We start from the raw sequence: 55,704 nt of genomic DNA, 5'->3' as shown, positions 1-55,704 counted from the left end.
CTTCGGCAATGGCTTCGGCAAAGTTGGCAAACAGGACGGTGAACCACAGCCACAGGGTAATCTGGCTCATCACGCCCTGATGACTGGTGGCGGTCAGGCTGAGAACCGTCGCCACCACCGCCACCACGGCAGTCGCAAACATCACCGGATTGCGGACCATCTGGCGCGGGTCGAGCTTGCACACCGCCGCCCGTCCCGCCTGGGCAAGGATCGCCCGGTCCCACAGCCGCACCGGCGCAGGATGATGGATGGACATCGTAAAGTCCTTTCAGTCCGCGGGCCGCCGCATCACAGGGCGCGGCCCGCCGTCAAAAGAGATCAGAACAGGGTTCCGGCGGCCAGTGTCAGATGTTCGGCCAACGGACCCAGCGCCAGCAGCGGGAAGAAGGTCAGGCCGCCAATCACCAGCACCACCATGATCAGCAGGACCACGAACAGGCCGCCATCGGTGGGAAACGTGCCCGCCGACGGCGGAATGGTCTTGCGGGCGGCCATTGCCCCGGCAATCGCCAGCAAGGGAATGATCACCATGAACCGCCCGGCCAGCATCGCCAGCCCCAGCAAGATGTTGTGCAACAGGGTGTTGGCACTGAACCCGGCAAAGGCCGAGCCGTTGTTCGCGGTTGCCGAGACATAGGCATAGACCAGCTCGCTCAGGCCATGCGGCCCGGCATCCTGAATTGCCCCCTGCCCCCAGACCATGGCGATACTGCCCAGCCCGAAGATGCACAGCGGAAAGGCGAGGATCGCCAGCAGGGCCAGCGTCATGTCGCGGCCTTCGATCTTTTTGCCCAGATATTCCGGCGTCCGCCCGACCATCAGACCGGCAATGAACACCGCCAGCAGGACAAACAGCATCATCCCGTACAGACCGGCCCCGACGCCGCCAATGATCACTTCGCCCAGCATCATGTTCAGCAGCGGCATCATGCCAGCCAGCGGCAACAGGCTGTCATGCATGGCAATCACCGCCCCGCACGATGCTGCGGTGGTCACGATGCTGAACAGCACCGAGGTCACCACCCCAAAGCGGACTTCTTTGCCTTCCAGAAAGCCGCCGCTTTGCCACGGTGAAGCCAGTTGATCAATGCCATGGGCCGCCAACAGCGGATGGCCCTGGACTTCAGCGCCCAGCGCCACCGCCAGACTGAGGCCAAACAGAATGGTCATCGCCGTCAGGATCATCCAGCCCTGACGCTGGCTGCCGACCATCCGGCCAAAGGTGTTGGTCAGCCCGGCTCCGATGGCAAAAATCGCCACCATGTGGATCAGGTTGGTCAGCGCCGACGGGTTCTCAAACGGATGAGCGGCATTGACGTTAAAGAAGCCGCCGCCGTTGGTCCCCAGATGCTTGATCATCATCTGGCTGGCCACCGGGCCTTGCGCGATAAGCTGCTGTGCGCCTTCCAGCGTGGTGACACTGGTATAGGCCGACAGGTTTTGCGGCACGCCCAGCGCCACCAGCGCCAGCGCCCCGACCACACACAGTGGCAGCAGCAGATAGAGGACCGCCCGGGTGACATCGACGGTGAAGTTGCCCACCGTGCGGGCGCTGTGGCGGGCAAAGCCACGGATCAGGGCAATCGCCACCGCAATGCCGGTCGCCGCCGAGACAAAATTCTGCACCGTCATCCCGGCCATCTGGGTCAGATAGCTGAGAGTGGTTTCGCCACCATAGGATTGCCAGTTGGTGTTGGTCACAAAGCTGGCAGCGGTGTTGAACGCCAGATCGGGGGCGACGGCCGCCAGTCCAGCCGGGTTCCACGGCAAGCCGCCCTGCAGCCGCTGAAGCGCATACAGCAGCAGCATCCCCACCGCGCTGAAGGCCAGCAGACTGAGCGCATAACGGCTCCAGTGCTGTTCCTCGTCGGCTGACGTACCGCACAGGCGATAGATGGGCCGCTCCAGCCAGCCCAGCCCCTTCACCTGGCCGTCGAAAACGGCGGTCATGTAGCGCCCCAGCAGCGGGGTTAGCGCCAGCACCAGCGCACAAAACACCACGATCGTCAGAAGGCCATTGGCATCCATTGCCACCTCCTAAAAGCGTTCGGGGTGAAACAGGGCGTAGGTCAGATAGACCAGAAGACCGACGGCGGCACTGCCTGCCACCACCAGATCAAGCAAGGGAAGTCCCGCCATGGCCTCCCCCTAGACGCGGGCGCAAACCCGCACCAGTCCACCCAACAGGGCAAAGCTGGCAACGGTCAGCGCAATGAACAGCAAATCAGACATCATGCGTTCCTCAGGGTGTTCTTGATACCACCCCAAGGGTCAGGCCAACGGCCATCAAGGTTCCATACGGTTTTCGCCAGCGGTCTTTATGGAATCCTTATCCTGCGCCAGATCGGCCGCCACCGCCGCCATGCCCGCCGCGATGAAGGTCTGGAAATGACGGGCAACCGCCGCCGGATCATCAAAACCTGCCGGTGGAACCAGTTGCGCCCGCACGTTCGGCCCGGCCAGCACCAGCAGGGCAATCGGCGCCATGATCGCCAGCGCACAGCGCGGGACCGCCGGATGGTCGGCAGGCACTCCCAGAATGGCCGCGACCAGCCCGATCATCAGCTGCTTTTTCGGCAGGATTTCCCGTTCCAGCAAGGTCGGAAAGGCGGTCGAGGGCGTGACCATTTCCCGCCCCAGTACCCGCAGCGGCCATGGCGACGCCGCCGGAGTCAGCACCGCCGGAAATACTCCGGCCAGCAGTTGCGCCAGCTTTTGCCGGGGGTCGCCCGGTGCGTCGGCCATCGCCTTCAGCAGGTCATAATCCAGCAGACGATGATGAGCCTCGATCAGCACCTCGGCATACAGGCCGTCGATGCCGCCAAAGTAATAGTTCACCGCCGCCGAGTTGGTCCCCGCCCGCTCGGCGATTTCCTTGCCGGTGGCCTGCCCAAAGCCCTTGGCGGCGAACACCTCGCCTGCGGCGTCCAGAATGGTCTGGCGGGTGGCGGCGCCATCTTCCCGTCGTCCGGGCCGTGCCATGCGGTTCTCCTGTGGTGCGACACCGTATCCAGTATATCCGCAGGCCACGGTCCGCAAACAAATTTTAATTTCAAATTTGAATTTGACACATCAGAAAAGCCGCATCATGCTGACCGTCTCCACAGAGGACACAGGCTGATGCGCACACTGCTTCCCAGAATTGCCGCCCTCCTCGTGCTGGCCGCCGTATCCGCTGGCGCTTTCTGGTGGTACAGCCACCGCCCGACCGTCGAAGGCCCGCTGACCCTGTATGGCACCGTCGATTTGCGGCAGGCGTCGTTGTCGTTCAATGGCAGCGAGCGCATCGCCGAAGTGCTGGCCGAAGAAGGTCAGACCGTCCTGCAGGGGCAGGTTCTGGCCCGCCTGAGCCAAAGCCGCCTGTTGCCGCAACTGGCGCAGAGCAAAGCCACCGTCACCGCCCAGCAAGCCGCCCTCGACCGGCTGAAGAACGGCAGCCGCCCGGAAGAAATCGCTCAGGCGCAGGCCAATCTGGAAGCGGCCAAGGCCGACGCCGCCAACGCCAGCGCCCACTATCAGCGGTTCAAATCGCTGCTGCCGATTGCGGCGGTCAGCAAGCAGGATGTCGATGAAGCCCGCGCGCAAGCCGATGTTGCCGTTGCCAAGGTGGCCGTTCAGCAGAACGCCCTGTCGCTGGCGCAGATTGGCCCGCGCGCCGAAGACATCGCACAGGCCGAAGCCCAGCTTCAGGCCAGCGAAGCGGCGATGGCCCTGCTGCAACAGCAGGTGGACGACACCGAGCTGAAGGCCCCGTTCGAGGCGGTGATCCGCTCGCGACTGATGGAACCGGGCGAGATGGCGACCCCCAGTTCACCGGTGTTTTCGGTCGCCCGGCTGGGGACCAAATGGGTGCGGGCCTATGTCCCCGAACCGCGCCTGAGCGAGGTGCGCGAAGGACTGCCCGCCCGCATCACCATCGACAGCGACCCGGCGCGCCCGCTGGACGGCTGGATCGGCTTCATCTCGCCGCTGGCCGAGTTCACCCCCAAAACGGTGCAAACCGAAGACCTGCGCACCAGTCTGGTCTACGAAGTGCGGGTGTTTGTCACCGACCCCGACAACCGCCTGCGTCTGGGGATGCCGGCCACCGTCCGCCTGCTGCCCGCTGCGTCACGGCCATGAGCCCGCCCCCGCTGCCTGTTGTCCTGCGCGGTCTGGCCAAACGCTTTGTGCGCGACACGAGCGAAACGGTGGTGGCGCTCGATCAGGTGTCGTTCCGTGCCGAGCAAAACACCCTGACCGCACTGGTCGGCCCGGATGGAGCGGGCAAAAGTACCCTGCTGCGCATTCTGGCCGGGCTGGTACCGCCCGACGCCGGACAGGCCGAGGTGCTGGGGCTGGATGTGGCCGCCGCGCCGCAGGCGGTACAGAACCGGATCGGCTACATGCCGCAGAAATTCGGCCTGTACGAAGACCTGAGCGTCCAGCAGAACCTCGACCTGTACGCCGACCTGCACGGCGTGCCGCCGGACCAGCGGCGCGAGATTTACCACAGCCTGCTGACCATGACCGCGCTGGCCCCGTTCACCTCCCGACTGGCCGGAGCCTTGTCCGGCGGCATGAAGCAGAAACTGGGGCTGGCCTGTACGCTGGTGCGCTCGCCCGACCTGTTGCTGCTGGACGAGCCGACGGTCGGGGTGGACCCGCTGTCCCGCCGCGAGCTGTGGGACATTTTGCGCCATCTGGTCCACCAGCAGGGGCTGACGGTGGTGGTCAGCACTTCGTACCTCGACGAAGCCGAGTTTTGTGGTCACACGGTGGTGATGCATCAGGGGCGGGTGCTGGCCGAAGGCACCCCCGCCGAGATCACCGCCCGCGCTGCCGGACGGGTGTTTCTGGCCTCCGCGGCCAACGGCATGGCGGCGCGCTCGTTACAGGCACATCTTTTCCGCCATCCAGAAGTGGTCGATGCCGTCCCCGAAGCGGGCAGCGTGCGGGTGGTCAGCACCTCCCCGGCTCCGCCACAGGAAGGACTGGCGGAGTTGGCGTTGCAGTTTTCCCCCACTGAACCGCGCTTTGAAGACGGCTTCATGGTGCTGTTCCGCGCCGTCGCCCGCGAGCAGCATTCCAGCGCGATTGTCCTCAGCCGCCCGCCTGCGGCTCCGGCAGGCAGCATCTCGGTCGAAGTGCGCGATCTGGTGCGTACCTTTGGCAGCTTTACCGCCGTCAATCATGTGTCGTTTCAGGTGAAGCGCGGCGAGATTTACGGCCTGCTCGGGCCGAACGGAGCTGGGAAAAGCACCACCTTTCGCATGCTGTGCGGCCTGATCCCGGCCACCAGCGGCACCTTGCGGGTGGCGAACGCCGACCTGCGCACCGCCCGTGCCGCCGCCCGTGCCCGGCTGGGCTATGTGGCACAAAAGTTCTCGCTGTACGGTGATCTGTCGGTTGACGAGAACCTCGATTTCTTTGCCACCGCCTATGGCCTGCGCGGCCATCGCAAGCGCGAGCGCATCGACTGGGCGAAAGAGCAATTTGACCTCGGTGCGCTGTCGTCGCTGGCCAGTGGCAGCCTGCCCGGCGGCTATAAACAACGGCTGGCAATGGCCGCCGCCCTGCTGCACGAGCCGGATATCCTGTTCCTTGACGAAGCCACCAGTGGCGCCGATCCATTGGCGCGGCGGGAGTTCTGGGGCCGGATCACCGCCCTGTCCGAGCAGGGCGTCACGGTGATCGTCACCACTCATTTCATGGAAGAAGCCGAATACTGTGACCGGCTGGTGATCCTCGACAGTGGCCGCGCCCTCGCCGAAGGCTCGCCCGCCGACATCCGCCGCCACGGCCAGCGCAGCGATGGCCGCCCCGTCACCATGGAAGACGCCTTTATCGCCATCGTCGAAAACTGGCGACAACGGCAGGAGGCATCATGAGCCTTTCCCCTCCCTCCCCGCACAGCGGGCGGGCGTCCCTGCGGCGCACCCTCGCCCTGATCCGCAAGGAAAGCTGGCAAATCCTGCGTGATCCCAGCGCCATCACCATCGGAGTGATCATGCCGATCATTCTGCTGGTGCTGTTCGGCTATGGCCTGTCCTTTGACCTGAAAGACCTGCCGGTGGCGATCGTCGCCGATGCGCCGTCCGCCGATACCGCCGATGCCAGCGCCGCCTTTCGCCTGTCGCCGTGGTTCAAGGTTCACCCGGTCGCCACCATGCCCGAGGCCGAACAGTTGATGGCCAGTGGCGCGGTTTCAGCCATCGTGCGCTTCCCGGCCTCGTTCAGCCGCGATCTCGCCCGCCAGCAGGGCACGGTGCAGGTGGTGGTCAATGCCACCGATTCCAACACCGCCCGCATCGCCCAAAGCTATGCCACCAGCGCCATCGCCCTGTGGCAGGCCCGCGCACGGGCCGAGGCCGGAACCAGCATCACCATTCCGTCGATCACCCTGGAAAACCGTCTGTGGTTCAACGATGCCAACACCAGTTCGTGGTTTCTGGTCCCCGGCCTGCTGGTGCTGGTGATGACCCTGATCGGAGCCTTGCTGACCTCGTCGGTGATCGCCCGTGAATGGGAGCGCGGCACCTTTGAAGCCCTGTTCGCCACCCCGGTGCGTCCACACGAAATCCTGATCAGCAAGACCGTTCCCTATTTCGTGATGGGGATGCTGGGGCTGGCGCTGTCGGTGATCGGCAGCAAGCTGCTGTTCGGTGTGCCCCTGCGCGGCTCGCTGTGGCTGTTGGTGCTGATTTCGGCGCTGTATCTGGTGGTGTCGCTGGGGATGGGGCTGGTGATTTCCGCCGCCACCCGCAGCCAGTTTCTCGCCAACCAGATCACCATCCTGATCACCTTCCTGCCCGCCACCATGCTGTCAGGGTTCATTTTCGACATCCGCAGCATGCCGTGGCCGGTGCAGGCGATCACCACCCTGTTGCCCGCCCGCTATTTCGTCAGTTCCTTGCAGACGCTGTTCCTTGCCGGGGATGTCTGGCCGGTAATCCTGCCCGATGCCGCCATTCTGACGGTGATGGCGGTGGTGTTCATGGCGCTGGCCACCCGTTCGACCCGCAAACGGCTGGTGTGAGAGGATCACCAATGATCGACGCCCTGTTCCGCATCCTCGCCCTGATCCGCAAGGAACTGCTGGCCATCCTCAAGGACCCGCGCAGCCGGGTTTCCGTGCTGATCCCGCCGATCATGCAATGCCTGCTGTTCGGCTATGCCGCCAGCTATGACCTGACCAACGTCCCCTATGCCCTGCTGGACCATGACCGCAGCGCCAGTTCCCGCGCCTATGTCGCCGCCCTCGACGGATCGGGGGCTTTTCAGCGGGTGGCAACCCTCGACAGCGCCAGCGCCATCAGCGGGCAGATCACCGAGCGCCACGCCGTGCTGGCAGTGGTCATCCCGCCCGACTTCGAGCGCCTGTTGATGGCCGGAACCGCCGCCCCGGTGCAGGTGATAGCCGATGGCCGCAACACCAACACCGCCGGAACCGCCCAAGGCTATGTCAGCAGCATCACCGAGGCCTTCATCAGCCACTGGCGCAGCGAGCACGGCCAGCAGGCCAGCGCCGGGGTCACCGTCAACACCCGCGCCTGGTACAATCCCAACTTCGAGACCCGCTGGAACATGATCCCGTCGCTGATCGGGACCATCACCATGATGATGACCATGATCCTGACCGCCATGTCGGTTGCCCGCGAACGCGAGGCCGGAACCTTTGAGCAGTTGCTGGTGACGCCGTTCCGGCCATCGGAAATCATGATCGGCAAGGCCATTCCGTCGATGATCATCGGCACCATTCAAGCCACATCGATCCTGCTGGTGGCGCAGTTGTGGTTCCGCATCCCCTTTGCCGGGTCCTATGCGGTGCTGTACCTCAGCCTGTTTGAATTCCTCGCCGCCTCGGTCGGGATCGGCCTGTTCCTGTCCTCGATCGCCCGCACCATGCAACAGGCGATCATCGGAACGGTGGTGATCATGATGCCGTTCATGCTGCTGTCCGGCCTGACCACCCCGATTTCCAACATGCCGGTGGCGTTGCAGTATTTGACCTGCCTCAACCCGCTGCGCTATGCGATCAGCATGACCCGGCAAATTTATCTGGAAAACGCCGGGATCAGCCAACTGTTACCGGAAATGCTCGCCCTGCTGGCGATTGCCGCCGTGACCCTGCCGGTGGCCGCCTGGATGTTCCGCAACCGGTTGGGATGAGCGGCAGACATACGTTCCTTTATGGATCATTATTTTCCACAATAGTCACAAAGCGTTTGACGCGGCATTCGCGCCCTGTTACAAAAAACCATGTTTGGGGATTTCCGCCAACGGCCCGCTTCTTGATCAGGAAGCGGGCCGTTGGCGTTTCCCGATCCTTTTTTCTGCCGTCCGGAGTTTTCTCCGGGCGGCATTTTTTTTGATCCTGCACGGAGCATCAATCATGGCCCCCAATACCCCCTACCTCCCGCCACTGTCCGAGGAAGAACGTCGCCGCTGAGGACGAACAGGTACAACGTGCGGCAGACTATCAGGACTACATGGATAATCGCTGGCTGCTGAAGCACTATTCGACCATGCCGGTTCCTGAAGCGTGGAAACCGTTTATCGACGCCGACACCTCGCCTGAAGAACAGGAGCCGACACGGAGACGGGTCGCTGAAGCAGGTCAGGGAAGTACCCTGCTGACGGGTGGCAGCCTGCCTGAGCGGAACGGTCCCATGGCAGTTAAACCGTTTGCCGATGGCAAAAATGACGCAGGCTGGAACAAGAATAAAAGCCGCTCGCCGTCAGCAACGGCTGATGCTGTCAGCTCAGCGGAACCTCATCCGGCAGTTCAGGGTAAGGCAAAGCCATTTGATCAGCCTGCAACACCGTCCTCCTCACAGGAAAACCCGGATGGCTCTGCAGCCTCACCCAAGGATCAAGCCTCGGAGCAGCACTTTTCGCAATACGTCGACAAAACGGCGGGGTTGCTGAATATCCTGTTCCCCGAGGGGGGTGCTCAAAAAATGCGCAGTCTGGCCCGGGATATGGTCAAGGTTCGCGACGAATACCAGCTACAGGCTGAACGGATTGCCGAGGGCGTCGAATTGCGGAAACGGCAAGGCATGAGCGCCGAAGAGATTGCCCGTTGGGCCTTTGCCGAACGTAACGGCATCAAGTACGCCGCCCGGGCGCACATGGATCTACCCGATCGGCTCCCATTGTATGCTCGGGATATGAAAGAGCAAAACCGGAATTTTGAAGAGTTATTCAACAAAAAAGTAGATAAAAACCCGAACCTGAGCAACCAAGAACACCATGAGTCCATTCAGAAAAGCGCTTCCAGGCCAAATACAGAAGTCACGAAGGCAGTTCAGGACTCTGAGATCATCTTGGACAAGGCCGGAAAAATCCTCATGCCTCTCGCTCTCTCGGCGACGGCCTTCAATCTTATGACAGCTTCAGAGGAAGACCTACCCAAAGTGATTGCCAGTGAATCTGGCTCATGGATTGGGGGAATGGTGGGGGCCGGGGTGGCCGTATCAGCGAGCATTCTCTTTTGGCCAGTCACGGCAGGCACTGCGGCCACTGCAGCCCTTCTCGGGGGAGGTAGCCTTGCAGCAACAGCTCTGGGGAGCTTTGCCGGAAGCACCCTCGCAGAAAAGGGATATGATTTCCTGTTTTCCCTGGAGGGCGGCGGTCACAGCACCCTATCGCTGAAAGAACGAGAGAAGGTCTTTGCCGAGCATGAATACCAAGGCCCCTAAACCGTAAAGACAAGCCACCCCAGGCAGCCCTCATGATGCGTCATGAGGGCTGCCCTCTCTGTCCCGAAAGCATCCATTACCCCCACCGGTCTTCAGGGAGAATGAAGGGGAGTGTCTTTATAATGGATCTTTCAATATCCCCCCTCAAGTATGTTGACATTAATACTAAGTCAAAACATAGAAACGGAAAACAAAAATGTAATTTTCTGAAAAAAATAATCCTCAAAATCCATGAAAATCTATAAAATGGCATCTCAACTCCTATTGATTTCAAATCATCATCATTAATACATGATGAGTAATATTTATTATATGAATCACAATACCCAGTTATTATTGTTGATTTATCCCCATGCATGAATATTGTAATGAGATTGTAAAAATAAGTAACCATCATATCCTCTTCCAGAGAAAAATGATAAATCGCATCAATCGGCTCCGGGCCAAACTGTTTGATGTAGGTCTTCTGGAATTCCTCGGGGGAGGGAACATCCTGCTGCCGATAAATCGTTTTCAGTGCAACGACCATCATTCACCTCTTTTCACAGGCTGCCGTGTATCGTGGTGAAGACCACACCTACAGCCCTCATTGTTTCGCCTGTCGCATGTTTTTGCAGAAGCCGGTCCCTGCGTCCCGTACAATGAGATGACAGGCCAAATCCGTCAAACACGGCACAAGGGCGACTCCCATCATGCACCAGAAACCAGACCATTTTGAGATCGCCCTGACGCTGACATCTAAATCTCACGGGAAGCGGAGAAACATTGCAGATTCCCGTGATGACTTTATGGCCTCGTGCGATGCGTTGTATCCGATCTCAAATGGATGCCAACCTTTTCCCCTGCCTGCACATTTTACCCTTCCGGTTGGGGCAGTCCATGCGAGGCTTACGCTGGACGCAGTCCTCCTTGACGGCAGGATCATCCCGTTCATCTTGTACAAAAAGACCCTGGACAGCACCGATATCAGGAACAAGATCAAATGGCCCGGGGAGCGTTACAAACGGATTCCGAAACGGATCATATTCTGTGCAGACTTCGGCGGAGTTTGCGTGAGAAACCAGGAAGGCAGAGTCATTGGAGCCAGTGGCGTCTTCACGGATTATGTTCCGTGGGATAAAAAACTCTGTGATCTAAGTGATGAAATCCATGCGTGGCAGGGTTTGTACGAACGCGGCGTCAGCCTTGATCGGGAAAAAAATCTGGCTTTCGACTGGGAAGACTTTCATGCCAAGGGCATCGCGGTCTGTGACAAAGCGCAGCAACTGCTCGGTCGCCGCAGTCAGGTTTTTTATCGCAGACTAACTGAGCTCCCCTCTCCGAATGATGAAAACAGTCTGGTGGTGTTTCTGCCTGACTGACTGACGGAGCGCGGCAACCAAAACAGGAGAGGGGCCCCCCATCATGCACCAGAAACCAGATCATTTTGAGATCGCCCTGATCGTGGCGTCAAAACTCCATGGATCGCGGAGGATTGTCTGTGCTTCCCATGGCGATTTCATGACCAGCTGCCGTGCGTTTTATCCAATCGCCAATGGAAAGAATCCATTCCCCCTGCCTCCTGATGTTGTTCTTCCAATCGAAACCGTTGATGCGACACTCACCCTGGACGCAGTCCTCCCCGGTGGCGGGATTGTCCCTTGCATCCTGTTCGAGCAGACATTGCACACTGCCAAGATCAGAACCAAAATCAAATGGCCCGAGCCTTCTTCCGACGATCTTCCAGAGCGCATCATGTTTTGTCCTGATTTCTCCGGGGTTTGCGTGCAAGATCAGGACAGTGCCGTTATTGGGGCATATGATTTTTTCTTGGACTACCTCCCCAACGATCAACAATTGCGCACTCTTTCCGATGAAATTCGTGAATGGCAAGACCTTTATGAAGATGGTGTACACATTGATCCAAAGAACAATACGTCTTTCGACTGGGAGGATTTTCATGCCAAAGGCATCGCGGTCTGCGACAAAGTGCAGCAACTGCTTGGTCGCCGCAGTCAGGTCTTTTATCGCAAAATAACTGAACTCCCTCCTCCGAATGATGAAAACAGTCTGGTGGTGTTTCTGCCTGATTGACGAGCGGGCGTTCCCCCTGTCACCACAGCAGCAAGAACGGGGTCCGGGGCCCAACGGCCCCGGCGAGGTGTGGAGCAGCGCTCCACAGCCCCTTCTTCCCCCCCGTCAGCTACAGCCGGACGTTGACCCGCAGGTGTCGCACTTCAGGCAGGTGCCGTTGCGGACCAGCGTGAAGTTGCCACATTCGCTGCACGAATCCCCGACATAGCCCTTCAGGCGGGCTTCGCGGATGCGGCTGCTGCGGTCGGCGGTGCCGCTGGTGGTGGTGACGGTATCGACCGACACCGCCGTCACATGGGTGTGGGTGGTGGTTGCCACCGCCCCGCCCGCCAACTCGCCCACCGCAGGCGGCAGCTTGGCCTTGTGGAGTTCATCGGCGCGCAGGACGTACAGGTTCGACAGGTCGGACGAGCGCACATAACCCTTGGATACCGTGCGCGACACCAGCGTGCCGTCCCAGTGCTCCAGATCGCCCTCTTCGTGGCCGTCGCCCATGGCGTCGGGGTGGATGTCTTCCGGCTGGACGTGGGCCAGATCGTTGCGCCCGAGGTAGGACACCGCCACTTCGCGGAACAGGTAGTCAAGGATCGAGGTTGCCATCTTGATGGCATCGTTGCCCTCGACCATCCCCGACGGCTCGAAGCGGACAAAGGTAAAGGCTTCGACGAATTCCTCCAGCGGCACGCCATATTGCAGGCCGATCGACACCGCGATGGCAAAGTTGTTCATCAGCGAGCGGAACGCCGCGCCTTCCTTGTGCATGTCGACAAAGATTTCGCCCAGTGTGCCGTCTTCGTATTCGCCGGTGCGCAGGTACACCTTGTGGCCACCGACCACCGCCTTTTGCGTATAGCCCTTGCGGCGGTCGGGCATCCGGCGGCGGACGGCGCGATGGATCACCTTTTCGCTGGCCTTGTGCGCCACCAGCGCCGCCCGCTGCGGAGCCGGAGCGGCCACCACCTTTTGCACCGCGTCTGCGGCTTCGTCTTCGTCGTCGTCATTGCTGGCCAACAGGCTGGCCTGCAACGGCTGGCTGAGCTTCGAGCCGTCGCGGTACAAGGCATTGGCCTTCAGGCCGAGGCTCCACGACAGTTCATAGGCGTGCAGGCAGTCGGCAACGGTGGCGCTGTTGGCCATGTTGATGGTTTTGGAAATCGCCCCGGAAATGAACGGCTGGGCGGCGGCCATCATGCGGATGTGGCTTTCCACCGACAGCAGACGGCGACCGGTGCGGCCACAGGTGTTGGCGCAATCGAATACAGCCTGATGCTCGGGCTTGAGCAGCGGAGCACCTTCGAGGGTCATCGCCCCGCAGACATGGGTATTCGCCGCTTCGATCTGGGCGGCGGAAAAGCCCAGCGCCGCCAGCATGTCAAAGGCCGGGTCTTCAAGCTGACCAGCGGTGAAGCCCAACGGGCCGGTACACAGCGCCTCGCCCAGCGTCCACTTGTTGAAGGCAAACTTGATGTCAAAGGCGGTCGCCAGCGCCGCTTCCAGCCGGTCGAGGGCGGCATCGTCAAAGCCCTTGGCCCGCAGGCTGTCGTGGGTGATGCCCGACGCCCCGCGCAACGAGCCATAACCAGTGGCATAGCGGATCATCGCTTCGACCTCGGCAGGCTGATAGCCCAGCGTCTGCAGGGCCAGCGGCACCATGCGGTTGATGATCTTGAAATAGCCGCCGCCAGCCAGCTTCTTGAACTTCACCAGCGCAAAGTCCGGCTCGATGCCGGTGGTGTCGCAATCCATCACCAGACCGATGGTGCCGGTGGGAGCCACCACCGACACCTGCGCATTGCGATAGCCGTGCTGCTCGCCCAGTTCCAGCGCCCGGTCCCAGGCGGCTTGCGCCTGCTGCACCAGCGACGGGGCGGGGCACGAGGCGGCATCCAGCGGCACCGGCGGGACGCTCAGGCCCTCATAGCCATCGGCCACCCCGTGCGCCGCCCGCCGATGGTTGCGGATCACCCGCAGCATCGAGGTACGGTTTTCGGCAAAGCGCGGGAAGGCCCCCAGCGTCTGCGCCATCTCGGCCGAGGTGGCATAGCTGACGCCGGTCATCAGGGCGGAGATGGTGCCGCACAGGGCGCGGCCTTCGTCGCTGTCATAGGACAGGCCGTTGGCCATCAGCAGGCCGCCGATGTTGGCAAAGCCCAGCCCCAGCGTGCGGAACTCATAGGACCGCCGGGCAATCTGCGGCGAAGGGAATTGCGCCATCAGCACCGAGATTTCCAGCACCACCGTCCACAGGCGGCAGGCGTGGGCGAACAGGGCGCCATCGAACTGACCGTCGGGGCGGCGGAACTGCACCAGATTGAGCGAGGCCAGATTACAGGCGGTATCATCAAGGAACATGTATTCCGAGCAGGGATTCGAGGCATTGATCCGCCCCGAGGCCGCGCAGGTGTGCCAGTCGTTGATGGTGGTATCGAATTGCAGTCCGGGATCGGCACAGGCCCAGGCGGCTTCGCCGATCTTGTCCCACAGGGCACGCGCCCGCACCGTGCGCGCCACTGCACCATCAGTGCGGCGGATCAGCGACCAGTCGGCATCGTCGCGCACCGCCTGCAAAAAGGCATTGGTCACCCGCACCGAGTTGTTGGAGTTCTGCCCCGACACCGTCATGTAGGCTTCGGAATCCCAGTCAGCATTCAGCAACGGGAATTCGATCTCCACCACCCCTTGACGGGCGAACTGGATGGTCCGTTGCAGATAATTTTCCGGCACAAACGCCTTGCGACCGGCACGGATGGCCTTGCGCAGGGCCGGATTGCGCGCCGGGTCAAAACGCGCCTCGCCATCCCCCTCCCGGCAGGCGGCGAGAATGGCGGTCATTGCCTGCCTGCAGGCCTGCGAGCCCGCCACCAGCGCCGCCACCTTTTGCTCTTCGCGCATTTTCCAGTCGATGAAGGTTTCAATGTCCGGGTGATCGACATCGACAATCACCATCTTGGCAGCACGGCGGGTGGTGCCCCCGGACTTGATCGCCCCGGCAGCGCGGTCGCCGATCTTCAGGAAGCTCATCAGCCCCGACGAGCGTCCGCCGCCGGACAGCAGTTCACCTTCCGAACGCAGGGCAGAGAAATTGCTGCCGGTCCCCGAGCCGTACTTGAACAGGCGGGCTTCGCGCACCCACAGGTCCATGATGCCGCCGTCGTTGACCAGATCATCGGCAACCGACTGGATAAAGCAGGCATGCGGCTGCGGATGCTCATAGGCCGAGGCCGACCGCACCAGCTCTCCGCTGGCCGGATCGACATAGAAATGCCCCTGCCCGCCGCCATCAATGCCATAGGCCCAGTGCAGGCCGGTGTTGAACCATTGCGGGCTGTTCGGTGCCGCCATCTGACGGGCCAGCATCGCCCGCAGTTCATCGTAAAAGGTGCGGGCATCGTCTTCGCTGGCGAAATAGCCGCCTTTCCAGCCCCAGTAAGTCCAGGTACCGACCAGCCGGTCGAACACCTGCCGCGCCGAGGTCTCGCCGGTGCTGCGCTCGGCCTCGGGCAGGGCTTTCAGGGCCTTTTTGTCCGGCACCTTGCGCCACAGCCACGCCGGAACACCCTTTTCCTTCACCGCCTTCAGGCAGGTCGGCACACCCCGGCGGCGGAAATACTTCTGCGCCAGCACGTCGGCGGCCACCTGCGACCATTGCGCCGGAACGTCAATGTCAGTCTGGCGAAAGACGACGCTGCCATCGGGATTGCGGATCTCACTGACCGTCTGGTGAAACCCGATTCCCTGATAGGCATCCTGCCCGGCGCGGGTGAGGAGTCGCTCAAACTTCATGACTGTCGTTCCTTGGCTTTGACGCTGGCACTGATGAGACGCCATACCCCGCTGTCACAGCCCATCAGACTGGCCGGGCAGCAGGCAACACGATTTTGCGCCGCAGCATCCGGGGTTCCGGGGTCTGCGGAGAAAAATTGCAACATTCACAACGAGTCGCAGCCACCTAGATATAGTATGAAGATCACCGCAACGACACTACCCTATGATAAAAAAGCCCCCTGCGGCAAACCCTTTATTTTTCCACAGCTTCGAGTCCCGGGCTGTTGAAAACCCCGTCTGCGCCGCACTGCCAAAGGGTTTCAGCGGCTTGGCCACCGGCAAAAAGCTGCCCATATTTAGGTATTTATCACTATCCCGACTTGCCTGTTGCACCGCAGTGACGGTGATCATTGTTCACCTTTTACCCCCACATTTACAGCAAAAAAATTCTGTTCCCCGCTTGCCGCTGTCCGAGGGAGTTGGTGTTCCCGTCGCCTTGTGCTAATACCCTGCAACGACGTTGCTGACGGCATGGCGCGCCCCCGCTCTGGTCAGGGAGAGGACGGGCCTGCCCGCTCGGGCGAGCATTGGGAGCTAAAACAAAGATGATCACCGGAACCCTGTTCAATACCTGGCGCAATGGCCGTCAGGTCGGGACTGACGAATACGGCAACCGCTATTTCGAAGAAAAGGCGCCGAAGGCTGGTGCCCGGGCCCGCCGCTGGGTGCTGTACAAGGGCTCGCTCGAAGCCTCGAAGGTACCGCCCGCCTGGCACGCCTGGATGCACTACACCACCGACGCCCCGGTGCAGGCCGAAAGCCGCACCTGGCAGAAGTCGCACCTGCCGAACGTCACCGGCACCGAACATTCCTATCTGCCGCCGGGCCATGACCTGCGTGGCGGGGAACGCTCCAAGGCCACCGGCGACTACGAACCCTGGCAGCCGGTCTGATTCCGCAGACCCTTCCGTGCGCGGGTTTTTCCAGCCCTGACCGGCGGCTTTGCACAAAGGCTGCCGGAATGGGCTATTCGTTGTTATGGGCTGGAAACAGCTCTCCTCGAACGGTGCGGAGGGCAACGCCGCGCAACCGACCCCACCACCAGGCGGAGACCAACGCGGGATGATGCGTAGACTGAACCAGGACAGTCGCGAGACCCTGATCGGCGCTGCTGTAATCACGGTGCTGGCCCTGGCCCTGCTGGCCAATGCGGCCGACCGGAAAGTACGCGACAAGAACAGTGACGGCTATCCGCTCGAGGCTGTCTTTGACCGTTCCGACGGACTGGCTCCGGGGGCCGAAGTCCGCGTTGCCGGCGTGCCGGTCGGCTCGGTGACCCACCAGAAACTCGACGACAATTACCGGATTCATCTGACCCTGCAGATCGCCCGCGATACGCTGGTGCCGGTCGACAGCGCCGCCATCATCGAAACCGACGGCCTGCTGGGATCAAAGTACATCGAATTACAGCCCGGCGGCGAAGAAGACTTTCTGCCCAGCGGCGGACGCCTGCGCTATACGCAGGGATCGTTGGTGATCGAAGATCTGCTGGCGAAAATTGTCGGCATGGCCCACGCCCGCCGCGCCAAGGCCGCCGCCGATCAGGCACAGCCCGGGGCTTCCCCCCAGGCCCCAAAGGAACAATAGGAGCACGAACATGGGTCGCAATCCGATTGAAACCATCATGGGGGCCGTGGTCCTGCTGGTTGCCGGTGTCTTTCTGGCCTTTGCCTATTCCACCGCTGACCTGAGGCAGGTCGAAGGCTATCAGTTGACCGCCGCGTTCGCCAAGGCCGGTGGCCTGAAAGCCGGGTCCGATGTGCGCATTTCCGGCATCAAGATCGGCACGGTCAGCTCCCAGCGTCTTGACGGGACCACCTATCAGGCGGTCGTCCTCCTGACGATTTCTCCCGAAGTCCGCCTGCCGGTCGATACCGTTGCCAGCATTGCCTCTGACGGCCTGTTGGGGGGCAGCTACCTCAAGCTGGAACCGGGCACCGCCCGCGACATGCTGCAGGATGGCGCCAAGCTGACCAAGGTGCGCAATTACCAGTCGCTGGAAGATCTGGTTGGCCAGATCATCTTCCTGGCCACGCAGGATGGCCCGCCGCCACCGCCCCCCGGTGCCAACACCGGCACCCCGCCCAACGGCCCGGCCGGATCACCCCAATAGAGTGTTTTCACACTGGGCGAAAACCGGTTCCCACTTTTCGCACAATGCTCGTTTGTTCTGTCGCATTGTTTTCGCGAAAACCGGTTCCCACTTTTCGCACAATGCTCTAACCGCTGCGGAGCAGTTCCCGATGGACAGGCCCATTTCCCGCCGTTTCCCGGCCTTCCGCCGCTCCGTCTCCGCCCTGTGGCGTGGCGGGGTGCTGGCCGCCGCCGCCGTGGCGGTGATCACCGGCTTCAGCACCCCGGCGCAGGCCGTTGAAGGGCTGGAGCGCGAGGTTGCCCTGTTGCGCTGGCTGGACAAGTCCACTGCCCGCGTTGACACCATCGAAGTGCCGGTCAACGAAACGGTGCACATCGAAAACCTCGAACTGATCGTGCGTGCCTGTGTCGAGCGTCCGCCGGAAGAACCGCCGGAAAGTGCCGCTTTCCTTGATGTATGGGAACGGCGCAGCGGCGAACCGGCTGCCGAGGTTTTCCGCGGCTGGATGTTTGCCTCCAGCCCGGCGCTGTCGGCGATGGAACACCCGATCTATGACCTGTGGGTGATCGACTGTCTGTCCACCGGCGAAAAGTCGCCGGTGCCGTCGCACCCGGCCGATGATTTGCCCCCGGCCCTGCCGCCTGCGGCCAAGGTTCCGGCGCTGAAGAACGCTCCGGGCACGACGCGCTGACCCACCCTTGACATGATGCCGTGTGCGAAACCACACCGCTTTGAACACGCGAGGCTCTCCATGAGCGACCATTACCAAAGCTGGCAGCCCGAGCTGCGCATGACCACCCTGTCCGACGAACAGATCAGCCTGCTGGTCCACACCTTTTATGGCAAAATCCGCCAGCACGAAGAACTGGGACCGGTGTTTGAGGAAAAGCTGGCAGGCAAATGGGGGCCGCACCTCGACAAGATGGTCGATTTCTGGGCCACCATGATGACCGGCAGCAAGCGCTATGACGGTCGCCCCCTGCCGGTTCATGTGGGCCTGCCCGGCCTGCACGATCACCACTTTGGTCAATGGCTGGTGCTGTTCCGTGAAACGGCCCGCGAGCTGTTTTCCGAACAGATCGCCGAGCAGTTCATTGAACGGGCCGAACGGATGGCGCAATCGTTCCGCTATGCGATTGCCCTGCACGAAGGCCGCCCGTTGCCGCCGGTCGGTGACAAACCCTGACACGACCCCCGCACGGGATTACTCCTGCCGATACGGTCCCAGCGTTGCCAAAGCCGCCATGTCTTCGGACAGGGCGGCTTTTTCGTCCTCGACAAAACGTTCCACCGCCGTTCGGAACGACGGATGGGCGATATAATGGGCGGAACAGGTGGTCTGCGGCAGATAGCCCCGCTGGATCTTATGTTCGCCCTGCACCCCGGCCTCGACCCAGCGCAGGCCGTGGGCAATGGCATAGTCGATGGCCTGATAATAGCAGGTCTCGAAGTGAAGGAATTTCCACTCACCATCGGCCCCCCAGTTGCGGCCATAAAGGGTGTCATGGCTGCGCAGGTTCAGGGCGCCGCACACCAGCTCGCCATCGCTCTCCCGCTCGCCCATCACCAGCACCACCCGATCTCCCAGGCGCTCGCCCAACAGGTCAAAGAACCGCCGTCGCAGGTAGGCACTGCCCCATTTGCGGTCGATGGTCGATTGATAAAAGCGGTAAAAGGCATCCCAGTGGCGCGCCGTCAGATCGGCTCCGCTGAGGGTCAGAAAACGTACTCCCTGACTTTGGGCGCGCTGGCGTTCCTTGCGGATGTCCTTGCGCTTGCGCGATGACAGGGCGGCGAGGAAATCATCAAAGCTGTGATAGCCACGGTTTTCCCAGTGGTACTGCACGCCATGGCGGATCAACAGCCCTTCGCGGGCCAGACACGCGCTGTCTTCTGCGGTCGGAAAGGTGACGTGGGCGGAACTGACCTCCAACTGGCGGCACAGGGCGACCAGCCCGCGCACCAGCGCCCCGCGGATCGCCTCGGGGTCCGGGGCAACGGCGGCCACCAGCAGGCGCGGCCCGGTGGCGGGGGTAAAGGGGATGCTGGCCTGCAGCTTGGGATAATAGGCCCCTCCGGCGCGCTCATAGGCCTGTGCCCAACTCCAGTCGAACACATATTCGCCATAGGAATGGCTTTTCAGGTACAGTGGTACACAGCCCCACAGCACCCCATCCTCCCGCCCGCGCAGCAGCAGATACGACGGTTGCCAGCCGGTGCCCTTGCCAACCGAACCGCTGTCTTCCAGCGCTGACAGAAAGGCATAACAGGTAAAGGGGTTATCCACGCCGGCGCAGGCATCCCATTCGGCGGCAGACACATCGGCCAGACGGTGGGCAACCTGTATCAGATACGGTGACGAGGCTGTAGACACGGCGATCCCCTGATCCTTTTCCCTGTCAGCCCACATGGGGCGGAGTCTGCCCACCGGCAAGAGGCCCCCCGTTTCAAAGCCGATTCGAGCCGATGGTTTTTCCGCGCTGCCGCAGGAGTGCCATCAAAGACAGCAGACCTGTCGTTTTTTTAATCATCCCCAACCATCCGGTGGACGGGCTTTTACTGTTACTGCATTGCAAAACGCTGATAAAGGGCAGGCATCTGGTGATCACAAAAAGAAATCGCTATGCCAAAGGCTTAAGCAGGCTGATGGACGGCGGACAGGAGATGTGCGACCGATAGCGATCCGGTATGAAAATGCATATACGCTTTTGATCACATCACGAAATTTTATTTCTCCCAAGATTTGTCATTTGACTATTTATTGCGCCTCTGCGAAATATCTTCGTAACAAAGCGACCCGCCCCGCCACCCTTGGCGTAATGGAGCGGGGGAGGAAAACGCACCGACCTTTGAACAGGAGTTTCGCCATGCTGGGACCAGCCGATCTGGAAGAGTTCTTCCGTCTGCGCGACCAACAGCGTCAGCGGATTTCTTAATCCACAAAAGTACCGTACAGCAAAACGACAGCCCGGCCCCAACAGGTCGGCTGTCGTTTTGCCATTTGCCCTTCCACTTTCCCCCGCATACCAAAAGGGGATGCCCCCCTTGACGATAAAAGGCTGTCTGTCAGCCGCGTGGTATGCTAACGAAAGACCCCTGATGGCGCGATGGCCTTTCCGCTTTCCCTTAGGTAAGCCAGAGCGCCCCGTTTTCTCTGTCTTGATCAAAGAGGCGCCCCGTGAGCAAGCTTTCCATGCCCAAGGACAAGATTAAGGTCCTTCTGCTCGAAAACATCCATGACAACGCTGTTGGATACTTCGAAGCCCAGGGCTATCGCTCGGTCGAGCGCTTGAAGGGCGCTCTGGATGCAGACGAACTGAAGGCCAAGATTGCCGACGTGCACATGGTCGGTATCCGCTCGCGGACCAAGCTGACCGCCGACGTCCTGCAGGCAGCCAACAAGCTGATGTGTATCGGCGCGTTCTGCATCGGCACCAACCAGATCGACCTGACGGCGGCCAAAAAGCTGGGTATCCCGGTGTTCAACGCCCCCTATTCCAACACCCGTTCGGTGGCGGAACTGGTGCTGGGCGAAGTGATCATGCTGGCCCGCCGCATCCCGGAAAAGAACTGGTCGACCCATAACGGTGGCTGGCTGAAAACCGCTGACGGTGCGGTCGAAGTGCGCGGCAAGACGCTGGGCATCATCGGCTATGGCCACATCGGCACCCAGTTGTCGATTCTGGCCGAAGCCATCGGCATGAAGGTCCGCTATTACGACATCGTTGAAAAGCTGGCGCTGGGCAATGCCCGCTCCTGCCCGACGATGGAAGAACTGCTGGCCGACAGCGATTTCGTCAGCCTGCATGTGCCGTCTACCCCCAAGACAAAGAACATGTTCACAGCCACCGAAATGGCGCAGATGAAGCCGGGCGCGATGCTGCTGAACGCCTCACGCGGGAACGTGGTGGTGATCGAGGATCTGGTGAAGGCCCTCGAGTCCGGCCACATCGCCGGGGCGGCCATCGACGTGTTCCCCAGCGAACCGGCCAGCACCAGGGACATGTTCGAAAGCCCGCTGCGCAATATGCCCAACGTGATCCTGACCCCGCACATCGGCGGCTCGACGCTGGAGGCTCAGGCCAACATCGGGACCGAAGTGGCCGAAAAGCTGGTCAAGTATTCGGACAACGGCTCGACGCTGGGCGCGGTGAACTTCCCCGAAGTGCAGCTGCCGCTGCAGGAAACCGGCTCGCGCTTCATGCACATCCACAACAATGTGCCGGGCGTGCTGAGCAGCATCAACGAAGTGCTGTCCAGGCGCAGCATGAACATCACCGGCCAGTATCTGCGCACCGATGGCGATGTTGGCTATGTGGTGGTCGACGTGCAGGAACAGGTCGAAGCCGGTCTTGGCATCCGCCACGAACTGGAACAGATTCCGGGCACCATCCGTACCCGTTTCCTGCTGTAATTCCCCAGGTATTTTCTGTCACCCCGCATGGCATCCTGTCATGCGGGGTGTTTTCTGGAATGATAGTTGACTTTATCAACAAAATACCATATCTCTCTGGTCAGACAATAACCGAACCGAGAGTCTCCCATGCCCCACTCCTACCGTATCACCGTCGAACCACAGTCCTCCCGTCAGGACGAAGCCTTCACCTTCGAGGCCGACAGCCATGATGACCTGCTGGAGATCATCGAGCGCATCCGGGCCAAAAACCTGCTGCCCCCCGATCAAATCGAATCCTTTTGCGTCGGCCTGAAGCTGTTCGGCGGCGTCATGCTGAAGAACCGCAAAGACCCGCTGTTTGCCGATTTTGGGGCCGCTTTTGGCGATTTCATGAAAAAGTTGAAATCGTCCTGATCTCTTATCACGATAATCGTGTCTGGACTGACATGCGCGCCAAAGCCGCATTTTTTCTGCGTGATTACGAGAGTATAATAGCCATCGTCTGCCACCCGTAAGAGGCCCGCGCCTCAAGCAAAGGAGGTACCGGCGATGCCCCCCTATCCGTCGCATCCTCGCGCCATCTGGTCCACGCTGCTCCGCACCCATGCCCGCCGCTCGACCGAGCACTTGCTCCACGAGTTGATGGCGCCATGTTATGCGCCGGTCAGCCGCGACCGGGTTCGGGCGGCGGGGGCGGCGATTGATCAGATCATCGCCCAGACCAATTGTCACGAATGGCGAGACTTCTGCATGGCCGTCAGGCAACGCATTGACCGGCTGCATGCGGAATACAGTTGTAACCGTCACAGCGATCCCGATGGCTTTGCTGCCCTGGCCCTTGCACGGGCCAGCCGCCTGATCACCGAGCTTTCCCGTCAACCGGTCGAAGCCCTGATCGCCACCTTACCCACCCCGGTCGCACCGCCGGTGTCGCTGTGGGGACGCCTGCGGGACTGGTTCGAGGCAGAACGGGCCTCATGACACAGGTTTACCCCTTCTTCGGCAGAGCCCGCCCCAGCCAGTCCACCAGCGCATTCGGCAAGGTCGCCAGCAGCCAGCAGGCGAACACCGTCGGCCACGGGAAGGCAATCCGCCCCTGATTGCGCGCCAAGCCACGGGCGATAATCCGTGCCGCTCGCGGGGCGGGCATCAGCAGCGGCATGCGGAAACGATTGGCGTCGGTGATGCGGCTTTCCACAAAGCCCGGCAAAATCACCGACAGGTCGATACCGTCGCGGGCCAAAGCCCCGCGCAGGCCCTCGCCCCATACCTTGACCGCCGCCTTGCTGGCACAATAGGCCGGGGCACTGGGCAGACCGCGAAAGCCCGCCACCGAAGCCACCAGCGCAATCTGCCCCCGCCGCCGAGGGCCCATCGCCTCCAGCGCCGGATAAACGGTGTTGATCACTCCGGCCAGATTGGTGGCAAAGATCGCCCGCGCCTGTTCGGCACTTTCACCGCCAACGCTGGCCTTGGCCGTAACGCCACCGGTTCCCCCGGAAATTCCGGCATTGGCCACCACCAGATCCAGCGGTGCCAGCCGGTCTGCTTCGGCAATCCACGCCGCCATGGCGCTGGCATCACAGACATCCAGCACCGCCTGCGACACCTCGGCCCCACGGGCACGGCAGCGCTCAGCCACCTGCGCCAGTCGCCCGGCGTTGCGGCCGCTCAGGCTCAGGTGACAGCCGGGGCGGGCGTAGTGCTCGGCCAGCGCCTGCCCGATTCCTGACGAGGCCCCGGTGATCAGCACATGGCGGGGATGGGGGCGCGGTGTGCTCACCGGTGCCGCCGCCGATAATGATGGACAACCGGCATCTGACCATCCGGTCCCTCGGCACTGTCCAGCGCCGCCTGCACCAGCGTTACCAGTGGCGGCAGGTCGTTCTGCACCGTGCGCAGCAAAATCTCAGGGTCCACCGAGTGGTATTCATGGATCAGGATGTGGCGCATCTCGGCCATCTGCTGCCACGGCACCAGCGGGAATTCATCCCGGACCGGCTCGGGCGTCTTGCTGGCCGCTTCGCCGATGATCTCCAGATTGCGCGCCACCGCATCCTGCGTGCGGGTGTCGGCGGCAAAGGCCGCCACGTCCATGCCGTCGGTATAGCTTTGGCAGCGTCCGATGGCTTCGAGGATGTCATCCAGGCGCACACGCCAGTCTTTATAGGACACGAACCGCCTCCTTCATGATCCGGGGACGGATGCGGGGCTTGATGTTGGCCGGGGTCACCAGATCGACCGGACGCGACAACAGCCCCTCCAGCCATTGCTTCAGACTGACAAACTCGAACATGCCTTCGGGGCGACCGGGGACGAACTCAACCAGCAGGTCAACGTCACTCTCCCGCCGTCCTTCGTCACGCACCACCGAGCCAAACAGCGACAGGCTGAGAACGCCAAAACGCTCGCGGATCTGGTCGGCATGAGTGCGCAGGGTGTACAGCACCTCGTCCCGTCGGGCGGGCTGGCTGCGGGACAGTCGTTTGGCGTAATGCTTCAACGCACCGGCCCGGTCGCGGGGAACCGCAACCGTCACCTCGATCATGTCGCCACTCCGTCCGGTCGGGGTGTGCGATGGCCGCTGTTTCATCCGGTGCGGCGCGTGGGATGTGTTGCTCATGGGATTGAGACTACAGCATATCTTGCGCAAAGGGAATTCCCGCAGCATTCAGCGTCTTCCTGCGCTACACTCCCCCTGTCCTGTTTCCTGACTGTCGCAAGGGTGGTTCCTGATGTCCCTGTCCGTCTGGTTGATGTTCATTCCCGCCGTGTTCCTGCTGAACATGGCCCCCGGCCCGAACAACCTGCTGGCGGTCAGCAATGCCGCCCGCTTTGGCTGGCAACGGGCGGTGATTGGCGGGCTGGGGCGGGTTCCGGCCTTTACCCTGCTGGTCGGCCTGACGGTGGTCGGGCTGGGGGCGGTGCTGGCCGCCTCTGAACATGCGTTCGTGGTGCTGAAGGTGGCCGGTGCGGCCTATCTGATCTTTCTGGGCATCAAAATCTGGCGTGCCCCGGTCGCGGTCCTTCAGCCCGACAGCCTTGCCGGGTCACAGGCGACAGGCACACAGGGTGCCTTGTGGCCGATGGCACGGCGGGAATTCGTGATTGCGATCAGCAACCCGAAGGCCATCCTGATCTTCACCGCCTTTTTCCCGCAGTTTCTGGATCGCACGCAGGACAGCAGCCCGCAACTGCTGCTGATGGGGGCGACCTTTCTGGTGCTGGAAGTCGCTGCGCTGATGATCTATGCCGCAGGCGGGGCCGGAGCCGGAAAGTTCCTGTCCAGCCCGCGCGGGCAGCGCCTGTTCAACCGGGGCACCGGTGGGGCGCTGGTGGCAGCGGGAACCGCGCTGGCCTTCAGTCGGCAGGGGTAAGGGCCTCCTCCCCTCTGACACCAACCTGTCCTCCACGCTTTCGCAAGGCCGCTGTGCATGACTGCACAGCGGCCTTGTCATGTGCAGGGGTGTTTAGAGCGTTTTCAGTGCCGCATTTTCCGGGCCGTTGACCGGAGACGGTCAACTTGAAAATGCTCCCCCTTTTAGTGCCGCATTTTCCGAGCCGTTGACCGGAGACAGTCAACTTGAAAATGCTCTATTGCCGATAAAAAATTTCTGCCCGGACGATCGGAAGGCCCTTGCGGAGTTTCGATATATCGACTATGTTTCGTTATATCGAAAGAACATCGAAAACAGTCGATAGACCGTACCGATCTGCTTTCCCTGCTCCGCTGCCCTCCCTTGAGGACACGGGCTTTTCCGACCTTACCCCCGCTTGAAATCACACAAGGACACATCCCATGTTCAGGAAACATGATTTTTTCAACCGCTCTCCGCGCGACCATGCCACTTGCGACCCCACCGAGGGGCATCGCCGTCACGCCCGCAAGCCGTCGTGGCTGGATGGGGACGACATGCCCCGGGGACGCGGGCACGGCGGCCCCCATGGTGGCCCCGGCAGTCGTCTGGGGCGGCTGTTTGCCCACGGCGACCTGAGTCTGGTCGTTTTGTACCTGCTGACCGAAAAGCCGCGTCATGGCTATGAAATCATCAAGGCGATCGAAGAAATGACCAATGGCGCCTACACCCCCAGCCCCGGCACGGTTTACCCGGCGCTGACCATGCTGGAAGAACAGGGCTTCGTCGAAGTCACCCCCTCGGATGGCAACAAGAAACTGCACACCCTGACCGATGCGGGCCGCAGCCACCTGCACGACAACGACAGCACCCTGAAAGCCCTGCTGGCCCGCCTGTCGATGGCTGGCAAGGACCACGGTCACGGCCCGTCGCCGCGCCTGATGCGGGCGATGGAAAACCTGAAAATGGCCCTGCGCCTGCGCTTGGGGGCCGGACACCCCGATGAAGCACAGCTTCAGTCAATCGTTGATATTCTGGATCAGGCCGCACGCGACATCGAACGGGTCTGATATCCCCCCCCTGCCCCGACGTCTGGAGGACGCAATGGACAACTGGATCCGCTCCCGCTTGAAGCTGCTGGCCCGCTCGGGTAGTCTCGGACAGTCAGATACACCAGCCCCGCCGGTGCCGAACTGGGTTCCGTCAGCCGATGCGGTGCCCCCGCCGCAGCGCAGCAAAGAGCCCCGGCCGGAGCGCCCTCAGGACAACGGATAATGCCTCACTGGCCCCGCCTCCTCCCCCTGCTGCTCCCGGCCCTGATCGGCATCAGTGCCTGTGGTACCGATCACCCCGCCGAACCGCCCCTGCCGACCATTCAGGCGCTGGATGTCCCGCGCTATATGGGGACCTGGTACGAGGTGGCAAAATACCCCAACCGGTTCCAGAAGGACTGCGTTGGCGGCAGCCGGGCCGACTACACCGCGCAGGATGATGGCAGCGTGCGGGTGATCAACCGCTGCCGTCTGGCCTCCGGGGCCGACACCGAAGCCATCGGCGAAGCCCGCCAGATCGGCGATGCCCACTCGCCAAAGCTCGAGGTCCGCTTTGCCCCTGCGTGGCTGGGCTGGCTGCCTGCGGTGTGGGGCAAATACTGGGTGATCGACCTTGATCCGGCCTATCAGGTGGCGGTGATCAGCGAGCCGAGCCGGGAATACCTGTGGGTGCTGTCGCGCACCCCCACCCTGGACCCTGATACCCTGAACGCCACGCTGGCACGGGTGAAAGCCAAAGGCTTTGATCTGTCAAAGGTAACGCTGTCGGCGCCGTGATGCGCCCCGCCCTGAGGCACGGCTCCCCTTGACTTGTTTTATGAACGCGTTTACTAAACATGTTCATCGAATAAAAGTGAGGGATCATGCCGCGTGTCCGCATGAGCGACGCCGATATCGCCGCCGCCAGAAAAAACATCCTGCAACAGGCCGCCGAAATCGTCCGCAAGGTCGGTTTCGACGGCCTGTCCATGCGCGTTCTGGCCGATCATCTGGGGGTCAGCCCCGGCGCGCTGTACCGCTATTTCCCCAGCAAGACCGAGCTGCTGTGGGCCTTCTGGGCCGAAGGCATCGACCAGTTGCGCACCGTGTTTGCCACCCTGGACGCCACCATCGCCGATCCCGTTGGGGCCATCCGGGCGATGATGCACGCCTACGCCGATTTTTGTCTGGCCGATGCCCACCGGTTCCAGTTGCTGTTCCTCAACCCGGCCCTTGAATGCGCCGATGCCCTGCAACGGGACGCCAGCAGCTTTCTGCCCTTTGAACTGCTGGTCAAACGGGTGGCACAGGCGGCGGACAGCGGCATTCTTCCCCCCGGCGATCCCCAGCAACAGGCCGCCATCCTGTGGGCCAGCGCCCATGGAGCCATCACGCTGGTGATGACCATGACCGAGCTGGATTTTGGCGACCCCCACGCCTTCATTGCACACACCGCCGAAGCAACCTTGCGCGGCCTGTCGACTGCGGGAGCAACCCCATGAACATCCTGATCACCGGTGCGGCCCTGGTCGCCCTGACCCTGCTGGCTGGCTGCTCGGAAGAAAAGACTGCCGCCCCCAAACCGGTGCGCCCGGTCAAAACCGTCAGCGCACACTTTCAGGATCTGGGGCAAACCATCGAACAGACCGGCGAAATCCGCCCGCGTCTGGATGTGCCGATGAGCTTTCGCCTGAACGGGCAAGTGCTGTGGCGGATTGATACCGGCAGCCGGATCAAGGCAGGCGATATCGTCGCCCGGCTGGACAAGACGCCGACCCGCAACGCCCTGCTGTCGGCGCGTGCCGATCTTGCCAGCGCCAAGGCCGCCCTTGAGCTGGCCCAGACCTCGGCGGAACGGCAGCGCAAGCTGTTTGCCAGCAACTTTGCCGCACAGGCCCAGGTGCAACAGGCCGACGCCAACCTGAACTCGGCGCGCGCCCGTCTGGATGCGGCGCAGGCCGGGCTGGCAACAGCGGAAGAAAACCTGTCCTACACCGAACTGCGCGCCGCCAATGACGGCATCGTCTCGGCGGTGGGAGTGAATGCCGGGCAGGTGGTCAGCGCCGGACAGACGGTGGTCACCGTCATTGCCGGAGAACAACGCGATGCGGTGTTTGATTTGCCGGAAAGTATGATCAGCCACGCCCGCGAAGGCATTCCGGTCACCGTCCGGCTGGTTTCCGACCCGACCGTTCGCACCGCCGGGGTGGTGCGCGAGATCACGCCGTCGGCGGACCCAACCACCCGCACCTATCGCGTCAAGGTCACGCTGGGAGACGAAGCCGCCGCCATGCCGTTTGGCGCGGCGGTGATCGGAACCGCCTCGCTGCGGGAAAAGACGCTGGCGGTTTTACCGGCCTCGGCCCTGACCCGCCACGGCGAACGCCCGGCGGTGCTGGTGGTCGATCCGGCCACCCACACCCTGCGCTATCACGACATCCAGCTTGAACGCTTTGACGAAGACAGCCTGTTCATCAGCGGCGGCCTGACCCCCGGCGATCTGGTGGTCACCGCTGGGGTCAGCAAACTGCGCGATGGCGAACTGGTGGCGCTGGAAGCACAGAACGGCAGCACGGGAGGCCCGCAATGAGCCGCCGGGGCACGGGGTTCAACCTGTCGGCCTGGACCCTGAAACACCAGTCGCTGGTCATTTTCCTGATGCTGGCAGTGATGCTGGGCGGGGTGATGAGCTATCAGCGCCTGTCGCGCAACGAAGACCCGCCGTTCACCATCAAGGTGATGGTGGTCAGCGCCCAGTGGCCGGGGGCATCGACCACCGACATGACCAATCTGGTGACCGACAAGCTGGAAAAACGGCTATCGGAAACGCCACACCTTGATTTCACCCAAAGCTACACCCGCCCCGGCCAGACGGTGATTTTCGTCAACCTGCGCGACACCACCCCGCCGGGACAGGTGCCCGACATCTGGTATCAGGTGCGCAAAAAGGTCGGCGATCTGGCCCCGGACTTGCCTGCCGGGGTGCTGGGGCCATTCTACAACGACGAGTTCGGCGATACCTTTGGCAGCCTGTTCGCCTTTACCGGCGACGGTTTTTCCCTGCGCGAGCTGCGCGACCGGGTGGAACGCATCCGCTCGGAACTGCTCAGCCTGCCCGATATCGGCAAGGTCAACGTGCTGGGGGTGCAGGAAGAAGAAGTGGTGATCACCTTCTCGACCAGCAAGCTCGCCAGTCTGGGGCTGAATCCCTCGACCGCCATTGATGCCCTGCGGGCACAGAACGCCGTTACTCCGGCGGGAGTGGTGCGCAGTGGCAGCGAGAACATCAGCCTGCGGGTCAGCGGCGCCTTTGCCTCGGAACACAGCCTGAGCGACCTGACCCTGTCAATCGGGGGCCGCTTTGTCCGCCTGAACGATATTGCCTCGATCGAACGCCGCCTCGAAGACCCCGCCGCCCCGTCGGTGCGGGTCAATGGCGTGCCGGTGATCGCGCTGGCCATTTCGATGGCCGATGGCGGCAACCTGCTGTCCTTTGGAGCGGCCCTGCACGCGCGCATGGAGGCCATCGCCGCCGGTCTGCCGCATGGCATCGAGATGAGCCAGATTGCCGACCAGACGACGGTGGTGAAAGAGGCCGTTGGCGGCTTTGTGAAGGTCCTGCTCGAAGCGATTGCCATCGTGCTGGCGGTGTCATTCGTCTCGCTCGGCACCCGCGCCGGGCTGGTGATCAGTGCCGCCATTCCGCTGGTGCTGGCGATGACCTTTGTCGGCATGGAACTGACCGGCATCGGCCTGCAACGCGTCTCGCTGGGGGCGCTGATCATCGCCCTCGGGCTGCTGGTCGATGATGCGATGATCACCGTGGAATCAATGGTCTCCGGGCTGGAACAGGGGCAGGACAAGGCCACCGCCTCGTGCCGGGCCTATGACACCACTGCCTTTCCGATGCTGACCGGTACGCTGGTGATGATCGCAGGCTTCATCCCGGTCGGCTTTGCCGCCTCCAGCGCCGGGGAATACACCTTCTCGCTGTTCATGGTGGTGCTGATTTCGCTCGTCTGTTCGTGGGTGGTGGCGGTCCTGTTTGCCCCGCTGCTGGGAACGTGGATTCTGCCGCGCACCCTGCGCCATCACGGCCATCAGGAAGGCCGCTTGTTGCGCGGCTACCGGCAGATTCTGGACTGGGCACTCAGCCACCGCTGGCTGACCCTGACCGCCGCCCTGCTGGCCTTCGCGATTGCGCTGGTCGGGATGACCAAAGTCGAACAGCAGTTCTTCCCGGCGTCCGACCGCCCCGAGTTGCTGGTCAATCTGGCCCTACCGCAAAATGCCTCGCGCGAGGCCACCGACAGCCGCGCGCAGGCGCTGGAAGCGGTGCTGGCCCAGGACCCCGACGTGGTGCGCTTTACCACCTATGTCGGGTCGGGGTCGGTACGCTTCTATCTGCCGATGGACCTGCAACTGGAAAACGACAACGTCAGTGAAACCGTCGTCGTCACCAAGGGCATCGCCGAGCGGGATCAGGTGCGCAAGCGGCTGGCAGCGGTGATGGAGCGGGATTTCAGCGACATCATCACCCGCGTCTCACCGCTGGAGCTGGGGCCGCCGGTGGGCTGGCCGCTGAAATACCGCGTCGCCGGTCCCGACTTTGCCACCGTGCGCGGGCTGGCGGCACAGGTGGCAGCGCTGGTGGCCGATGATCCGCACACCCGTGACATCAACCTCAACTCCGGCGAGCCGCAACGCCGTCTGACGGTGGCGGTCAACCAGATCGAAGCCCGCGCCCTCGGCCTCAGTTCGGAAAGCATCGCCAGTGCGCTGGCCTCGGTGTTTGCCGGTCAGACGGTGACCGCCGTCCGCGATGGCGACCGCCTGCTGAACGTGGTGGTGAAAGGCAACGACGACGAACGCACCTCGCTCGCCACGCTGGGGAACCTGATGTTGCACACCGGCGATGGCCGCTCGGTGCCGCTGCGGCAGGTGGCCACCCTGTCCTATGGCTTTGAAGAGCCGATTGTCTGGCGGCGCAACGGCAAGCCGGTGATCACCGTGCAGGCCGATGTTGCCAAGGGCATTCAACCGGCGACGGTGGCGATGGCCCTGAACGAGCGGATCGCCGACCTGCGGAGCACGCTGCCGTTCGGCTATACCATCGAAGCCGGTGGCATCACCGAAGAAGCCGCCAAGGGCAGCGATTCCGTCTTTGCGGTGGTGCCGGTGATGCTGCTGGTGATCGTCGCCCTGCTGATGGTGCAACTCCAAAGCTTCAGCCGCATGGGGCTGGCGGTGGCAATGGCTCCGTTCGGCCTGATCGGGGTGGTGGCGGCGATGCTGCCCAGCGGTGCCCCGATGGGTTTCGTCGCCCAGCTTGGCGTCATCGCCCTGTCGGGGATGATCATCCGCAACGCGGTGATCCTGATTCAGGAAGTCGATCACAACATCAGCATCGGCCTCGAACCACCGGTCGCCGTCACCACCGCCAGCCTGCACCGCTCGCGCCCGATCGTGCTGACCGCCTGCGCCGCCATTCTGGGGATGATCCCGATTTCCGGGCAAATCTTCTGGGGACCGATGGCCTATGCGATGATCGGCGGTCTGGCAGCCGCCACCGTGCTGACGCTGGTGCTGCTGCCCTGCTTCCTGCTGTGGCTGCTGGAATCCGAAGCCCGGCGGCGGGCGAAGGCCGAGGCGGCTGTAGTGGTGAGCTGAGGGGAGAGGGGCGCGGCAATGAAGCGGGGTCGTGGAGCGCTGCTCCACACCTCGCCGGGGCCTTGAGGCCCCGGACCCCATTCCTTTGATCATAAAAGAAAAAATGAGGGTTCGGGGGCATCCCCCGAACGGGTGCGGGCGGTAGCCTGCCCTTCCCCCCCTAAAACAAACTCTCCTGCCGCCCGTCCCCGGCCTTGCCCTTGCGGGCCGCCGGACGGCGGGCGGGGGGCTCTGCCGGGCCGGGGGCCGAGCCATCATCGAGCGGGCCATGCACCTGCGCCGATACGTCGCCATCGTGGAACTGCACCCGTACCGCCCCGGCGGCCACAGCGGCGGCTTGCCCGGACAGAACCGCGCCCTGCTCATCGCGCACCAGCGCATAGCCCCGGCGCAAGACGGCCTCGTGCGAGCTGGCCTGAAGCCGCTCGCTGGCGGCGGTCAGGCGTTGCGACAGGTCGGCCAGACGCCGTTCAAAGGCCTGGTGCTGGCGCTGCCCCAGCCCCTCAAGGTCACGCTCGGCCCGTGCCATGCCGTTCAGCACCCCGTCAGGGCGCAGGCGGGTGGTCAGATGGCCCAGCCGGGTTGCCTGATCGCGCATCAAATAGTCGCTGGCCGAGCGCAAGGCAGCGGCGGTTTGCCCCAACTGCGCCTGCTTGGCGGCGATCTGCTCGCGCGGGCTGCGCAGGGCCGCGCCCAAATGGCGGACCTCGGCCAGACGGCGATCGAGATAGCCGCGCCCGGCGCGGGTCAGGCGTTCGCTGCGCTCATCCAGCCGCTGGACCTGCTCTTCCAGCAGGCGTTCAATCGGCGGCAAGCCGCGCGCCAGCCCTTCGAGGCGCATTGCCCGTTCTGCGATCAGCCGTCGCAGGCTGCCGGTCAGCCGCTGGCCGCCCTCGTGCACCTGAGCCAGCAGGTCCAGCCGCACCGGCACCACCATTTCGGCGGCTCCGGTGGGAGTCGGGGCGCGCAGGTCGGCGGCAAAGTCGCACAGGGTGGTATCGGTTTCATGGCCGACCGCCGAAATCACCGGGATGTCCGAGGCCGCCACCGCCCGCACCACCAGTTCTTCGTTAAAGGCCATCAGGTCTTCCAGCGAGCCACCGCCACGCGCCACGATCAGCACATCCGGGCGCGGCACCGCCCCCCGGCCATCGGCAGGCAGGGCATTAAAGCCCGCCACCGCCCGCGCCACCTGCTGGGCGGCACCCTCGCCCTGCACCAGCACCGGCCAGACCAGCACATGCACCGGAAAGCGGTCGTTCAGGCGATGGAGAATGTCACGGATCACCGCCCCGGTCGGGCTGGTGATCACCCCGATGGTGCGCGGCAGGAACGGCAGAGGCCGCTTGCGTTCAGGAGCAAACAGCCCTTCGGCGGCCAGACGGCGGCGGCGCTCTTCCAGCATCTTCAGCAGGGCACCCTGCCCGGCCAGTTCCATGCTTTCGATGACGATCTGATAGGATGACCGCCCCGGATAGGTGGTCAGGCGACCGACGGCGATCACCTCCAACCCTTCCTCCGGGCGGACCGACAGCCTGCTGTAACTGCCGCGCCAGATGATGGCGTCAATCACCGCAGAGTCGTCTTTCAGGCGCAGATAGCAATGCCCCGACCCGGCCAGCTTGGGCTGGCTGATTTCGCCGCGCACCCGCACATGGGAATAGGTCTCCTCGACCGTCCGCTTCAGCGCGGCGGACAATTCCGAGACAGAACGCGCCGGAGCATTATGAGAATGCTCGGCGTTGGCGGAGGGGGCAGCGGCCTCAAAAAGGCCGCGATCATCGGCAGGACTGGTCATGGCTGACAGTTATGCTACAAACAGGCGGCGGCGTGAATGCCTTAAGATGATACAAGATGCGAAAGGGTTTCCGATGAAAGTCCTCGTGGTTGGCTCCGGTGGTCGTGAGCATGCCCTGTGCTGGGCGATTTCCCGCTCGGCGCTGTGCGACAGCCTGTTCTGTGCGCCGGGGAACGCCGGAATTGCCCAGGTTGCCACCTGCGTTCCGCTGAATGTCGAAGACGTTCCGGCGGTGGTGCAGTGGGTGAAGGACAACGCCATCGACTTCGTGGTGGTCGGCCCGGAAGCCCCGCTGGTGCTGGGGCTGGTCGATGCGCTGGCCGACGAAGGCATCAAGGCGTTCGGCCCCAAGGCCGGAGCGGCGGCGCTGGAAGGCTCCAAGGGCTTCATGAAGGACGTGCTGCGCGATGCCGGTGTGCCGACCGCGTGGTATGGCCGCTTTACCGACATCGACAGCGCCAAGGCGTTCGTGCGGGAAAAGGGCGCGCCGATCGTGGTCAAGACCGATGGTCTGGCCGCCGGTAAGGGCGTGATCCTGTGCCAGAGCGTTGCCGAAGCCGAACAGGCCATCGACGAAATGATGGGCGACAAGGTGTTTGGCGATGCTGGCAACGAACTGGTGATCGAAGAATTCCTCGTCGGCGAAGAAGCCAGCTTCTTTGCCATTGCCGACGGTGAAACCGCCATTGCGCTGGTCGCGGCGCAGGATCACAAGGCGGTTGGCGACGGCGATACCGGACCCAACACCGGTGGCATGGGGGCTTACTCCCCGGCTCCGGTGTTCACCGATGCCATCCGCGATCAGGTGATGGAAACCTGCATCCTGCCGACCGTCCGCCACATGAAGGCCATCGGCCATCCCTATACCGGTGTGCTGTTCTGCGGCCTGATGATCACCGCCAACGGCCCGAAAGTGCTGGAATACAACGTCCGCTTTGGCGACCCGGAATGTCAGGTGCTGATGATGCGCCTGCAAAGCGATGTGCTGGCCACCCTGCTGGCCGCCGCCGAGGGCCGTCTGGGCGATATCGTGCTCGACTGGTCCGACGACACCGCGATGGTGGTGGTGATGGCCGCCGAAGGCTATCCGGGTACCTACGTCAAGGGCAGCGAGATCAAGGGGCTGGACGCCGCCAACGCGGTGGACAATGCCATCGTGTTCCATGCCGGGACCAAAACCGGACCCAACGGTGAAATCCTCGCCAACGGTGGGCGGGTGCTGGGCGTGGCGGCTCGTGGGGCCACCGTGCGCGCCGCACAGGCCAGCGCCTATCAGGCGGTCGATGCCCTCGACTGGCCCAAGGGCTTCTGTCGGCGGGATATCGGCTGGCGCGCCGTCGCCCGCGAACAGCACGGCGAATAGAGCAACAGGAGAGGCGGCGGTGTGGACATCAACTGATCCCGATGTGGTGGTCTGCACCGCTGCCGACAGCGGCTATTTTGACCTGCTGCGCGATCTGGTGCGCTCGTTGCGCCAGCGGGCACAGGCCCAGCCGCATGTGCTGGCAGTGCTCGATCTCGGCCTGACCCCGGACCAGCAGGACTGGGTGCGCCAGCAGGGTGCCCGGCTGGTGGAACCGGGCTGGGACGTGGAGTTTCCCTCGCGTTCTGAACAACCGGGGCATTTCCGCTCGCAGATCGTCCGCGCCTTCCTGCCCCGCCACTGCCCCGGCTTCCAGACCTATATCTGGCTGGATGCCGATACCTGGGTACAGGATGGCGCGGTGCTGCACTGGCTGGTGCAGGGGGCTGCCGATGGCCGGATGGCGCTGGTCGAGGAAATGCACTCGGCCTACAAGAAAATCCATGACCAGCGCGAGATGTCGCAAAAGGCCCTGTTGATCCAGCGCTACTATGGTGCGGCGGATGCCGAACGCTATGGGCTGACGCCGTCGCTGAACTCGGGGGTATTCGCCCTGCGCGCCGATGCACCGCACTGGGCCGTCTGGGGGCAGGAAATCAGCGCCCTGTTGCAGCAAGCGCCCACCCGCTTTGTCGATCAGATGGCGCTGGAACGCACCATCCATGCCCACCGCCTGCCCGCCTGCTATCTGCCCGCCCGTGCCAACTGGCTGGTCAGTCAGGCCATCCCGGCCTTTTGCCCGCAGCGGGGGATGCTGGTCGATCCGCTGCCGCCGCACGACCCGCTGTGGGTTCTGCATCTGGCGCTGGGAGCAAAAGACCTGACCCTGATCATCCCGATGCTGGGTGAACCGGACCGCGAGCTGATTCTCAGCGCCCGCCTGTCAGAGATTGGCCCGCTGGTCGGACTGGGCTAAATGGCCCGCGCCCCCCGCCTGCTGCGCTTGCTGGCCCTGTTGCGCCAGTACCGCCACCCGGTCAGCGGGCAGGCTCTGGCCGAACAGCTTGATGTCAGCCTGCGCACCGTGTACCGCGACATTGCCACCCTGCAAGAGCAAGGGGCCGACATCACTGGCGAGGCCGGTGTTGGCTACCTGCTGCGGCCCGGCTTTCTGCTGCCGCCGCTGATGTTCTCACCGGAAGAGCTGGAGGCGCTGGCGCTGGGCTGTCGCTGGGTGATGCAGCAAACCGACGAGCCGCTGGCCGATGCCGCCCACAGCGTGCTGAGCAAAGTCGCCACCGTCCTGCCGCCCGACCTGCGCGAGACCCTCGAAAGTGCCAGCCTGCTGATCGGCCCGTCGCCCGCCCCCGAACCAGAGCGGATCGACCTTGCCCTTTTGCGCGATGCCATCCGCCGCGAACGCAAGCTGAACCTGTCCTATCAGGATGCCAACGGCAGCCACAGCCAGCGGATTGTCTGGCCGGTCGGCTATGGCCTGTTCGCCCGCGTGCGGGTGCTGATCGCCTGGTGCGAGGCCCGGCAGGGCTTCCGCCATTTCCGCACTGACCGCATTCAGGCAATGACCGTACTCGACGCCCGCATGCCCCAGCGGCGGCGGGCGTTGCTGACGGCCTGGCGCAAGGCCGAAGGCATCAGGGCCGGGCGGTTTTTTAGCTAAAGCATTGTGCGAAAAGTGGGAACCGGTTTTCGCACAATGCGACAGAACAAAAAATTAGACCCGCGCACTGCTGACAAAAACTGTCAGCAGTGCGCGGTAGTCTCCCTCCTGTCGCCACTTCCAACAGGAGCCACCACAATGACCGCCCTGCCCTATATCCTGCTGTACGTCGAAGACCCGCGCCAGAGCGCCACCTTTTACAGCGCCCTGCTCGCCAGCCAGCCGGTTGAGGCCAGCGACACCTTTGCCCTGTTCGTGCTGGACAACGGCGTCAAGCTCGGCCTGTGGGCCCGGGCCAAGGTGCAGCCCGCCGCCACGATGACCGGCGGCGGTTCGGAATATGCCATCAGCGTTGCCGACGAAACCACCCTGCTCCAGACCCTCGCCGACTGGCAGGCCGCTGGCGCCACGCTGGAGCAGCCGGTAACGGCGATGGACTTCGGCCTGACCTTTACCGTCAGCGACCCCGACGGCCACCGCCTGCGGGCGTTTGTTCCGGCCACCATGCCGCAGGCATAACGCCAGCAGAACAAAACCGGAGAGCCATTTTCAGGCTCTCCGGTTTTGTCATTCATTCATTCATTCACACAACAGGCCGATCAGACAGGCTCTTTGGTGCTTTCCGCCACTGCCTGCTTTTCCAGCGTGCGATAAGCCTGTTCGATCAGGTCCACCACCGGCTCGGCATCGGCGAAGCGGTCGGTATTGATCACCAGATCAAAGCTGGTGGCATCGCTGTTGCGGCGATGGAACAGTTCCCACACGAAACGGCCACGGTTGGCATTGATCTCTTCGATCTGTGCCCGCGCTTCGGCTTCGCCCAGATGATGGCGGGCCATCACACGTTGCAAACAAACCTCGGGCGAGGCGGTAATGCGCACCCGCAAAGCGCACGAGGTCGACAGGATCACGTTCGCGCCACGACCGAGAATGATGCCGCCAACACGCCCCAGACTCAGGATCACATTGACCAGTTGGGTGCGATAGGCGTCTTCGGTCAGTTCCTTGCCGGTGAACAGACGCACCAGCCACATGTCGCGGGCCCGCGCCACACATTCATCCAGCATCTTCAAGGTCTGCGGGTCGGTATCCAGCCGCTCGGCCACCTTGTCGAGGATTTCCCGGTCATAAACCGGCACACCCAGCCGCTGCGACAGGCCGAGAGCGACCTGACGCCCCAAGGCCCCATGATCGCGCGACAGGGTGATCACCGGCTTGGCCGGTTTGTGCATTTCATGATGCGGGTCCAGCACGGTGCTGGACAGCAGGGCCTGAATGGCAGAGTGCAAAGTGGTGGTCATGACACCCCTCCCTGACGGGGTTGCAACGTCCCGCTGCGCGGGTTTGTGACGCAGCCTCTGAACGTCCTTTTATGGGCTGATTATACCACCGATACCCACCTTATCCAAATGGTGAATAAGATGTGCCCAAAAGTGGCCACTCTCGGTGTATCGACATTATACAAGCGAGCCCCCCACTATAGAATATATATGTATTATTGTGGGGTTTGCGACAAAAGGCCTATAAGGCGTTGCTCTGGCTGGACTTGCGCCAGACCTATATCGACCTGCATAATAATCGCTTCACAAGCCCAAGAGGACCATCCAAAAGTCCCGTCAAAAAAGGCAAACAGGCCCGCTCGCCTGCCCGCAGCGAGGCCACTTCCGGAGGAAAACCCATGCGTATGGCCCCCATCCTTGCCGCCCCCGACGGGGTGATGCGGTCTGCCCTCGAGGTCGGTTCACCGACTCCGTCCGGAGAGCGGAATGCACAGCAGATGGCCGAGACCATCGGTGGCCTGTGGGATAATCTGGCAAACGTCAGTTCAGAGCTGGATCACGTCTCGTCGCGGATCAGTTCGCACGTCGAACAATTCGCCGACCTGCGCTCTGCCGCCGAACACATGGCGTCGACCAATGCCGACATTGGCCATGCCGCCCGTGATGCCGAAGAGGTCAGCCGTCAGGTTCTGGACCGGGCCAATGCCTCCAGCAGCACCATGCAGCAGGCCACTCGTGAAATCCAGACGCTGGTCGGATCGGTCAACCAGATTGAAACCTTCCTTGGCGGCCTGTCCACCGCCCTGCAACGGGTTTCCGATGTGTCGCAGGAAATCGAGGCCATTGCCCGCCAGACCCGCCTGCTGGCCCTGAACGCCACCATCGAAGCCGCCCGCGCCGGAGAAGCCGGCAAGGGCTTTGGCGTGGTGGCGGGTGAGGTCAAGGCGCTGGCGCAACAGACCAGCAATGCCACCTCGCACATTGTCGAAACCGTCGGTCAGCTGTCGACCATCATCAGCGAACTGAACGACGAAAGCGCCTCGTCGATCACCCGGGCGGGGACCGTCGAACAGGCCACCGGCACACTGGCCGAGACCATCGCCACCCTCAGCAGCGAAATTTCCCAGATGGCGCACCGCATCAGCACCATCACCAGCGAGGCCGAGGAAAACGAGGAAAGCTGTCGCGGCGTGGTGCAGGCCCTGGGCACCCTGACCACCGAGGTCGAACACGAAAATACCGCCCTGCGCGGGGCGGCCCAGCAGGTCACCAGCGTGATGTGGGAAACCCAGAAGGTGGTCGAAACCGCCTTGCTGGCGGGCTATCGCACCGCAGACTCGCTGTTCCTTGATGTGGTCAGTGAAGGCGCGCGCCGGATCACCCAGGCCTTTGAACAGGCGATCGAGGCCCGCCAGATCAGCCTCACCGACCTGTTCGACGAACGCTATACCCCGATTCCCGGCACCGATCCCCAGCAGGTGACCACCCGCTTTACCGAGCTGACCGATCGCCTGCTGCCCACCATTCAGGAAGAGCTGCTGACCCGCAACAGCAAGATCCTGTTCTGCGTTGCCGTTGACCGCAACGGCTATCTGCCGACCCACAATCGCAAATACTCGCAGCCGCAAGGCAAAGACCCGGTGTGGAACGCCGCCAATTGCCGCAACCGCCGCATCTTTAATGACCCCACCGGTCTGGCGGCCGGGCAGAACACCAAACCGTTCCGCCTGACCAGCTATCGCCGTGACATGGGCGGCGGGCAATTCGTGATGTGCAAGGACCTGTCCGCCCCGATCACCATTCAGGGCCGCCACTGGGGCGGCTTCCGCATGGGCTATCTGCTGTAATACAGTCCCGGCCAGTAATCATCCCCCTGTCTCGGCTGTCAGCGCCGAATGTGCCCTCCTCCCTTGCAGGGGAGGAGGCGCTGCGCTATATGACCCCGCCGTGACAGGAGATACCCTAATGCCCATCCGCACAGCGCGGTTCCATATCGGTCAGATTGTCCGCCACCGGGTCTATGAATTCCGGGGCGTGGTCTATGATGTTGACCCGACCTTTTCCAACAGCGAGGAATGGTGGCAGTCCATCCCCGAGGACATGCGGCCATCCAAAGACCAGCCGTTTTACCACCTGCTGGCCGAGAACGAGAACGGCCCCTACATGGCCTATGTGTCGGAACAGAACCTGCAGGAAGACGAAAGCGGCGACCCGGTCGATCACCCCGACGTCGAGGTCTATTTCGCCACGCTGGAAGACGATTATTACGTCCCCCTGCCGCACGTCCTGAACTGATGCCTGCCCGGTAAGACTTCCTCACCGGACAGGCTGCCCCTGATCAGGGAGTCTCCGCCGTCACGGCATCCCCGGCAGGACGTTTGCGCCAGCGGTCGAGACTGGCCAGCAAGGCTCCACCGACGATCAACAGGCACGACAGGGCGACGCCCCAGTTCAGGGCCCCCGGCCCGAACACAATCAGCAACAGCGTCGACATCAGCGGCACCGCATACGACAGGGTGCCCAGCAACTGGATGTCCCCGTGCTTCATGCCGATATCCCACACAAAGAACGCCCCACCCGCAGGCCCCAGCCCCAACAGCAGCACCAGCCCCCACTGGGTGAGCGATTGCGGTAACCCGGCCGGTTCAAACAGGGCATGGCAGACAAAGGCCAACACCGCGCCAACGGCACAGAACCCACCGACAGCGTCGGTCGGCACGGTGGCAAACAGGCGGGACAGCACCGAATAGGCCGCCCACACCACCGCTGCGGCCAGCGCCGCGCCATAACCAACGGCATATTGCGGGTCAAAGCTCAGCCCCTGGCCGCTTTTACCCAGCACCAGCACCACCACCCCGATCAGCCCCATCAGGGTGCCCCCGATCTGGAACCAGTGCAGACGGTGGCCGGGCAAAAAGCCGGAAAAGAACACGATCAGCAACGGCCACAGATAATTGATCAGGTTGGCTTCGACCGGCGGTGCGCTTTGCAGGGCAAGGAAGATCAGGACGTGATAGCCAAACAGCCCGAAAATCCCCAGCGCCCACGCCCGTAACGGCTGACGCAGGTGCACCAGCGGCGATTCCCCTTTGATCAGCCACTTGATCACCGCCAGCGAAGCGGCAATGGTAAAGGCCAGACCGACCATCAGGAACGGCGGTACAGTCCCTGCCCCCACGGTCAGAATGGCCAGCGTTGCCCACGACACCAGGGCCAGCACACCGGTTGCCGTTGCCTTGCCGCTGGACGGATGCACAGTGTCAGTCACAGTTCGGGTTCCATATCAGAGGGATACGCGACAGCCCCTGCTGTCAGGCCGGGCCACCGACATGGATAGCGGTTTTTCTGCTTTCTGTCCTATTGGAATCCACCCTGCCGTGTTCCCATGTTACTTGGCGGAAGCAATATACCATTTCATTCCATTCCCGGTTAGAATGCCTTGTTCCCCCCCACTTCGACAGGAAGGGGGCACTGTCGACCGGTCGCCCGTCCAAGGAAGATATCATGGCCCTTTTCCAGAACTTGCGCATCTTTCCGAAAATCCTGCTCAGCATGGCTCTGCTGCTGGTGATCAACACCGCCGTCATGTTGTTCATGCTCGGCAAGATGGGGGACATGGCCCACCGGTCCTCGGAAATGAGTGGAGGCGACCAGCGCGTGCAGGTCGTTCTCGAAGCCAAAAGCAACATCATTGATGCCAGCCGTCTGGCCCGCACCTTCTTTCAATCGCTGTCTGACAGCGACCTGAATGCCGCCAACAGCCTGTTTGCCACCGTGCTGAAACAGGCCGGCTCATTGCCTGACAGCACCGCCACCCTTGCCGCCGTCAAGGCGTTTCAGGACGGTTTTACGCCGATGGCCCAAAACGCCCGCAGCCTGTACAGCCTGAAGGTCGACAAGGTCACCCCGCTGGGGATCGAGGTCCGCAAAGGTTTGTCCGAAGCTGCCAAGCTGGCAAAAGACAGTGGCGATTATCGCCTGGCGGCACAGATCGGCACCATGCAGGAAAAACTGTTGCTGGCCCGCCTGCGCATCCAGCGCTACTTCGACGTCTCGAACGAAAAGGACCTCGACGCCACCCGCAAGGCCCTGCAGGAACTGAACGAGCTGATCGCCAGCGAGCAGAAAAAGGGCATCACCGCCCCCGGCGTCAATGAACAGTTGAACCTGTCGCTGTCGATCATGCCGGGCTGGATTGACTCGTTCAACAAGGCCGTCGAGGACTCCCGCGCCGTTTCGACCTATCTGAACGAGACCTTGCCCAAAAACGAACAGCAGGTGGTTGCTGCCATCCGCTTGATCGCCGACAAGGCCAGTTCTGACATTCAGGCTCTGGAGCAGCAGGTGGCCAGCGAAAGCGGACAGGCGCGCCAAACCGCGATCATGGTGATGGGACTGGTGCTGCTGGTCACCGTCGGGGTGGCCCTGATCCTTGCCCGCCATATCGGTGGGGCCATGCAGGACATGACCCGCGTCGCCTCGGCCCTGTCCGAGGGGCACAGCGCCATCGACATTCCGCGCACCGGCCAGAAAGAGGAAATCGGGGCGATGGCGCGCGCAATGGCCGTCCTGCGCACCGAGGTCGCCGAAGCCTTTCGCCTGCGCCAGATGGTCGAGGTTCAGCCTGCCCGCGTCATGCTGTGCGACCCGTCAACACTGGTGATCACCTATGCCAACAAAGCCGCCCGCGACCTGCTGGACCACATGCTGGCCCCGCTGGGCAAAAGCTCGCGCGATGCCGTCGGCGCCAGCGTGATGTCGTTCCACAAACGGCCAGAGATGATCGAAAACCTGCTGCGCGACCCGAAAAACCTGCCCTATCGCGGCAAGTTCACCATGGCCGGTCTGGTGATCGAAAACTACGTCACCCCCACCTATGACCGCGACGGCAGCTATATGGGCCCGATGCTGAACTGGGATGACGTGACCAAATACGTCAAGCTGGCCGACGACTTCGAAAGCAAGGTGCGAGCCGTTTCCTCGTCGGTCGCCAATGCCGCCCAGGGATTGACCAGCGCCGCCGGGCAGATGGGGACCATCTCGACCGACGTCAGCGAGCGGGCCGCCGGAGTGGCATCTGCCGCCGAAGAGATGGGGGTCAACGTGCAGACCGTCGCCTCGGCCACCGAGCAACTGTCCGCCGCCGAAGCCGAAATCGTGCGCAGCGTCGGGGAATCGGCCAACGGAGCCAAGCAGGCATCACAGGCTGTTGACGATGCGGTTATCACCGTCGAAGGGCTGGCCAAGGCCGCTGCCGAGATTGGCGAAGTGGTCCAGTTGATCACCGACATCGCTGAACAGACCAACCTGCTGGCGCTGAACGCCACCATCGAAGCGGCCCGCGCGGGCGATGCCGGCAAGGGCTTTGCGGTGGTCGCCAACGAGGTCAAACAACTGGCCGCGCAAACCGCCCATGCCACGGAAAACATCCGCGTGAAGGTCGACGACATCCAGATGGCCACCCGTGGCGCGGTCAGCTCGATCAATGGTGTGCAGTCAACCATTACCCGCCTGCGCGAACTGGCTGCCCAGGTGGCCCATGCCGTCGAAGAACAAGGCGCTGCCACGCGGGAAATCGCCCACAACATCCATCAGGCATCGCAGGCAGCCCACGACGTGACGGTCAACATTTCGCAGGTGGCAACACAGGCCAGTTCTGCCACCGAACAGACCAGTTCCATCCGTCGCGCCGCCGAAGAGCTGGCCGTTGATGCGGGCAGTCTGGATCAGGAAGTGGAAAAATTCCTGCATGGCATGCGCAAACTGTAAGCGTCCCCCCACCATATGAGCACAAACAGCGGGGCCCCTCACCGGGCTCCGCTGTTGCGTTCGGACTGGCACAATTCAGGGAGATCGCCAACCGGCCCTTGTCGGACACCGGTTCTCCCCCTACGGTCGGTATCCCCTGTTACCAATGACCGTTGTGTGCCGTGAACCAGACCCTGATCATCGTTACTCCCGTTTTTGCCATCATGGCCTGTGGCTGGCTGTTCGCCCATCGCCAGCTGATCAGCGACGCCGGTATCAACGGGATCGTCAATTTCATTTTTTATCTGGCTATCCCGGCGGTGATCTTTCGCACGCTGGCCAGTGGTTCGGTACAACAGCAGTTCAGCCCGTCGCTGTTGCTGGCCTATTATGGCGCAGCCATCCCGCATTTCCTGTTCTGCTGGTGGGTCTCCCGCCGCCTGTTCCGGCAAGCGGTCGATACCAGTTCGCTGGCCGCCATGGCCGGAACCTTTTCCAATCTGGTGCTGATTGGCCTGCCGTTGATCCAGCGGGCTTACGGAACGGCCGGGCTGGTGCCGGTGATGCTGATTGTGATGGTCCATTCCCCGATCCTGTTCACCCTGACCACGCTGGGCGTCACGCTGGGGCGATCAAACGGAGCCGCTGGCGGGATCGGGCGGATTGTGTGGAACAGCCTGCGATCGGTGATCAGCAATCCCATCGCCGCCGCTGCGCTGGGGGGACTGGTATACGGCAGTCTCGGGCTGCCCTTTCCGTCGTTGCTGAATGACACACTGGCCTTGCTGGGCGAAGCCGCTGCCCCGACCTCGCTGTTTGCCGTCGGAGCCACCCTCGCCGCCTGCAAACTGGGCGGCGACCTGATCGAAGCGGTGGTGATGGCGGTGCTGAAGGTAACCGTCCTGCCGATGCTGGTCTGGCTGCTGACCCGCTACGTGATCGACGTGCCGTCGGGCTGGTCCACCATCCTGATCCTGTCCGCCGCCATGCCCACCGGAGCCAATGCCTATGTGATGGCCCGCAAGTACAATTGCTATACCCAGCGGGCCACCGCCATTGTGGTGCTGTCAACGGTGATTTCGGTGTTTACGCTGACGGCTCTGATTGCCCTGCTGCCGCCGTTGTAAGCCTGCCTGCCGATGGCAACTGGACAATCACCTGCAACCCGCCCAACAGCGGAGACCGCCCAAGGGTCAGGGTGCCATTGGCGGCACGGGTCAGGTCATCGACGATTGACAGCCCCAGCCCGCTGCCGGGCTTGCTTTCATCCAGCCGCCGCCCGCGTCGCAGAACGTCGTCAAAGCGGTCTTCGGGGATGCCCGGCCCGTCATCGGCAATCACCAGTTCGAGGCACATCCCCCCCGAGGCAAAGCGCCCCTGCCGGGCCCGCACCTGCACCTGTCCCCTGGCCCATTTACAGGCGTTTTCCATCAGGTTGCCGAGAATTTCTTCCAGTGTCTGGGCATCGCCGCGAAAGGTCGGCGGCGCTTCTTCCAGCACATCAATACGGCAGTCACTCAACCGTCCCAGCACCCGCGACAGGCGGGTCAGCGAAGGCGAAACCGGCGTTTTCAGACCACGGGCCTCGCCCGCCGCCTGTGCGCGGGCGCGGGCCAGATGGTGGTCAACCTGCCGCCGCATCAACTCGACCTGCTGGGTGAGCAAGGCACTGCCTTCATGATCGCCGCGTTCGGCCAGCGCCACCGCTTCGTTGGCAATGATCGCCAGTGGTGTTTTCAGGCCATGGGCCAGATTGCCCGCCGTTTCGCTGGCGCTGCTCATCATCCGCGCGTTGCGGTCCAGCATGGCGTTCAGGTCTTCGACCAGCGGCATCACTTCGCGCGGATAGGTTCCCAGCAAGCGGCGGTTCTGGCCATTGCCAACCGCCGCCAGCGCCCCACGCAGGCGACGTAACGGACCCAGACCAAAGGCAATCTGCGCCCAGGCCGCCCCGACAATCCCCACCGCCAGCACCACGAACGACCAGCTGAGGGTGCGGGTAAAGGCGTCGATCAGCCCTTGCAGCTTGCTTTCATCCCAGCCGACCATCAGGCGCAGCGGCTTGTCATAGTCCGGGAAGGTTACCATCCGCTCGGCAATCAACAGGCGGCTGCCGGTCGGGCCAGTGGTGGTGTGGGTCTGAATGTCACCGTCGCCGTTGGCGGGCACCGGCAGATGCGGCACCTGCAGCACGCCATCCCACAACGAGCGGGAGCGCAACACACCGCGCCCGTCCGCCGTCTCGATCTGCCAGTACAGGCCGGACAAGGGACGATGAAACTGCGGTTCGGACAGCGGTTGGCTCAGCGAGGCATTGCCGCTGGCATCGACCTCGGTATAGGCCACCAACTGGTTCAGGTCGGTGATCAGTCGCTCGCGGATCTGGTCTTCGACATAGGCGACGAACAGCCCGCGCAGCACCACCACCGCCACCGCCAGCGCGGCAAAGACCCAGATGGCCGCCCCCAGCATCAGGCGCAGGCGCAGGCTGCCCCGGGACTGGGCTGTCGGTTCAGCCGATGCTGTCGGCGGGGTGGCAGTATCAGGCATCCGGCGGGTCCAGACGATAGCCCAACCCGCGCACGGTATGGATCACATCCACCCCCAGCTTGCGGCGCAGGCGGCCGATGAACACTTCGATGGTATTGGAATCGCGGTCGAAATCCTGGGCATAAAGGTGCTCGGTCAGCTCGGTGCGCGAAATCACCTTGCCGGGATGGTGCATCAGATAGCTGAGAACCCGGTATTCGTGCGAGGTCAGGGTAATCGACATGCCACTGACCGTCACCACGCCAGAACGGGTATCCAGCCGGACCGGGCCACAGGTCAGTTCCGCACTGGCGTGACCGCTGGAGCGGCGGATCAGGGCCCGCAGGCGGGCCAGCAATTCTTCCATCTGGAACGGTTTGGCCAGATAATCATCAGCCCCGGCATCAATGCCATCGACCTTTTCCTGCCACGAGGCGCGCGCGGTCAGCACCAGCACCGGCAACCCGCGCCCGGCCGCCCGCCAGCGTTTCAGAATGGTCAGACCGTCAATCTTGGGCAGGCCGAGATCGAGAATGATGGCATCATACGGCTCGCTGTCGCCAAGGTACCAGCCCTCCTCGCCATCATGGGCGCTGTCGGCGACATAGCCTGCGGCTTCCAGTGCCCGGCACAACTGGGCATTCAGGGTTGGTTCGTCTTCCACGACCAGTAAACGCATCAGAACGTATCCTTATTCCCAGATCCAGCCCAGCCAGCGATCATACCATGCCCGCTCGGGGGCGGCAGGTGGAGTGCTTGCCGGGGGAGGTGGTGGCGCCCCTTCAGGGGCTTTCCCGTCACGCCCCGGCGCGTCAGGAGACGAGGGTTGCGGCAGGGGTGGGGGACCATCCGATGAAAACCACCCCGGACCCCGGCGGCGGCCCTCATCCTTGTCGCCATCGCCATGGCGGCTTTCCATCCGGCGACGGGCTTCCTCCAGCGCGGGCGGCAAAGTATTGCGATCCCCCTTGTACCAGGTCAGCAACCCGTGGCCCTTGGCTTTCATCAGTTCGGGGCGCTCGGCGTTGTAGTACAGTTTGAGGATGCTGCCGTCCGGGGCCAGCATCTTCAGTTCATAGCGCCAGGCGTCATCATGGTGCTCCAGCTCGGCTTCCAGCATCTGGCCCTGAAAATCACGCTCGGCAACCTCGAGGATCGCCCGCAACGAGACGATCTGGCCAGCCTGCAAGGCTGCACGGGCTTCATCGTGGTCTTCGGGGGTCAATCCCAGCAGCCAGCCCGGACGCGGCGGCGGGCCGGGCATCATTCCAGGCGGAGGCGGCGGAAAGTCACGCTGCCCCGCGCCACGCGGCATGTCTGGCCGCTGGCGGGGTGGGCGGGGATCGTCATCGTCGTCCCTGCGATCATCGTGGTCCCCATGGTCATCCCCATGGTCATCATCGGCATGGGCCGACGCCAATACCACAAAGGACGGAAGGGACGAGACACCATTGCTGGCCAGAGTCCCCGCAAAGACAGCCACGGCCATCGGTATGAGGATGATTTTTCGCATCGGATTGTTATAGCTGATTTTGCTGAATGGTATCTGAATTTCTGCTTCAGAGTCCGTTCAGGTTGCGATGGCTAGTGTTGGCGTCATCAGTTCAGCGGAGCAGCACAGGAGCACAAACGATGCATCGGACAACGGTATGGGGCGCGACCCTGACGGCACTGGGCGTGGTGATGCTGACCGTTGCAGGCAGCCTGAGTGTTGCCGCCGAAGATCGCCCGCCGTCGATGGCGCCAGCGATGATGGCAATGTTTGACCGCAACGGCGACCAGATGATTTCCCGCGACGAACTGCGCCAGCATTTTGACGCCCGCTTTGACCAGATCGACAGCGACCACAGTGGCGACCTCAGTCTCGATGAATTCAAGGCCGCCCCGCCCGACATGCCAAGGGGTGGCGAGGGAGCCCCGCCGTCTGGCCGTGGCCCCGATGACCGGAGTGGCCCCAAAGGCCCGCCGCCGGATGGCGGCCGGGGCCCGAAGGAAGGTCGTCAGGACGAGATGTTCAAGGCAATGGACCGCAACGGCGACGGCATCGTCAGCCGCGAAGAGTTCCACGACGCCGAACGCCACCGTTTCGAGGCGCTGGACAAAAACGGCGACGGCCTGATCTCGCTGGACGAACTGGAAGCAATGCCGATGCCCGGTGGCCCGCCGCCGAAGCGTTAACCCGCAAATCCCGAGTAACCGCAAGGTTACGAGAATGATTTCCACCCCATGACAGGGCATATCCCGGCTTTGTCATGATCCGCCTGCCTCCCCCAACCGTGCCGGTCGGGGGAGGATCCCTCCCACTCACCTCTCTCTTGTAACTTCTGTTCCTATTCACACCCAACTCAAACGCCCGTTCGTTTCCCTCACGAACGGGCGCCTTTTTTATTTCACCATGGCTAGACGGCGTTGACATTCAGGATTCCCACGGGCCCGGATAACTCTACTGCAGCACCCCATTAAAAAGGGGAGGATTACCCGCCCTCTACTGCGAGCGCAACCTCGTCGAACGCTTCTTCCTAAAAATCAAGCACTTCCGGCGGATTGCAACACGCTACGATCAGACCCCAAGGGCGTTTCTTTCCCTATTGTGTCTCGTCAGAGCATTTATCTGGACCCGATGAATGTCAACGCCGTCTAGAACTACTTCCGGCTTGATCAACGTTTTTCCTTCTAGGAATCTAGAACTCTTGCATATACTATATATACGTACTAGTCAGCTTACTGACGGACGTGGAGTGTAAATGTCTACAAGTTTAAACTTGGTGATTTATCAACGTAATGGCGATGATTTGGTCGAAGAGGGTATGCGCACTGCGAGGTGTGAGCAAATCCCCCTGTCAACTCTGAATACTATTAGAGAAAAATTTCCTTCTCAGAAACGCAATATTTATTATGATGGTGCCAAAGAAGATTTTTTTGAGATTGATTACTTTGCTAGGGATGACGTCCCCAAAATCATCAATTGGCTGAGAATCATATTCAACAATTTACTCATTCATGAGTACAAGTTGCTAAATTCAGAGGCTGATACGCCATTTTCCCAGCCGAAAGACTCAAATCTTACTTTATTTAATAACCTTCCTAGCCAGAGGGAATTGGATCCTACATCAGTAGCCATTGCAAAGTTTCGGATTCTTATCAGCCTCATTGATATTTTTAGTGAGATGCAGGCAAAGTACGTCACCGAGCCTGGTGCAATTCTGAAGCTAGGGTGATAGAAATGTGTTCAACTGAAATCGGTGGGACTCCAGAGAATACTCCAGTCACCAAGACCCCGGTTATCGCCCCCGTCTCAGCTGTGGCGACTGCTGACATTGCAAGAAAGGCAGAGCATAGATGTCTTTCCGCGCTATCAACGCGCGCTCTGCATACCGCAACTTTAGAAGTCACGAGACCATCAGTCACCAATTCCCCAGACGGCGGACATGACATTGACGTGGTAGGAAGTTCTGAAGAAGTAAAAGAATTAGTCGGCACAATGACTGGGATCGAACCAGAGAAACTAAAATTTCTGGGTAGCGACACTAATACCGGAAAGATTAATGTAAGAATTGACGTAAAAAGCGGGAAAACAGTTTCTGCTGATATGATTGATAACCATGCTGCCAATTCAAGTAGAAGCCCAACATTCCACGTTCATCTCTTACTTTTCACTAACCCAGAACTCAAGATCACCAAGGAGGCCCAAAAAAAACTTAGCCAACAGAAGGATAGTTTTGAAAATATAGGGGTTTTGATTGATGTGGTTCAGCCGGAAGGTTTGAAGCGGATCGAGACTGAGAATAAGGCCCGCGCACTGAGTGCGGACCATGAAGCTAGTGGACAGAGCGAATCAGAGCCTAAATAGCAGTAGTTGGAAGATTCTCGATAAACTCGACTCACTTTCGGAGACATCGAACAAATACAGCACCTTACCGATAAATCCTTGTGGCGTCTGACTTTAATTTTATTACGCCACTCGCAAGAGCTATGACTGCGTAGAATCGCAGAACTGCCCCCTCTTTATGGCACCAAGTTGCTGGTGCTTTATTAGGACCTAGCAGCAAGGCCGTGAACATTTATCCGGTGGCTCTGGGTCGCAAGCCGACATCCATCGTACCTGCAGGCGAGGCCTTAGTTCTATAGGGCGAGAGAACGGGCTATGACGACCACAAATAAGCCAGCCCCCCTTGCAATCGGCGCGCTACAGTACGACCTCGTTTGCTTTTCCAATGCTCTTATGTGGCTCCCAGCCCACAACGCCGCATTCCCTGCAAGTGCCACCAAACAGAGCTAACTTATTGCCCTGTATATGATTTCAAGCCCCGCATGATTTGCTTAAAATACAAGACATTAGAGCATTTGAAGTGATCCAGAGAGAACGGAAAATGCTCTAATAGCTTGATAGCGGCCATTTTTTATGCCGGAGACTGTTGCTGACGCGGGCGTACCCACAGTTCGTTAAACAGCAGCGAGGCCAGCAAAATCGCGCCGCCCAGCCCCAGACGCCCCAGTGAAACATCGCGGTTCCAGATCAGCAGGTTGACCAGCAAACCGGCGGGAATATGCATGTTGTTCATGATCGCCAGCGCCCCGGTATCGACCATGCAGGCACCCTTGTTCCACAGGTAATAGCCAATCCCCGACGCCCCGATGCCCAGCCACAGCAGCACCCCCCACTGCACGGTGGTGGTCGGCATTTTGGCCGGGTTGCCGATCAGCAGGAAGGCCAGCAGGCTGACAATCATCGAGCCAAGATAAAAGTAGGCAAACACCGACTGGTGGGTCAGGTCCGACTTCTGGCGCTGCATCAGCCCCTTGTAGACGATCAACCCGACCGCAAAGCACAGGTTGGCAGCCTGCACCAGCAGAAAGCCGGACAGAAAATCATGGCTGACGGTATTCAGGCGGATCACCCCGGTTCCGATCACCGCCAGCGTCGCTGTCACCAGATACCACGGGTTAAAGCGGCGGTTCCACAGGTCATCCAGCAGGGTGATGTAGATCGGGGTAAAGATGGTGAACAGCAGGACTTCCGGCACCGACAGGTACAGAAAGGACTGATACAGACAGAAGTACATTACCCCCAACTGGATACCACCGACCGCCATCATCGCCAGCGCCATCCGCCACGGAATGTCGCGCCAGCGCAACAGCGGCAGGAACAGGGCGGCGGCCAGCACACTGCGGGTCAGCACCGCAAAGTAGGCATCCACCTTTCCGGCCAGATAGACCTCGATCAGGCTAAAGGAAAAGGCCCACAGGATGGTGACGATACTCAGGTAAAACATGATGGAACGTCCTGAACACGGGGAGCACGCACCTCCGGCATAAAGCATTCTTTAAGCGGAAGGGTACCGACTGTATGCCAGCCAACAGCCCCGGTCATCTGCCAATTTCACCCACCCGCCAGCGTCGCACATCCTCGGGGAGCAGACCCGGCACCGCATCAAGGGTAATGATCTGCCCCAGTCCCCGGCTTTTGACGGTTCCGGCCCCGGTTTGCAGGTAGAAATCGCCCCCCTGCTGACCGGCATCAATCGCCGAGCGCAAATTGCCATTGGGAGCCATGGCGGTAAAAGCCGCCCGCGTCAACGGATGCCAGCGCCCGGCAGTATCGCGCATCCAGCCATTGCCATAACGGGCGCGGTGAATTTGTTGCGCACTGGTTCCGTCGGCGCGGAAATCTTCGACAAAGGAATAGGGATCGCGCAGCAGGTCGTTCTCAGCCAACGCCCGGAAGGTGACCATCTTTTGCCACCGCTGTTCCGTCGGCAGATAGACAAAGCCGGTATAGGCGGTGCGGTCGCCGTCATGGCGGGCCTCGACCAGAAAGCGGTAGGTCTGCCCCACCTGCCAGTCAAAATTCAGGAAGCTCTGCCCCCCGGTGCCTTCGTTGCCAAAGCGCCGGACATCCACTCCGGCCCCGGGAGCCACCGGCTCGGTCCGCACCGCCAGCGGAACCTGTGTCGGGTCCTGCCCATGGTCAGGCTCCCACACCGAAAAGATCGCCACCTTGCGGTGGTCAAACAGCTCTTGCAGGCCAAAATAGCCGTGCCGGAAGCCGCAGACCGCAAAATAACTGCCGGGATACGAGGCCTCAATGCGGACCTCGTTATAGAACAGCTCGGCTTCGGGGGCTTCGTAGTGCAGATGAATCATCCGCGCCGCCCGTGACGGCTGTTCATTGCCGGCATAGAGCGGAGGAGGGACACAGCCGCAGACCGAGTCCCCCGGTGAGACCGTCGCCCATGCCCCTTGCCATGTTGCGGCCGCCAGCGCCTGCGGACAGACCCGGGCGGCTTCGGCATCGCTGCTGATCACCCCGACCCGGGCCGGTTCACCGGTGGTCGTCCCACAGACCGCCACATCATCCTGATCACTGGACCAGCGACCATCCCACCGGGCACCGGCACAGACCGCCGGGCACTTTTGCCGGGCATCGTCGGTGTTCCAGATCGGCCCGGCATGCACATCATAGGCTATCGCCGGAGATGCCATTCCCCACAGCATCCCGGCCACCACGAGTCCCCATCCCGCCTTCATGGTTTGCCTCCCCAGACATTTCAGGAACCATGGATATTCTTACCATTTGTCTACCGCCGTATATTCATGAAAAATCCCCCGATTGGGCACGCTGAAAGGATACGGGAGGTGTCCCGCGCTTCAGCCGTTGCATCAGGATCATTCCAAGGGGGAAGTCTGCCGTCATGCGCCGTTCATCGTTGATGTTTGTCCTTCTTGGCGGGCTCGCCATCGGCACCGCCAGTACCGTGTCCGTGTCACCGGCATCGGCCGCCGATCCGACCGCCTATCAGCGGCAGGTCTATGCCGAGGTCAACCAGTCGCTTGATGGCATGCGGACCGCATCGAAAACGTTTTCGGTTGACGGTGCCCCGGTCGAAATCCATGTCACCACCTGGAGCGATGGCAGCGGCATCCGCAAGATGACCATGTCAATGCCCGATGATCACGGCGACAACATCCAGGACTATTACTATGACGGGGGATCTCTGGTATTCGTCTATGAGGTGATCACCACCCAGGACATCCGGGGCGGCTCGGTCTCGCGGGAAGAAAACCGCTATTATTTCGAAAACAATCAAATGTTCCGCTGGCTGGACAGCAACAAGCAAAGCGTCCCCCGCTCGGACGAGGAATTCGTCACCCGCGAATCCGAAATGCTGCAAACCAGCGAGGAATACGTCCGCCGGATGGGCAACAGCAGCGGCGGCAAGGGTAAAGCCAAGGACAGTGCGGGCGGGCTGCACACCACCACCGGCATTTTCGAAGGCTTCGAGCAGGGCGATTACCTGTACCTGAACCTGACCGTCGGACGGGAAACCAAATCCTACATGGTGCTGAACCCGGACAGCTCGCTGGAACAACTGATCGATCAGGAAAACCGCTATCGTGGCCGCTCGCTGGTCGTCACCTGGAAAACCACGGTTGAGACACTGGAAGAGGCGGGCGGGAAAGTCGAAGTCACTCAGGCCGTTTCGGTGCAGTTGGCGAAGTAAGCGCAGAGCGTCTGCCCGGTGTGGTGATGGCCAAACCGGGCAGACGGCAATCGCACCAAAGACGCGTTACTGGCCCAGCCCCACCTTGCGGGCGGCATCCAGCAGCCTGGCCGACTTGTGGGACTGGCAATAGCTTCCCAGCTGATCAACGAAGGTGTTCAGGTTGCTCCAGTTCAGCACTGTGTCCCCGGACACGCCACTGAGATAACCATCCAGCCACAGCATCATTCCGGCCATGTCATCGGCTCCGGCGGTATCAGCGGCGCTCAACAGCTCGCCACAGGTCGCGCTTCCAAAGTCGATGTTTTCATCCTGTGCCGCCAGTGCCGGTGCCGACATCAGCGCGCCACAGACCACCCCCACAGCAAACAGCTTTTTCATCCTCAGTCCCCTTTCCCCAAGGCAGGCTACTGCAACGCCTGCCGACGCTGCCGCAGCAGCCACGAGCCCCCTGCAATCAGGATGGCCAAGACGATCAAGGCCCCGCCAATCAACGGCCGATAGGCCAGCCAGGCGATGGCGATGGTCAACACACTGCCGGTCAGGGCCATGACCAGCGCCAACAGGGTGACGCCGATATCGACCAGCGTTCCCAGCGGCGGGATCACAGACGCCAGAACCTCGAGAATATCCATCCCGGCACGGAAGCCGAACAGCATCACCAACAGCCCGACCAGACGTAGCCCCCAGGTCAGCAGGGCATTGTCATCATTGGCGGTGCGAAACAGCGAGGCGGCCTCGACCTGCCCGTACTGCACCAGCTCGACCTCGCCGGTCGGGGTGGCAAACGGCACAAAGCTGTCGCCATATTGTTGGGATATCAAGGTAATCATCGCCGGTTCGGCCTCGCTGAACCGAACCCGCAGATCGCCAATCTGCGGTGACTCCGGATTCTTGCCCAGATACAGCCAGTCACCGCGCACCGACAGCGGCAGCCCGGCCAGCCGTTCCGGCAGCGCCCGACCGATTTCTGACGGCGGCAAAGGATGAACCATCGTCAATGCCGAGCGCAGGCTGGCCGACAACCGGAACGCCCCGACCGTCACCGTCTGCGCCTGCCATGTCTGGCTGCTGACCGGCATGTCCGGCGGATTGGCATGACCAGAGGGCGCATGGAAGCTGGCCGAACTGATCAGCCCCTGATGCCAGCCCTTGGCATAGCGGTAGGTGGTGATGGTTTCGCTGTGGCCCCCCAGCTTTTCGTGCGTTTCCGACGAGCTTTCCTCGTGCCACTGGTACATCTCGACCAGCCGCTCCAGCCGCAGGACGCCCGGACGCGCAACGCCAAACACCGAATCGCGCAGGGTATCACGGGTGGTCGCCAAGCCGCTGAGGTGAACCAGACGGCCAGCATTGGCCGGATCGACCCGATCAGCAGCAACACTGACCACCGCCTCGGCCCCGCTGGCCAAAGCCTTGGCGCGATCCACCGCCCGGCCTTCGTTCCACGACAGCAGGACAACTGCCAGAATGATCAGGATCGGCCCGATCACCAGCCCCTTCAGCGCCTCGATAATCCGGCCACCCCAACTGGTCGAGGTGACCTCGGTCACGCTGTCCGAACCATTCCCCTCATCCCCGGATGACTCCTGCATCGGAGGCCCCCTCTTCACCACCACCCTGCCCCTGAATAGAACAGATTATTCAGGATTTCTCCACAACAATACTGGTTCCGGGAGGAGGGAGAAGATGAAAAACGAAGGTAATAAGCCTGTTCACACAGATAAAGGTTGTACA

At 62.0% G+C, this 55,704-nt stretch carries 57 protein-coding genes and 1 pseudogene (2 of these 58 only partly in view); 35 read left to right on the top strand and 23 right to left on the bottom strand.

Annotated features, from left to right (window positions below):
• The 4 genes from kdpB to BW995_RS08820 form a co-directional block, all read right to left on the bottom strand.
• A protein-coding gene (gene kdpB / locus BW995_RS08835; RefSeq protein WP_076399836.1) for a potassium-transporting ATPase subunit KdpB crosses the window boundary here: on the bottom strand, positions 1-256 show its 5' end (the start). It extends 1,829 nt beyond the left edge of the window; 256 of the gene's 2,085 nt are visible here — the first part of the coding sequence; it begins with the start codon at positions 254-256; its stop codon lies beyond the left edge, outside the window.
• A 62-nt stretch (positions 257-318) separates the two neighbouring features.
• Positions 319-2,028 carry a potassium-transporting ATPase subunit KdpA gene (kdpA, locus tag BW995_RS08830; protein ID WP_076399835.1) on the bottom strand — a complete coding sequence of 570 codons (1,710 nt, stop codon included), beginning with the start codon at positions 2,026-2,028 and terminating at the stop codon, positions 319-321.
• 9 nt (positions 2,029-2,037) lie between these two features.
• Complete coding sequence (kdpF, locus tag BW995_RS08825; RefSeq protein ID WP_076399834.1) at positions 2,038-2,139, bottom strand: K(+)-transporting ATPase subunit F; 102 nt, start codon at positions 2,137-2,139, stop codon at positions 2,038-2,040.
• Positions 2,140-2,286: 147 nt separating this feature from the next.
• Complete coding sequence (locus BW995_RS08820) at positions 2,287-2,982, bottom strand: TetR/AcrR family transcriptional regulator (RefSeq protein ID WP_076399833.1); 696 nt, start codon at positions 2,980-2,982, stop codon at positions 2,287-2,289.
• A 138-nt stretch (positions 2,983-3,120) separates the two neighbouring features.
• Between BW995_RS08820 and BW995_RS08815 the strand changes: the two genes are divergently transcribed.
• From BW995_RS08815 to BW995_RS08800, 4 genes are read left to right on the top strand one after another with little or no spacing between them, the layout of a single operon-like run.
• Positions 3,121-4,122 carry an HlyD family efflux transporter periplasmic adaptor subunit gene (locus BW995_RS08815; RefSeq protein WP_076399832.1) on the top strand — a complete coding sequence of 334 codons (1,002 nt, stop codon included), beginning with the start codon at positions 3,121-3,123 and terminating at the stop codon, positions 4,120-4,122.
• Entirely contained in the window at positions 4,119-5,870 is a 1,752-nt protein-coding gene (locus tag BW995_RS08810; protein WP_076399831.1) for an ATP-binding cassette domain-containing protein, read from the top strand. Before BW995_RS08815 ends, BW995_RS08810 begins: the two co-directional genes overlap by 4 nt.
• Positions 5,867-7,018, top strand: a complete 1,152-nt coding sequence (locus BW995_RS08805) for an ABC transporter permease (protein WP_076399830.1) — start codon at positions 5,867-5,869, stop codon at positions 7,016-7,018. The genes BW995_RS08810 and BW995_RS08805 overlap by 4 nt, the downstream gene beginning before the upstream one ends.
• Before the next feature lie 11 nt (positions 7,019-7,029).
• On the top strand, positions 7,030-8,151 hold the full coding sequence (locus BW995_RS08800) for an ABC transporter permease (protein WP_076399829.1): 1,122 nt from the start codon (positions 7,030-7,032) through the stop codon (positions 8,149-8,151).
• 19 nt (positions 8,152-8,170) lie between these two features.
• Here the strand turns inward: BW995_RS08800 and BW995_RS20450 are convergent, their stop codons facing one another.
• A complete protein-coding gene (locus tag BW995_RS20450) occupies positions 8,171-8,362 on the bottom strand; it encodes a hypothetical protein (protein WP_139332838.1) in 192 nt (63 codons plus the stop codon).
• A gap of 109 nt (positions 8,363-8,471) precedes the next feature.
• Here BW995_RS20450 and BW995_RS08795 point away from each other — a divergent pair, with 109 nt between their 5' ends.
• Positions 8,472-9,683 carry a hypothetical protein gene (locus BW995_RS08795; protein ID WP_076399828.1) on the top strand — a complete coding sequence of 404 codons (1,212 nt, stop codon included), beginning with the start codon at positions 8,472-8,474 and terminating at the stop codon, positions 9,681-9,683.
• 76 nt (positions 9,684-9,759) lie between these two features.
• On the opposite strand, the gene BW995_RS08790 is transcribed toward BW995_RS08795, so the two are convergent.
• Positions 9,760-10,215, bottom strand: a complete 456-nt coding sequence (locus tag BW995_RS08790) for a hypothetical protein (protein ID WP_139332837.1) — start codon at positions 10,213-10,215, stop codon at positions 9,760-9,762.
• A 160-nt stretch (positions 10,216-10,375) separates the two neighbouring features.
• On the opposite strand from BW995_RS08790, the gene BW995_RS08785 reads away from it, so the two are divergent.
• Complete coding sequence (locus BW995_RS08785) at positions 10,376-11,044, top strand: hypothetical protein (RefSeq protein ID WP_076399826.1); 669 nt, start codon at positions 10,376-10,378, stop codon at positions 11,042-11,044.
• Positions 11,045-11,087: 43 nt separating this feature from the next.
• Positions 11,088-11,756: a hypothetical protein gene (locus BW995_RS08780; RefSeq protein WP_076399825.1), complete on the top strand. Its 669-nt coding sequence runs from the start codon at positions 11,088-11,090 to the stop codon at positions 11,754-11,756.
• A 105-nt stretch (positions 11,757-11,861) separates the two neighbouring features.
• Here BW995_RS08780 and BW995_RS08775 read toward each other — a convergent pair whose 3' ends face one another.
• A complete protein-coding gene (locus BW995_RS08775; RefSeq protein WP_084194701.1) occupies positions 11,862-15,539 on the bottom strand; it encodes a vitamin B12-dependent ribonucleotide reductase in 3,678 nt (1,225 codons plus the stop codon).
• 198 nt (positions 15,540-15,737) lie between these two features.
• A complete protein-coding gene (locus BW995_RS08770; protein ID WP_076399823.1) occupies positions 15,738-15,932 on the bottom strand; it encodes a hypothetical protein in 195 nt (64 codons plus the stop codon).
• Positions 15,933-16,126: 194 nt separating this feature from the next.
• Here BW995_RS08770 and BW995_RS08765 point away from each other — a divergent pair, with 194 nt between their 5' ends.
• The 5 genes from BW995_RS08765 (at position 16,127) to BW995_RS08745 (ending at position 18,862) form a co-directional block, all read left to right on the top strand.
• A complete protein-coding gene (locus tag BW995_RS08765) occupies positions 16,127-16,474 on the top strand; it encodes an NADH:ubiquinone oxidoreductase subunit NDUFA12 (protein ID WP_076399822.1) in 348 nt (115 codons plus the stop codon).
• A gap of 169 nt (positions 16,475-16,643) precedes the next feature.
• Positions 16,644-17,168 carry an MlaD family protein gene (locus BW995_RS08760; RefSeq protein ID WP_076399821.1) on the top strand — a complete coding sequence of 175 codons (525 nt, stop codon included), beginning with the start codon at positions 16,644-16,646 and terminating at the stop codon, positions 17,166-17,168.
• A 10-nt stretch (positions 17,169-17,178) separates the two neighbouring features.
• Positions 17,179-17,694, top strand: coding sequence for an outer membrane lipid asymmetry maintenance protein MlaD (mlaD, locus tag BW995_RS08755; RefSeq protein WP_076399820.1), 516 nt, complete (start codon positions 17,179-17,181; stop codon positions 17,692-17,694).
• 130 nt (positions 17,695-17,824) lie between these two features.
• Positions 17,825-18,367, top strand: a complete 543-nt coding sequence (locus BW995_RS08750) for a DUF2155 domain-containing protein (protein WP_084194699.1) — start codon at positions 17,825-17,827, stop codon at positions 18,365-18,367.
• A gap of 60 nt (positions 18,368-18,427) precedes the next feature.
• The gene (locus tag BW995_RS08745; RefSeq protein WP_245821362.1) at positions 18,428-18,862 is read left to right on the top strand and encodes a group III truncated hemoglobin; all 435 of its coding nucleotides are present in this window, start codon (positions 18,428-18,430) and stop codon (positions 18,860-18,862) included.
• A gap of 18 nt (positions 18,863-18,880) precedes the next feature.
• Here BW995_RS08745 and BW995_RS08740 read toward each other — a convergent pair whose 3' ends face one another.
• Entirely contained in the window at positions 18,881-20,050 is a 1,170-nt protein-coding gene (locus BW995_RS08740; RefSeq protein ID WP_076400409.1) for a GNAT family N-acetyltransferase, read from the bottom strand.
• A gap of 34 nt (positions 20,051-20,084) precedes the next feature.
• On the opposite strand from BW995_RS08740, the gene BW995_RS20445 reads away from it, so the two are divergent.
• The 4 genes from BW995_RS20445 to BW995_RS08725 all read left to right on the top strand — a co-directional run bounded on the left by BW995_RS20445 (position 20,085) and on the right by BW995_RS08725 (position 23,053).
• Positions 20,085-20,612 (top strand): hypothetical protein, encoded by a 528-nt coding sequence (locus BW995_RS20445; RefSeq protein ID WP_139332836.1) that lies wholly within the window; start codon positions 20,085-20,087, stop codon positions 20,610-20,612.
• A gap of 242 nt (positions 20,613-20,854) precedes the next feature.
• The gene (gene serA / locus BW995_RS08735) at positions 20,855-22,090 is read left to right on the top strand and encodes a phosphoglycerate dehydrogenase (RefSeq protein WP_245821361.1); all 1,236 of its coding nucleotides are present in this window, start codon (positions 20,855-20,857) and stop codon (positions 22,088-22,090) included.
• A gap of 129 nt (positions 22,091-22,219) precedes the next feature.
• Entirely contained in the window at positions 22,220-22,486 is a 267-nt protein-coding gene (locus BW995_RS08730; RefSeq protein WP_076399819.1) for a DUF3861 domain-containing protein, read from the top strand.
• Positions 22,487-22,621: 135 nt separating this feature from the next.
• Positions 22,622-23,053, top strand: coding sequence for a hypothetical protein (locus BW995_RS08725; RefSeq protein WP_076399818.1), 432 nt, complete (start codon positions 22,622-22,624; stop codon positions 23,051-23,053).
• A 7-nt stretch (positions 23,054-23,060) separates the two neighbouring features.
• Here the strand turns inward: BW995_RS08725 and BW995_RS08720 are convergent, their stop codons facing one another.
• Genes BW995_RS08720 through BW995_RS08710 form a run of 3 tightly spaced genes read right to left on the bottom strand, consistent with a single transcriptional unit; the run spans position 23,061 to position 24,695 of the window.
• On the bottom strand, positions 23,061-23,855 hold the full coding sequence (locus BW995_RS08720) for an SDR family NAD(P)-dependent oxidoreductase (protein WP_076399817.1): 795 nt from the start codon (positions 23,853-23,855) through the stop codon (positions 23,061-23,063).
• A complete protein-coding gene (locus BW995_RS08715; protein WP_076399816.1) occupies positions 23,852-24,247 on the bottom strand; it encodes a HepT-like ribonuclease domain-containing protein in 396 nt (131 codons plus the stop codon). Before BW995_RS08715 ends, BW995_RS08720 begins: the two co-directional genes overlap by 4 nt.
• Positions 24,237-24,695, bottom strand: coding sequence for a nucleotidyltransferase family protein (locus BW995_RS08710; RefSeq protein WP_245821359.1), 459 nt, complete (start codon positions 24,693-24,695; stop codon positions 24,237-24,239). The genes BW995_RS08715 and BW995_RS08710 overlap by 11 nt, the downstream gene beginning before the upstream one ends.
• A 112-nt stretch (positions 24,696-24,807) precedes the next feature.
• Here BW995_RS08710 and BW995_RS08705 point away from each other — a divergent pair, with 112 nt between their 5' ends.
• The 6 genes from BW995_RS08705 (at position 24,808) to BW995_RS08680 (ending at position 32,129) form a co-directional block, all read left to right on the top strand.
• Entirely contained in the window at positions 24,808-25,449 is a 642-nt protein-coding gene (locus tag BW995_RS08705; RefSeq protein ID WP_076399815.1) for a LysE family translocator, read from the top strand.
• Between the two features lie 422 nt (positions 25,450-25,871).
• Entirely contained in the window at positions 25,872-26,498 is a 627-nt protein-coding gene (locus BW995_RS08700; RefSeq protein ID WP_084194696.1) for a PadR family transcriptional regulator, read from the top strand.
• 204 nt (positions 26,499-26,702) lie between these two features.
• Positions 26,703-27,257, top strand: a complete 555-nt coding sequence (locus tag BW995_RS08695) for a lipocalin family protein (protein WP_076399814.1) — start codon at positions 26,703-26,705, stop codon at positions 27,255-27,257.
• Between the two features lie 86 nt (positions 27,258-27,343).
• Entirely contained in the window at positions 27,344-27,961 is a 618-nt protein-coding gene (locus BW995_RS08690) for a TetR/AcrR family transcriptional regulator (protein WP_076399813.1), read from the top strand.
• Complete coding sequence (locus BW995_RS08685; protein ID WP_076399812.1) at positions 27,958-29,049, top strand: efflux RND transporter periplasmic adaptor subunit; 1,092 nt, start codon at positions 27,958-27,960, stop codon at positions 29,047-29,049. Before BW995_RS08690 ends, BW995_RS08685 begins: the two co-directional genes overlap by 4 nt.
• On the top strand, positions 29,046-32,129 hold the full coding sequence (locus tag BW995_RS08680; RefSeq protein ID WP_076399811.1) for an efflux RND transporter permease subunit: 3,084 nt from the start codon (positions 29,046-29,048) through the stop codon (positions 32,127-32,129). The genes BW995_RS08685 and BW995_RS08680 overlap by 4 nt, the downstream gene beginning before the upstream one ends.
• Before the next feature lie 160 nt (positions 32,130-32,289).
• Here the strand turns inward: BW995_RS08680 and xseA are convergent, their stop codons facing one another.
• Positions 32,290-33,927, bottom strand: coding sequence for an exodeoxyribonuclease VII large subunit (xseA, locus tag BW995_RS08675; protein ID WP_076399810.1), 1,638 nt, complete (start codon positions 33,925-33,927; stop codon positions 32,290-32,292).
• A gap of 73 nt (positions 33,928-34,000) precedes the next feature.
• On the opposite strand from xseA, the gene purD reads away from it, so the two are divergent.
• The 4 genes from purD (at position 34,001) to BW995_RS08655 (ending at position 37,427) form a co-directional block, all read left to right on the top strand.
• Positions 34,001-35,290: a phosphoribosylamine--glycine ligase gene (gene purD / locus BW995_RS08670; RefSeq protein WP_076399809.1), complete on the top strand. Its 1,290-nt coding sequence runs from the start codon at positions 34,001-34,003 to the stop codon at positions 35,288-35,290.
• A 19-nt stretch (positions 35,291-35,309) separates the two neighbouring features.
• Entirely contained in the window at positions 35,310-36,206 is an 897-nt protein-coding gene (locus BW995_RS08665; protein WP_076399808.1) for a hypothetical protein, read from the top strand.
• On the top strand, positions 36,207-36,908 hold the full coding sequence (locus tag BW995_RS08660; protein ID WP_076399807.1) for a helix-turn-helix transcriptional regulator: 702 nt from the start codon (positions 36,207-36,209) through the stop codon (positions 36,906-36,908). It abuts the gene before it with no gap.
• 138 nt (positions 36,909-37,046) lie between these two features.
• Positions 37,047-37,427 (top strand): VOC family protein, encoded by a 381-nt coding sequence (locus BW995_RS08655; protein ID WP_076399806.1) that lies wholly within the window; start codon positions 37,047-37,049, stop codon positions 37,425-37,427.
• 80 nt (positions 37,428-37,507) lie between these two features.
• On the opposite strand, the gene BW995_RS08650 is transcribed toward BW995_RS08655, so the two are convergent.
• Positions 37,508-38,209 carry a cytidylate kinase-like family protein gene (locus tag BW995_RS08650; RefSeq protein ID WP_076399805.1) on the bottom strand — a complete coding sequence of 234 codons (702 nt, stop codon included), beginning with the start codon at positions 38,207-38,209 and terminating at the stop codon, positions 37,508-37,510.
• A 377-nt stretch (positions 38,210-38,586) separates the two neighbouring features.
• Between BW995_RS08650 and BW995_RS08645 the strand changes: the two genes are divergently transcribed.
• Both BW995_RS08645 and hspQ read left to right on the top strand, forming a co-directional pair.
• A complete protein-coding gene (locus tag BW995_RS08645) occupies positions 38,587-40,035 on the top strand; it encodes a methyl-accepting chemotaxis protein (protein WP_084194695.1) in 1,449 nt (482 codons plus the stop codon).
• Between the two features lie 118 nt (positions 40,036-40,153).
• A complete protein-coding gene (hspQ, locus tag BW995_RS08640; RefSeq protein WP_076399804.1) occupies positions 40,154-40,483 on the top strand; it encodes a heat shock protein HspQ in 330 nt (109 codons plus the stop codon).
• Between the two features lie 43 nt (positions 40,484-40,526).
• Here the strand turns inward: hspQ and yddG are convergent, their stop codons facing one another.
• Entirely contained in the window at positions 40,527-41,456 is a 930-nt protein-coding gene (gene yddG / locus BW995_RS08635) for an aromatic amino acid exporter YddG (RefSeq protein ID WP_084194694.1), read from the bottom strand.
• 236 nt (positions 41,457-41,692) lie between these two features.
• Here yddG and BW995_RS08630 point away from each other — a divergent pair, with 236 nt between their 5' ends.
• Together BW995_RS08630 and BW995_RS08625 are read left to right on the top strand one after the other, a co-directional pair.
• The gene (locus BW995_RS08630) at positions 41,693-43,957 is read left to right on the top strand and encodes a methyl-accepting chemotaxis protein (RefSeq protein ID WP_076399803.1); all 2,265 of its coding nucleotides are present in this window, start codon (positions 41,693-41,695) and stop codon (positions 43,955-43,957) included.
• 161 nt (positions 43,958-44,118) lie between these two features.
• Positions 44,119-45,063, top strand: coding sequence for an AEC family transporter (locus BW995_RS08625; RefSeq protein ID WP_076399802.1), 945 nt, complete (start codon positions 44,119-44,121; stop codon positions 45,061-45,063).
• Here BW995_RS08625 and BW995_RS08620 read toward each other — a convergent pair.
• From BW995_RS08620 to BW995_RS08610, 3 genes are read right to left on the bottom strand one after another with little or no spacing between them, the layout of a single operon-like run.
• Entirely contained in the window at positions 45,023-46,486 is a 1,464-nt protein-coding gene (locus BW995_RS08620; protein WP_076399801.1) for a sensor histidine kinase, read from the bottom strand. The two genes, BW995_RS08625 and BW995_RS08620, sit on opposite strands and share 41 nt — an antisense overlap.
• The gene (locus tag BW995_RS08615) at positions 46,479-47,144 is read right to left on the bottom strand and encodes a response regulator transcription factor (RefSeq protein WP_076399800.1); all 666 of its coding nucleotides are present in this window, start codon (positions 47,142-47,144) and stop codon (positions 46,479-46,481) included. The genes BW995_RS08620 and BW995_RS08615 overlap by 8 nt, the downstream gene beginning before the upstream one ends.
• Before the next feature lie 12 nt (positions 47,145-47,156).
• Complete coding sequence (locus BW995_RS08610) at positions 47,157-47,948, bottom strand: PepSY domain-containing protein (RefSeq protein ID WP_139332835.1); 792 nt, start codon at positions 47,946-47,948, stop codon at positions 47,157-47,159.
• Between the two features lie 149 nt (positions 47,949-48,097).
• On the opposite strand from BW995_RS08610, the gene BW995_RS08605 reads away from it, so the two are divergent.
• The 4 genes and pseudogenes from BW995_RS08605 (at position 48,098) to BW995_RS20440 (ending at position 50,315) form a co-directional block, all read left to right on the top strand.
• The gene (locus BW995_RS08605) at positions 48,098-48,643 is read left to right on the top strand and encodes an EF-hand domain-containing protein (RefSeq protein WP_076399798.1); all 546 of its coding nucleotides are present in this window, start codon (positions 48,098-48,100) and stop codon (positions 48,641-48,643) included.
• A gap of 302 nt (positions 48,644-48,945) precedes the next feature.
• Positions 48,946-49,089 (top strand): annotated as a pseudogene (locus BW995_RS08600) (IS5/IS1182 family transposase); the annotation flags it as partial.
• Between the two features lie 120 nt (positions 49,090-49,209).
• Positions 49,210-49,683, top strand: coding sequence for a hypothetical protein (locus BW995_RS08595; protein WP_076399797.1), 474 nt, complete (start codon positions 49,210-49,212; stop codon positions 49,681-49,683).
• A 5-nt stretch (positions 49,684-49,688) separates the two neighbouring features.
• A complete protein-coding gene (locus BW995_RS20440; protein ID WP_139332834.1) occupies positions 49,689-50,315 on the top strand; it encodes a hypothetical protein in 627 nt (208 codons plus the stop codon).
• Positions 50,316-50,865: 550 nt separating this feature from the next.
• Here BW995_RS20440 and BW995_RS08585 read toward each other — a convergent pair.
• On the bottom strand, positions 50,866-51,738 hold the full coding sequence (locus BW995_RS08585) for an EamA family transporter (protein ID WP_076399795.1): 873 nt from the start codon (positions 51,736-51,738) through the stop codon (positions 50,866-50,868).
• A 94-nt stretch (positions 51,739-51,832) separates the two neighbouring features.
• Positions 51,833-52,993, bottom strand: a complete 1,161-nt coding sequence (locus BW995_RS08580; protein ID WP_076399794.1) for a DUF3472 domain-containing protein — start codon at positions 52,991-52,993, stop codon at positions 51,833-51,835.
• A 164-nt stretch (positions 52,994-53,157) separates the two neighbouring features.
• Here BW995_RS08580 and BW995_RS08575 point away from each other — a divergent pair, with 164 nt between their 5' ends.
• A complete protein-coding gene (locus BW995_RS08575; protein ID WP_076399793.1) occupies positions 53,158-53,967 on the top strand; it encodes a hypothetical protein in 810 nt (269 codons plus the stop codon).
• A gap of 66 nt (positions 53,968-54,033) precedes the next feature.
• Here the strand turns inward: BW995_RS08575 and BW995_RS08570 are convergent, their stop codons facing one another.
• The 3 genes from BW995_RS08570 to BW995_RS08560 all read right to left on the bottom strand — a co-directional run.
• Entirely contained in the window at positions 54,034-54,348 is a 315-nt protein-coding gene (locus tag BW995_RS08570; protein ID WP_076399792.1) for an HdeA/HdeB family chaperone, read from the bottom strand.
• 26 nt (positions 54,349-54,374) lie between these two features.
• Positions 54,375-55,562, bottom strand: a complete 1,188-nt coding sequence (locus tag BW995_RS08565; protein ID WP_076399791.1) for a TMEM43 family protein — start codon at positions 55,560-55,562, stop codon at positions 54,375-54,377.
• Between the two features lie 120 nt (positions 55,563-55,682).
• Positions 55,683-55,704 carry the final stretch of a DUF2075 domain-containing protein gene (locus BW995_RS08560; RefSeq protein ID WP_076399790.1) on the bottom strand. The gene runs 1,940 nt beyond the window's last position, so 22 of the gene's 1,962 nt are visible here — the last part of the coding sequence; the start codon falls outside the window, past its right edge; the stop codon is at positions 55,683-55,685.

The sequence above is a fragment of the Insolitispirillum peregrinum genome (assembly GCF_900156605.1).
In the GTDB taxonomy this organism is placed as follows: Bacteria; Pseudomonadota; Alphaproteobacteria; order Rhodospirillales; family Rhodospirillaceae; genus Insolitispirillum; species Insolitispirillum peregrinum.
This window is presented reverse-complemented; position numbering and strand designations above follow the sequence as displayed.

Excerpts from the sequence above, each read along its gene's own strand:
- BW995_RS08620 (WP_076399801.1), bottom strand. The coding sequence starts at position 46,486 with ATGCCTGATACTGCCACCCCGCCGACAGCATCGGCTGAACCGACAGCC.
- BW995_RS08630 (WP_076399803.1), top strand. The coding sequence starts at position 41,693 with ATGGCCCTTTTCCAGAACTTGCGCATCTTTCCGAAAATCCTGCTCAGC.
- BW995_RS08710 (WP_245821359.1), bottom strand. The coding sequence starts at position 24,695 with ATGAGCAACACATCCCACGCGCCGCACCGGATGAAACAGCGGCCATCG.
- hspQ (WP_076399804.1), top strand. The coding sequence starts at position 40,154 with ATGCCCATCCGCACAGCGCGGTTCCATATCGGTCAGATTGTCCGCCAC.
- BW995_RS08695 (WP_076399814.1), top strand. The coding sequence starts at position 26,703 with ATGCCTCACTGGCCCCGCCTCCTCCCCCTGCTGCTCCCGGCCCTGATC.
- BW995_RS20440 (WP_139332834.1), top strand. The coding sequence starts at position 49,689 with ATGTGTTCAACTGAAATCGGTGGGACTCCAGAGAATACTCCAGTCACC.
- BW995_RS08815 (WP_076399832.1), top strand. The coding sequence starts at position 3,121 with ATGCGCACACTGCTTCCCAGAATTGCCGCCCTCCTCGTGCTGGCCGCC.
- mlaD (WP_076399820.1), top strand. The coding sequence starts at position 17,179 with ATGGGTCGCAATCCGATTGAAACCATCATGGGGGCCGTGGTCCTGCTG.
- BW995_RS08615 (WP_076399800.1), bottom strand. The coding sequence starts at position 47,144 with ATGCGTTTACTGGTCGTGGAAGACGAACCAACCCTGAATGCCCAGTTG.
- BW995_RS08690 (WP_076399813.1), top strand. The coding sequence starts at position 27,344 with ATGCCGCGTGTCCGCATGAGCGACGCCGATATCGCCGCCGCCAGAAAA.
- BW995_RS08585 (WP_076399795.1), bottom strand. The coding sequence starts at position 51,738 with ATGTTTTACCTGAGTATCGTCACCATCCTGTGGGCCTTTTCCTTTAGC.
- kdpA (WP_076399835.1), bottom strand. The coding sequence starts at position 2,028 with ATGGATGCCAATGGCCTTCTGACGATCGTGGTGTTTTGTGCGCTGGTG.
- kdpF (WP_076399834.1), bottom strand. The coding sequence starts at position 2,139 with ATGGCGGGACTTCCCTTGCTTGATCTGGTGGTGGCAGGCAGTGCCGCC.
- BW995_RS08775 (WP_084194701.1), bottom strand. The coding sequence starts at position 15,539 with ATGAAGTTTGAGCGACTCCTCACCCGCGCCGGGCAGGATGCCTATCAG.
- BW995_RS08805 (WP_076399830.1), top strand. The coding sequence starts at position 5,867 with ATGAGCCTTTCCCCTCCCTCCCCGCACAGCGGGCGGGCGTCCCTGCGG.
- BW995_RS08580 (WP_076399794.1), bottom strand. The coding sequence starts at position 52,993 with ATGAAGGCGGGATGGGGACTCGTGGTGGCCGGGATGCTGTGGGGAATG.
- BW995_RS08660 (WP_076399807.1), top strand. The coding sequence starts at position 36,207 with ATGGCCCGCGCCCCCCGCCTGCTGCGCTTGCTGGCCCTGTTGCGCCAG.
- BW995_RS08645 (WP_084194695.1), top strand. The coding sequence starts at position 38,587 with ATGCGTATGGCCCCCATCCTTGCCGCCCCCGACGGGGTGATGCGGTCT.
- BW995_RS08765 (WP_076399822.1), top strand. The coding sequence starts at position 16,127 with ATGATCACCGGAACCCTGTTCAATACCTGGCGCAATGGCCGTCAGGTC.
- BW995_RS20445 (WP_139332836.1), top strand. The coding sequence starts at position 20,085 with ATGGGGCGGAGTCTGCCCACCGGCAAGAGGCCCCCCGTTTCAAAGCCG.
- purD (WP_076399809.1), top strand. The coding sequence starts at position 34,001 with ATGAAAGTCCTCGTGGTTGGCTCCGGTGGTCGTGAGCATGCCCTGTGC.
- BW995_RS08750 (WP_084194699.1), top strand. The coding sequence starts at position 17,825 with ATGGACAGGCCCATTTCCCGCCGTTTCCCGGCCTTCCGCCGCTCCGTC.
- xseA (WP_076399810.1), bottom strand. The coding sequence starts at position 33,927 with ATGACCAGTCCTGCCGATGATCGCGGCCTTTTTGAGGCCGCTGCCCCC.
- BW995_RS08565 (WP_076399791.1), bottom strand. The coding sequence starts at position 55,562 with ATGCAGGAGTCATCCGGGGATGAGGGGAATGGTTCGGACAGCGTGACC.
- BW995_RS08570 (WP_076399792.1), bottom strand. The coding sequence starts at position 54,348 with ATGAAAAAGCTGTTTGCTGTGGGGGTGGTCTGTGGCGCGCTGATGTCG.
- BW995_RS08810 (WP_076399831.1), top strand. The coding sequence starts at position 4,119 with ATGAGCCCGCCCCCGCTGCCTGTTGTCCTGCGCGGTCTGGCCAAACGC.
- BW995_RS08705 (WP_076399815.1), top strand. The coding sequence starts at position 24,808 with ATGTCCCTGTCCGTCTGGTTGATGTTCATTCCCGCCGTGTTCCTGCTG.
- BW995_RS08725 (WP_076399818.1), top strand. The coding sequence starts at position 22,622 with ATGCCCCCCTATCCGTCGCATCCTCGCGCCATCTGGTCCACGCTGCTC.
- BW995_RS08745 (WP_245821362.1), top strand. The coding sequence starts at position 18,428 with ATGAGCGACCATTACCAAAGCTGGCAGCCCGAGCTGCGCATGACCACC.
- BW995_RS08650 (WP_076399805.1), bottom strand. The coding sequence starts at position 38,209 with ATGACCACCACTTTGCACTCTGCCATTCAGGCCCTGCTGTCCAGCACC.
- BW995_RS08685 (WP_076399812.1), top strand. The coding sequence starts at position 27,958 with ATGAACATCCTGATCACCGGTGCGGCCCTGGTCGCCCTGACCCTGCTG.
- BW995_RS08770 (WP_076399823.1), bottom strand. The coding sequence starts at position 15,932 with ATGATCACCGTCACTGCGGTGCAACAGGCAAGTCGGGATAGTGATAAA.
- BW995_RS08595 (WP_076399797.1), top strand. The coding sequence starts at position 49,210 with ATGTCTACAAGTTTAAACTTGGTGATTTATCAACGTAATGGCGATGAT.
- BW995_RS08605 (WP_076399798.1), top strand. The coding sequence starts at position 48,098 with ATGCATCGGACAACGGTATGGGGCGCGACCCTGACGGCACTGGGCGTG.
- BW995_RS08785 (WP_076399826.1), top strand. The coding sequence starts at position 10,376 with ATGCACCAGAAACCAGACCATTTTGAGATCGCCCTGACGCTGACATCT.
- BW995_RS08790 (WP_139332837.1), bottom strand. The coding sequence starts at position 10,215 with ATGATGGTCGTTGCACTGAAAACGATTTATCGGCAGCAGGATGTTCCC.
- BW995_RS08730 (WP_076399819.1), top strand. The coding sequence starts at position 22,220 with ATGCCCCACTCCTACCGTATCACCGTCGAACCACAGTCCTCCCGTCAG.
- BW995_RS08575 (WP_076399793.1), top strand. The coding sequence starts at position 53,158 with ATGCGCCGTTCATCGTTGATGTTTGTCCTTCTTGGCGGGCTCGCCATC.
- BW995_RS08800 (WP_076399829.1), top strand. The coding sequence starts at position 7,030 with ATGATCGACGCCCTGTTCCGCATCCTCGCCCTGATCCGCAAGGAACTG.
- BW995_RS08780 (WP_076399825.1), top strand. The coding sequence starts at position 11,088 with ATGCACCAGAAACCAGATCATTTTGAGATCGCCCTGATCGTGGCGTCA.
- BW995_RS08760 (WP_076399821.1), top strand. The coding sequence starts at position 16,644 with ATGATGCGTAGACTGAACCAGGACAGTCGCGAGACCCTGATCGGCGCT.
- BW995_RS08700 (WP_084194696.1), top strand. The coding sequence starts at position 25,872 with ATGTTCAGGAAACATGATTTTTTCAACCGCTCTCCGCGCGACCATGCC.
- BW995_RS08820 (WP_076399833.1), bottom strand. The coding sequence starts at position 2,982 with ATGGCACGGCCCGGACGACGGGAAGATGGCGCCGCCACCCGCCAGACC.
- BW995_RS08655 (WP_076399806.1), top strand. The coding sequence starts at position 37,047 with ATGACCGCCCTGCCCTATATCCTGCTGTACGTCGAAGACCCGCGCCAG.
- BW995_RS08795 (WP_076399828.1), top strand. The coding sequence starts at position 8,472 with ATGGATAATCGCTGGCTGCTGAAGCACTATTCGACCATGCCGGTTCCT.
- BW995_RS08680 (WP_076399811.1), top strand. The coding sequence starts at position 29,046 with ATGAGCCGCCGGGGCACGGGGTTCAACCTGTCGGCCTGGACCCTGAAA.